Below are 57,671 nucleotides of genomic sequence, written 5' to 3'. Positions count from 1 at the left end.
TGTGAAATTTGCACCAGCGTCACGTTTTAAAAACGCTTTTACTTGTTTCTCATTTTCACTTGGAAGAATAGAGCAGGTAGCATATACTAAATCTCCACCAGGCTTTACCATTCTAGAATATGAATCTAAAATTTGAGCTTGGGTTTCTTTGATCTCATCCAGAAATTCTGGATTCATTTTCCACTTGGCATCTGGGTTTCTCTTTAATACACCCAATCCTGTACATGGAGAATCAATCAATACCTTATCTGCTTTATCGATAAGTTTTTTGATCACTTTTGTTGAATCTATGGTGCGTGTTTCTATATTGTGAATCCCATTTCGACGCGCACGTCTTTTAAGTTCGTTCAATTTGTTTTCGTAGATGTCCATGGCAACTACTTGCCCCTTATTTTCCATTAAAGAAGCAATATGTAATGCTTTTCCTCCTGCACCAGCACAAGCATCTATAATGCGCATGCCTGGTTTTGGGTCTAGCATGGCGGCTACTTTTTGTGAAGAAGCATCTTGTACTTCAAACCATCCATTTTTAAAAGCATCGGTTACAAATACATTAGCACGTTCGCGTAATACTAGTGCATGCGGATACCCTTTAATGGTTTTGGTGTAGATTTCTAGATCTTTTAAGGCTAGTTCTACTTGTTCTACGGTAGCTTTTAAAGGATTTACACGCAGTACAACTTCTGCTTGCTTGTTTAATGCAGCAAGCTCTTTATCCCATTTTTTTCCTAATTCTTTTTCGCCAAGTGCATCTAACCAATCTGGAATAGATTCTCTTATTTTTCTTGTTTTCGATAGTTCGTCAAAACGACCTTTGATACGTCGGGTAGGAGTGGCTTCAAATTGTGTCCAATCTGGAATGGCAATACCTTTTAATGTACACCAAACCGCAAACATTCTATATAGATTTGGACGTGAATAAGGTGCTTGCACTTCTGCAATTTCTTCGTATAAACGCTTCCATCTAACAATGTCGTAGGTGGTTTCTGCAATGAAACTTCGATCTCTCGATCCCCAACGCTTGTCTTTTTTAAGGGTAGCTTTTAAAACTTTATCGGCTTGTTTTTGTTCGTTGAAGATAAGATCTAACGAATCTATCGTAGCAAAAACAAGGGTTCTGTGTAATCTCATAGGTACATAATAAACAGCATTTTGTGTGCCAAAATTGCGTGTGCAAAGGTATTCTATTTTAACGATTTGTTTTGGTTACTTTTGCTAAAATTTTTAATCCATGAAATATTCTCTTTTTGCCCTTCTTTTGTGTGTTTTTATTGCTTCTTGTACTACCGAGAAAAAGGAAGCCTTTTCGAGTGTTAAAATTTCCGAAGTTTTTACAGATAGTTTAAGCATTAGAGCCATTGCACCGCAAGATGAAAATAGCGTCTGGTTTGCTGCTAATAAAGGAGTTGTTGGTCTAATTGATGGTAAAACACCTAAGTTAGCTACAGTACAATATGAAGATAAATTGATGCATTTTAGGGCTATTGCAAAGACAGAAAACGCAGTGTTTGTATTAAGTATAGATACCCCTGCGGTGTTGTATAAAATCGATACAAAAGATAAAGAGGCAACAGGAATGAAAGAAGTATATGTAGAAGCAGGAGAGGGCGTTTTTTATGATGCTATAACGTTCTGGAATGAAAAAGAAGGGATTGCTATGGGAGATCCAATTGGGGGTTGTCTGTCGGTTATTATCACTAGAGATGGTGGTGCTTCTTGGACAAAATTAGGCTGTGATAAACTGCCTGCAAGTGTTGAAGGTGAAGCTGCTTTTGCAGCGAGTAATTCTAATATTGAAGTGTTAGGAAATCATACGTGGATTGTAACAGGAGGGATGCGAGCACGCGTTTTTTATTCTCCAGATAAAGGAAACACTTGGAAGGTTTTTGATACTCCAATTCTACAAGGTAAAACCATGACTGGAATTTACAGTGTAGATTTTTTTGATGCGAAGACAGGAATTATCGTTGGTGGAGACTGGGAAGACAAAGACTTTAACGAAGGCAATAAAGCCATTACACAGGATGGAGGTAAAACGTGGCGTTTATTGAGTAATGGAGTAGGACCTGGGTATCGTTCTTCGGTGTCTTTTGTTCCTGGAACTAAGGGGCAAGGTATTGTAGCAGTTGGATCTCCTGGTATTTCGTATAGTAACGATCAAGGAGCTACTTGGGAAGAGTTATCTACTGAAGGCTTTTATGCCATCGAATTTGTAAATGATAGCATCGCCTTTGCAAGTGGTAGTATGAAAGTGGCTAAGTTACTTTTTAGATAAAATAGTGTCTGTTTGAGCGCCCCCGAAGCTTCGGGACGAGAACTATTCGTTGAATCGAAATTACTTTTTTTTATAGTAAGTTGTAAATCTCAACGGCACTCAAATGACAATTGTTAGTCTACTTTCTATTATTTCGTCCTCTATCTGGACCTTTTCCATCCCTGCGGTTTCGATCTCTATCTCTGTAACGTCTTAGCAAACGTTTCTTGAAATCTTCTTCGGCTCTTAAAAGCTTGATGGTTTGTTGCGGGGTAATAATCCCTTTTAAAGCACTAATAAGTCCTTGCAGTTTCGTAGCAAGTTCTGCCCTTATTTGCCCATGCTTTGCTAGCATAGCATTCGCTTCACTGTCTGATAGATCATCGATGTTTCTATCTTTATTGTTTTCGAAATCTTCTCGTTCAGATTTTCTTAAGGCCATTACTTCTGCCTCAAATTTGTTGTAAATAGGCCAAAATTGTTCGGCCTGACTTGGCGTGAGGGCTACCTTTTCTGTAATGTATGCAGTTTTATGTGCCTTTATTTTCTCGAAATTGCGTTCTTGTGCTTGTAATCCTAAGCTTATAAATAGGATTAATATGAGTGTCTTTTTCATGTTATTCTAGTATTAAAGAGTTGTTATTTATATGATCTAATAAGTATACTTCTAGTTGTTCTTCGGAAATGTTAGTGTCGTTTATTAATTCGTCTACCGCATCTTCAGGAAATTCTTCGGCAATTGCATCGAATGAATAATCTGTTGTGTTTTCTAACAAATAATCTTCTAGCGTTGTCATGGCAATATCATCTAATGACGCTGATGACCCTGTATTTTGTATTGAAATGTATATGGCCAAACAAGCTGCCATTGAAATACCAACATACAAGAGTTTTTGAAATGAAATAACCTTTCCTTTCTTAGGGGTAGCGTTCACAATTGTTTTGGCTTCTTCCTTCACTGGGAGTTTGGTTTCTAAGGCCAAGCGTTCTTGTAATCTAGCTTCAAAAGTATCTAGATATCCTTCTGGCATTTTAAAACCGTGTTTGTATGTGGGTAATTTTTTCATACTGTACCTATGACCTTTCTTTTATGAAAAGGTTTCATGTGTTTTTAAAAAATGAGTTACTTTTTTTACTGCAATGTGATACGAGCTTTTGAGTCCGCCCACAGAAGTACCTAAAATTTTAGAAAGGTCTTCAAACGTATGACTTTCAAAATATTTCATGTTAAATACTTGTTGTTGCTTTTGAGGGAGAGAGGCAATCGCTTCTTGCAATAATAGTTGTATGGTCTCTCCTTCAAAATAAACATCTGTTTCTAGATGTTCTAAGGCTCTTGTTTTTAATTCTTCCGACGTGATTTGTAATCTTTTTGCTTTTTTGTTTAGCAAGTTTATCGCTTCATTAGTTGCAATACGATAGAGCCATGTATATAATTTACTATCTCCCTTAAAGCCTGCTATATTTCTATACACTTTTATAAAGGTATTTTGTAGCACATCATCTGTGTCATCATGGTCCAAAACCATTTTACGAATATGCCAATACAAACGTTCTTTATATTGAGATACCAAGGCACTAAAAGCGGCTTCTTTTTTAGAAGGATCTTGTAATGCTGTAATAAGTTGTTTTTCGTTTGTCATCTGTGCAACTATGGTACTATGACAAGATACAATTGAAATAGTTTAATTGGGTAGCTAAAAATTAAAATCAGTACTATTTTACCGATTAAAAACAAAATTTATCGATTATTTACGTAAATATTTTTGTTGTAGGAAAATTCTGTATATATTTGTTGTAGGTTAATTTTTGAATCTTATGTTATGTGCCTCAAATATAATATAAGTTCACTATTGGCGGGACTAAGCGGGGGCTGTCCCGTCATTTTTTTTTGTAGGAAGTAGTTGCTATTTTGTAAGATTTCCGAAGTGCTATTTCTTAAAAAAATTATCATTTCAACGATAAAGTGTAATTTAATTACGATAAAATGTAATTTTTTCTTGCATAGTACGATAATAGCTTTTATATTTGTACCATACTTATGAAACTAAGTTGAACACGTGCCCCAAATGTGTTTAACTAAAAACAAAGAGCGAAGCCCCAAATCGCTCTTTTTTTGTGCCCTAAAGTTTCCTAGATTTATCCTAAAGATTGCATAGCTACCAAACTATGGTATACGCTCTTGTTTGCGAGTAATTCTGAATGCTTTCCTTGCTCCACGATTTCTCCTTTGCTAAGTACTACAATGGTGTCGGCTTTTTGAATAGTAGATAGTCTGTGTGCAATGACAATTGAAGTTCTGTTTTTCATCATATTTTCTAAAGCATCTTGCACCAAACGTTCGCTTTCGGTATCAAGCGCAGAGGTTGCTTCATCTAAAATCATGATAGGCGGATTCTTTAAAACAGCTCTCGCAATGCTAAGACGTTGTTTTTGGCCACCGCTTAATTTATTACCGCTATCACCTATATTAGTGTCTATACCCTTGGGAAGATCCTTTACAAATTCCCAAGCATTGGCAATTTTTAAAGCATCTATGATGTCTTCTTCAGAGGCATGTTCTTTCCCAATAATTAGGTTTTCTCTAATGGTGTCGTTAAACAAAATAGAATCTTGCGTCACTAATCCTAGTAAGCTGCGCAAAGAATTTTGAGTCATGTCTTTAATGTTTACACCATCTATCACAATATCTCCTTTATTTACATCATAAAAACGAGTGACTAAATTTGCAATGGTGCTTTTACCACTTCCACTTTGACCAACCAATGCCACGGTATGCCCTTTGGGAACTTCTAGGCTAAAGTTTTTTAAAACATCATCGTCTTCATATTTAAAAGAGATGTTTTTTATCTGCAACGCATCTTTAAAGTCTTTCTTTACAACAGCATCTGGTTTGTCTTTAATAGTAGACTGTGTTTCTAGAATCTCTAAGACACGTTCTGCTGCTGCATTTCCTCTTTTTACACCATAGCTGGCCTTACTAATCGCTTTGGCAGGAGTAAGGATGTTATAAGCTAATCCCATGTATGCAATGAAGTCACTTCCATCTATTGATTCTTCAATAAGGACCATTTTACCTCCGTACCATAATAGAATAGATATTACTACAATTCCTAAAAACTCACTGGTAGGAGATGCTAAGTTTTGTCGATTTGTTAAACTATTCGAGTAGTTAAAAAGGCGTTTGGTAGAGTCTGTAAATTTTTTCCCAAAGATAGATTCTGCATTAAAGCCTTTAATAATCTTTAACCCAGATAAGGTTTCATCTAAAATAGAAAGTGATGTTCCTTGTTCTCGCTGTACATTTTCTGAGTGCTTTTTTAGGGTCTTACCAATACTTGAAATGATAAATCCAGAAATAGGAATAAAGATAAATACAAATAGAGTGAGCTGCGGACTAATAAACAACATCATAATGATGGTGAAGATAATAGTGAGCGGTTCTCTAACGATTAGTTCTAATACAGAGATGAATGAGTTTTGTATGTCCATCACATCGGCACTCGATCGTGCCATCACATCTCCTTTTCTCTTTTCAGAAAAGAAAGAAATTGGGAGCTCCATAATTTTTGAATGGATGTCGTTTCTAATATCTTTTAAAACGCCATTTCTCAGAAAGGTGATAAAAAACATTCCCAAATAACGAAACAAGTTTTTTAGTAAGAACAACACAATTACTAATGCAATTACTAGCATCAACGCTTTAGAAGGATCGTTTGAAGCGTATTCTTGCACGTGATATGCCAGATAGTCTTTGTAGTAATCTTTGGCATTTCCTAAGGTGGTATATATTGGCTTTACAATATTGGTGTCCTCATTTTTTTTAAACAAAACATCCAACATAGGAATCAATGCTATAAAAGACAAGGCGCTAAATAAGGCATAGAAAATATTACATACAATATTTAGGGCTCCATATTTTTTGTATGGAAGGGCATATCGTATAATTTTTTTGAAATAATTCATAGTTCGTTTACGTCAATTGTAACGCAGTACAGATTGCTTTTATTTTTTGATTCAGTGTTTCTGAAATGTTAGCTGTTTCATTGCCTTGAACACTTATATAAAATTTAATTTTAGGTTCTGTACCGCTAGGTCTAGCAGCAATTTTACTGCCGTCTTCGGTATAGTAAATAAGCACGTTACTTTTTGGGATGTCTAAAATTTCCGAAGTACTATTAATAACATTTAATCTTGTACTCGTACTATAATCTTCTACCGAAACAACGGGACTTCCAGCAATTTCTTTTAAAGGATTTGTACGTAGGTCTTTCATGATGTTATCAATCTCTTCGGCGCCTTTTTTACCTTTCTTTACAAGTGATACAAGATGTTCTTTATAATACCCTACTTCTTTATAAATAGTATCGAGGTATTCAAAGAGTGTACGTCCTTTGGCTTTCTCTTGTGCTGCTATTTCACATGCTAATAGTGATGCAGTTACGGCGTCTTTATCACGCACAAAATCACCTACCATATACCCAAAGCTTTCTTCACCACCGCCAATTAATTCAAGCTCAGGAAAATCTTTTACCATTTTAGCAATCCATTTAAATCCGGTAAGTCCTTCTTTATACTTTACGTTAAATTTCTTGGCAATCTTTGCAATCATAGGGGTAGATACAATGGTAGAGGCTACAAACTGATTCCCAGTAAGTCTGCCCGCTTTTTGCCATTGTTCTAGCAAGAAGTTTGTTTTAATGACCATGGCTTGGTTACCATTAATGATTTCCATGGCACCTTGGGCATTTCGTACCGCAATGCCTAATCGATCACAATCTGGATCAGTACCAATCACGATATCTGCGTTTGTTTTTTCGGCAATTTCGATGGCCATCTTCAATGCTTCTGGCTCTTCTGGATTGGGAGAAACCACTGTTGGGAAGTCTCCATTAGGTGTTTCTTGCGCTGCTACAACATGTACATTGGTATACCCTGCAGCTTCAAGAACGCGGGGTATCATAGTAATGGATGTACCATGCAAAGAAGTAAAGACTATCTTGAGGTCTTCTTTGGCTTGTTGCGACGTTTTATAACTCCCATTTTTCACAGCAGCTGTAGCAAAAGCATCGTCAACTTCTGTGTCTATAGAAGTAATTAGTTCTTGGTTAGCTTCAAAACGGATATCGCTATAGGCTAGGCCATTAATTTCTTTTATGATGGCAGCATCTTGTGGTGGTACCAATTGTCCTCCATCTTGCCAATACACTTTATAACCATTGTACTCTGGCGGATTGTGTGATGCTGTTAATACAATACCACAATGACATCCTAAATGTTTTACTGCAAAAGATAACTCAGGTGTAGGGCGGAGGTCACTAAATAAAAAGACTTCAATATTATTGGCAGAGAACACATTGGCTACCACTTGAGCGAGCTCTTTACTATTGTGTCTACAATCATACGCAATAGCGACTTTTAAAATTTCCGAAGGGAAACATTCCTTTAAATAATTGCTAATCCCTTGCGTATTTTTACCCAGTGTATATGTGTTGATTCTGTTATCACCAATCCCCATCACACCGCGCATACCTCCGGTACCAAAGGCCAAGCTTTTATAAAAGCTATCCTCCAAGCCCTCTGGGTCATTGGCAATCATGTCTTTTATTTGCTGCTGTGTTTTGGCGTCAAAAGCAGGGGTAAGCCATACATTTACACGGTCTAATATTTTTGGGTCTATGTAAATCATTTGTGTTTTTTTATGCTACAAAAATAGCCAATTTTATAAGAGTATAAGAGCTCACATTTGGCAATGTTTGTCTGCTGAAATTTTAGTGGGTGGCTGCTATTTCAGAAATTATAGTGTGTTCTTTATCGAGTAATTGGTACTCCCTTTTTTGGAACGTAAAATTAACTCTCCTAAAAATCCAGCCAGGAAAAGTTGCGTCCCCATGATCATTGCTGTTAAGGCAATATAAAATTGCGGACGGTCTGTGATAAGTCTTCCCGTTTTGTGAATGAATAATTTATCAACCCCAAGATACATGGCAAAGAGAATACTCACCGTAAGCATAATAGCTCCTAAGGCACCAAATAAGTGCATTGGACGTTTGCCAAAGGTAGAGATAAACCAAATAGTGATTAAATCTAAAAAGCCTCTAGTAAAGCGTTCGGCACCAAATTTTGTGGTTCCATATTTACGGGCTTGGTGTTGTACTACTTTTTCTCCAATGTTAATGAATCCCGCATTCTTAGCCAATACCGGAATATAGCGATGCATCTCTCCCGTCACTTCAATATTTTTAATAACCTCTTTGTTGTAGGCTTTCAATCCGCAGTTAAAATCGTTTAGTTGTACTCCAGACGTTTTTCTTGCTGCCCAATTAAAAATTTTGGAAGGGAAGTTTTTTGCTATTTTAGAATCGTATCGCACTTTTTTCCATCCAGATACAAGATCGTATCCCTCTTCTGTGATCATACGGTACAAGTCTGGAATTTCTTCTGGATTGTCTTGTAGATCTGCATCCATAGTGATAATAACATCACCTTGTGCCTTAGCAAAACCAGCATGAAGTGCCTGCGATTTCCCATAGTTTCTAAGAAACTGAATGCCTTTAACTTCTGGATGGGTATTGTGTAGGGTTTCTATAAGTTGCCATGAGGTATCTGTAGAACCATCGTCTATAAAGATAATTTCATATAAAAAACCATTGGATTGCATAACGGTTGCAATCCAATGGTGTAATTCTTTAATAGATTCCGCTTCGTTAAGAAGGGGTATGACTACAGAAATATTCATAAATTAGTCTATGGCGTTTGGATCTTTTCTCTTAAAAATCAAAGCAACTAGCAATCCAATAACTGCTTGGAAAATAAGGCCAAATGCATATGATTTTAATTGATTTCCAACTGCAAAGTTATCGGTGTTTCGCATTTCTTCTAATGCTGCTTCCATATCGGCTTCTGGAGTGTTAAAACGTTCCATAAATTCACGAGTTACCTCTATGGCTTGTTCGTTTAGATATCCAGCTAGGTCTGGGTCAATCACTGTAAAAATTAAGATACCAACGGCAGTGCTAATTAAGAGTCCAATAGCCACAGTGATAAAATACGCTGTGAAAGCTTCTTTAAAAGACATAAATCCTCCTAATAATCCCTTTGCTTTGGCAGTGGCAACAATACCGGTACCAATTACTACTAAAATAGTAATAATACCAATCCACCATTTTAGAAATAGTTCTTGGTTAAGCGCATACATTAAAATGGTAATAAGCGCTAAAATTCCCCCTAATACGAGTCCGTATTGTATCGAGCTTTGTTTTACTGAAACATTTGAATCTGACATGATTTTTTAGTTTTGGTTCGTATGGTTAGTAAACAAATGTAGTAAAATGTTACAAAATAAAGGGGGTACTATGGCAAGCTTATTCTTTGGCGAGGACCTCGTTCCATGCGATCCCAAATTCTTTGTGAAATCTAATGTCTTTGCCAATACTACTAATGTTGTTTAACCACCTTATTTGTCTGGGGCTAAGGTACTGTGTAGCATCATTTCTATTACCCAGCGCACTATTAATTTTTGTGCGTTGTAGTTTGCTTAGAGGTAGGTATTTAAATCTTGAATGTTGTAAGTAATAATCTTCATCACTTTGGGCAGGTCTATAGCTGTTGTCTTTGGTAATGGGTGCCATTTTATGCAACTTAGCAAAACTAGTAAGCATATTGTCTGCAAGAATTGTTGGATTATAGGTTACTTTTACGACCTCTTTGCCATTCATAAATCCTGCTTGGGTATCTAGAACTCCTGCTTGACTTCCTAATTGTTTTTCTCCACTCCAAAAGCAATACATGCTGTAATAGGTTTCTTTGGGTTGTGCAGCACCTTGTAATTCTTCTCCTAATAACTGTAAGTATTTGGGAATTTGTTTTTGATTGTTTTCTAACACCTCAATAATTGCTTTGTAAACAGCCAAAGCCGAATAATCTCCTGAGATACGTTTGATAAGATTTTTTCCAGAATGGTCTACAATACGCACTACAGGGTTGTTCCATGTAGGTTCCTTGTATTTTTTTAAAATGATTTTGTCTTTACCGCCCTTATTATTAAAAATAGCAAGCGGGATGAACTCATTTTCAATAGCTTCAACAAGTAGGGGATTGCTCATGACATTGTGTCCATAGTTACGGCAGGTACTACACCCAGGTACTTCCTGAAACAAAATAAAAATGGGTTTGTTTTCTTTTTCTGAAATGTGAGTAACCACCTCAAAATCGCGGTACCATGATACTTTGCCTAACTCTTCATCTTGGTTAATAGGATTTGTTTTTTGTTGTGCTATACTATATTGAAAAAAACACATTAAAGCGATTAGGAGATATTTCATATACAAAGTTTTTTAATAAGTCGATAGCTTGAATGTCAACTTACGGGATTAATTCTTATTTTTATAATAACTAACACGCACTATGAAGTCTCTTTACTTTTACTCTTTTTTACTGATTTTTGTTACGCTCTCTGCATTGGGACAAGACAGTTTAAACATTCAGAAAACTGAAACACTTTACAAAGAATTGCTAAGCATTCGACCTCCAAACCCTGACGTAGAAAGAATTAATGAACTGGTAGATAGCATCCAGTACTATTATGATTCTGTAAAAGATAAGGACATGGACTTTTATACAGAGGTCTACGAATATATGAATGGACTGCCTCCCCAAATTGTTTCTTGGGAAAAGTCTTTAGACCTTCAAAAAAGGTATCTACACCATTACAAAATACACTTACCTAATGATAAATTAAATTCATTGGATGCAATTAGTAACATGTCGTTTAGTCTTACGATGTTAGGTAGGTTTAAAGAATCTATTGATACCGCATTATTACCAAATTTAGAGCTTTTAAAAACATTTTATGCAACAGATACTTTAAATGCAGAAGATAGAGAGTTTGTTGAGTTAGGGTTGCTAGTTACAACGAGTTATCTATCCTTAAATCATCGCTCTCTGGGAGACGCAAAAAAAGAGTTGCAGTATGCAAAAGAGAATGAAAAGTATCTTTCAGAAATTGCTGTGACTCCTCAATATGAATTTATAAAGCGAGATTGTTTTGTGAAGTTGTTTGACACCTATGAAATTAGAGGTGATTATAGTCGTTGCAAAGCAATACTAGATGCTTGGAAACGAACGATACATTTAAAAGATCCAGAGACCGAAATGATTTATTTGAATTTACTTATAGATTATTATGAATCAACTAAAAATGGACCTAAAGTACTAGATACCTATGAGAAAGCTACGTATTTATTCGCAACAACTCCCGAACCCAAACCAGAGACTTTTGTAAAGTTTTTTAGGAGTATAACTGCATATTATCTTAATTATGGTATCGAGTCAAATTCAATTTCTTTGGATACTGTTATTTCGTTACGAAAACAAAATGCACGATTTATAGAAGGAGAGTCTTCATATACATTTTCAAACGCTTCTACAGATTATCTAGCTATTGCAACAGCATATCAAAGAAAAAAGGTTTTAGATTCTGTACTTCCATACATAAATAAGGCAAAGCAAAGCATAGCTAATCTTCCATCACTTGCAACACATGCTCAAATTGAAACCGCCCGTGCTACCTATTATACCGATACTAAAGCTATAGAAAATGCAAGAAAAACTATTGATACGGTACTCAAGGAAATGAAATATCCATTCATTGATGAAATGATCAAAATGAAAATTTCTGATGTAAAGGGATTGCAAAATCCATATGCTATTAGAAATATTAGAATGTTAGCAATTAACTATAAAAACCTGTATGAGTTCACAGCATTGCAAAAAGATTTACAAGCTTCAAATACATTGTTTTTATTAGCCTCTAAAATTTTGAATGCTATAAAAGTAAGTAGCACACTTAACGAAAATGAAATAGACTTTTTAGTTGAAATTAATAATGGAATTCTTGAAACCTATGATGCCATAAAAAATAAGAGACCGATAACTGAAGTTTTAAATTTCCTAGAATTAAACCAGGCAACAGCATTAAACTATAGTCATGGTTTAAATATTTTATCTAAAGGCGATGCTGTATCAAATGATTTATTTGCAAAGAGAAAAGAATTAGAATATCAAATTTTAGTACAAGAAAATAAATTATTAGGTATAGATGACAGCACTGAGACAACTGAGGATATTACCTACTTAAAAGAATCATTATATGACAATAAAATAGCACTTCAAGAGCTTGAAAAACAAATAAGTGAAATTTCTGGAGTTTCAAAATTATTAGCTTCAAGAGCTATAGACTTTAATCGTGTTCAGCAAAAGTTAACCGTGGGAGAGGTGCTCATGAGGTATTTTTATTCAGATACAAATCTATATGCTTTTAGAATTTCAGAAACAGACATTTCATTTATAAGAGTGAGTACAAAGGAAACTTTAAATGAGATGCTTTCTTCTTATTATAATAGTATTAAGAATGGAGATCCCTATGATTCAAAGTCATTGAGTGATGTACTAGTTCCTTCATTAGGTTTGGAAGATACTACAATAGAGAAGTTACTCATCATTGGTCATCTGCAATTGTCTAGTCTCCCTTTTGAAACACTTGTCTCAAAAGAGGATTTTTTAATTCGTAATTATACCTTTAGTTATTACCCTTCTGTACGTTTGTTTGAATATGATGAGGTACAAAATAACAATGTAAAATCGCTTGCAGGATTTGCGCCTTCTTATGATACGGAGGCAGAAAGTGCAATAAGATCAATAGATGATATTGATTTTAAATTTGGAAATTTAATAGGTGCTAAAGAAGAAGTTACCAATGTTGTTTCTTTTTTCTCGGGAGATTCTTACATTGGAGCTGAAGCAACGAAGCGTAATTTTATTTTAAACTCCAAAGACTATAATATACTTCATATAGCAGGACATACGTATGTAAATTCAAACAATGCAAAAAATTCAATGCTCGTATTTACAGACGATACAGTTTCTTCAACACTCACGTTAGATGAGATTTATGGGTTAGATTTGGCTACAAATTTAGTGGTTTTAAGTGCCTGTGATACTGGAAATGGCACTATAGATGATTCTGAAGGGGTAATGAGCATGGCGAGGGCATTTCATTATGCTGGTAGTAATGCAACACTAACAAGCCTTTGGAAGGTTCCAGATAAAGAAACTTCTTTTATGATGATATCTTTTTATGAACATTTATCTCAAGGGATGTCTAAAGATATTGCGTTACAGAAGGCTAAAATAGCATATCTAAATTCGGTACAAGATGAACAACTAAAACACCCTTTCTACTGGGCAGGTTTTATTTTAAGTGGAGATGTATCACCAGTTCAATCGGGCATCTCTAATTTCTATCTAATAGGCATTATATTATTAGTAGTACTACTTTTGTTAGTATTCTTACGATTTAGAAAAAGAGGGTAGTTTTATAAACGTTTCAATATTTTTTTAGCTTTTTTGTAGTTGTACCCATCTGAATTTACGAGTTCTTCTAGTAATTTTTTACTTTCTGAAATGTTATTGGTTTTTAAATACGCTAAGGCCATGTACCATTTTGATTTGTCTAAAAATTCGTCATTATAAGACAGGTGAATTCTTAATACACGAATAGCTTCATCATATTTTCCAAGCTTTAAAAGCGCATTGGCTTTATAAAACAAATAATAACCTTCATTGCTATTCGCAAACATGGTATCAAATTGAAAGATAGCTCTTTTGTAATCTCCCATTTCATAATTATAAAATGCCAATTCTTTAATGTTTAAATCATCTACACTTCTAGTAATAGGTTCAATTACATTTCTATAAGGTTCAAAATTTGAAGCATACAACTCTTGTGGAGATGCTGGGCCTCCTTGCAGTGTTAAAAAAGCGGTAACAGCAATTGCTGCCACCACTAGGGCAGCAACAAGGTATTTTAAAACTCCATTGTTGTTTGTAATAGCACCTTGGTCTTTAGCTTTGTTTTCTTGGTTTTCTAATAGTGTTTTTAGCTCATCTTTTTTGGTGTCTATCAGTGCAGCTTTGAGGTCTTTTTGCATCTCAAAATCTTCCTTAAACTCTGGGTCAGTTAAAAGAAGTTTTTCTAGCTGTTCCGTTTCCTCCGGATTTAACGAGTTGTTAAAATATTTTTCTAGTAGGGTGTCTTTCATCATTACTGGGGAGTTATGAGTTGTTTTAATTGTTTTAAGCAACGTGATTTTTGTGCTTTTACCGTGTTTTCATTTTCATAGTTTTCAAAAGCTTTTATCTCGGCGATTGTTTTACCAAAAAGATAAAACTGTTCTAAAATATTTTGACAACGAGCTCCTAATTTTGAAAAATTAAGTTTTAATAATTTTTGTTTTTCAGTAAGTACGGTTTCTTTAATTTCTATAGTTTCATAGTCATCCTGTAAATGAAAAGACTCCAGTGGGGTTGTTTTTTTTGAAGCTCTTAAATGTTCCATTACTTTGTATTTTCCGATACTAAAAACATAGGTCTTAACACTGCTGGTTAATTCAGTTAGTTTGCCTGAGGCTGCATTTTCAAATAAGGTAATAATGCTTTCTTGATAAATCTCTGTGGCCTCTTCTTCAGAGATCCCATACTTGTATGTAAAAGCTTTAAATGGGTCTTTGTATTCCTCATACATTTTTGAGAAAGAACTATTGTCTCCTTGCTTAATTTCTTCTAAGGTAGGCTCTATAAACATTAATGTATTTTTTTTCTAAAAGGTTAACAATAATAAAATTAAATATTATTGTGTTCATGTACTAAAATTTCAGCATAAAAAAAAGACCACATTACTGCGGTCTTTTTAATTTGGCTATTTCTTAATTATTATGGAAAACAAATTGTCCCTCCGGTATTTTGGTATTCTATATTACTTGTACTAAGGTTACTAGCTCCTGAGGAAGTACCAATTTGAATCCCACAACCAGGAAGGTCTTTCAGTAAGATATTATTTAAATTTACTGTAGGATTCGCCCAAAGATAGATGCCCGCTCCATCAAAGTCGCTTCCACTACCTGCATATTCAATTGTCGCATAACTGATTTCGTTTTCTACAGAGTTTGTAAATTCAAATCGAATTCCCTTCCAGGCTCCAGCTTGTTTTACAACTCCTGTAAATAATATAGGTTCTGTTGGAGTACCAATGGCTTTAAGCGTTGAGGTATCTTGATCTCCAACATCAAACCAAGCGCCATTTTCCATTTCAATAATCACACCAGGAGCAATGGTTAGTGACACATTATTTACGCTCGCTTTTCCATTAAGTCTGTATGGCACATTTAATTTGGCCCAAGTACCAGAAGAATTGCTTCCTTGTCCAATAATTCTAATGACATCTGTTGCATTTCCTTGGTAGTTTCCTCCAGAAATATTTGATATATATTCGGAATAGCCTTGAATCGGTATTGCGCAATTTGTTATAGTTGTGTTCTCTATAACTACATCTGCACCATAGTAGGCCAAATTGATTCCTTTGTCCTCACTATTTGTAATGGTGCAGTTTATAATATCTACTTGTGCATCTGCCCAAACAATAATAGCTCCTAAATCACCATTACTGTTAAAGGCACCACCGCCAGCATAATTAATGGTAACATATTCTAACCGATTGTTATTGTTGTTGCTGTCAATTAATATTCCTTTCCAGTCTCCAACTGTTACTTCTGTAGAGGTTAAAATAATGGGTTGTGTTTGTGTGCCCACAGCATTTATAGATCCATTTGATCGTACACTGATACCTGCATCATTTTCAAAGGCTATGGTAACACCAGGTTCGATTATTAAGGGTGCATCTAAGGCAATAGTGCAGGGTATAATGTAATCTACGATGGCACCGCGATCCACCAATGTGTGGCCTTGAGCTGCGAGGTCTCTTATTTCAGAACATTCAAAAATCAACGGAGCAAGGTCTTGAGGTAGCGGTGCAGTATCGGTATCATCATCACTACTACAAGAGGCTAAGATTAGGGTTGCTGCTAAAAAAGCATTTTTCACTAAGGTTTTCATTTTTTTGAGTTTTTAAGATTTTACTCTTTATGTGATACCTTTTGATAGGTTAACATATACTCAAAAAAAAATCACGCTATAGAAAATAGCGTGATTTGATTGTACAAACGTGTACGTGTATTAAGCGCGTCCGTAGAGCTTCTCATACAGGTCTTTGTACATTTCCTTAATAACTTTACGCTTTGCTTTCATAGTAGGTGTAAGTTGTCCACCTTCAATACTCCAAATATCTGGTGTAAGTTGGAAGGTTTTAATTTTTTCCCACTTTCCAAAACGTTCGTTGTATTTATCTACTTCTTTTTGAATACGTTTTATGAGTACTTCATCTTGAGATGCTACTGCAGTATCTGAAGAAATATTTTTTTCTTTGCGTGCACTCCAATCTTGAACCCATTCCCAGTTTGGCTGAATTAAGGCAGCTGGCATCTTTTCGCCATCTCCTACAACAAGAATTTGCTCAATAAACGAAGATTGCTTCATAGCGTTTTCAATAAGTTGTGGTGCAACGTACTTACCACCACTTGTTTTGAACATGGATTTTTTACGATCGGTAATTTTTAAAAACCCATCACTATCAACTTCTCCAATATCTCCTGTGTGGAAATATCCATTTTTAAGAACTTCGGACGTTTTCTCAGGATCTTTGTAGTAACCTTGCATTACTTGCGGGCCTTTGACTAATATTTCTCCGTCCTCAGCTATTTTAACTTCTGTATCTGGTAATACTTTGCCAACTGTTCCAATTCTAAAACCTCCATTTCGCATATCGTTTACAGATACTACAGGAGAGGTTTCTGTAAGTCCGTACCCTTCCATTACAGGACAACCGGCAGCATTAAATACCCTTGCGAGTCTGGGTTGTAATGCAGCAGAACCCGATGCAATAGCAAGTAAGTTTCCTCCAAGGGCCTCTTGCCATTTACTGAAAATTAATTTCCTTGCTACTTTTAATTTTGTTTCATACAGCCAACCATTTTGACCATATGGTTCCCATTTAAGACCTAGTTCAACTGCCCAAAAGAATAATTTCTTTTTTACTCCAGTTAAATCAGCTCCTTTGGCAATAATTTTATCGTACACTTTTTCTAATAAACGCGGCACTGCGGTCATTACTTCAGGGTGTATTTCTTTTAGGTTATCACTAATGGTTTCTAAACTTTCAGCAAAGTGAATACTCACACCGCAATATTGGTACATATAAAGTAACATACGCTCATAAATGTGGCATACTGGTAAAAAACTCAATGACTTAGATTTTCCCATTTCAATAGGTAGTCTTCCTTCACTATGTTTTGCATTGCTGGCAATGTTTTTATGACTAAGCATAACACCTTTTGGTTTTCCAGTTGTTCCAGAAGTGTAAATTAGGGTAGCTAGGTCGTCTTCATGAACTGCATCCATACGCTTTTGTACTTCTGCTTGTAGGTCTTGGTTTTCGTTACCAAGGTCAAGTACTTCTTGCCAATTAGAACAGCTTCCTATGCTATCAAAGCTGTATACGCCTTTCAAGGAAGGTACTTTAGCTTTAATGTTATTTATTTTCTCTAGTACTTCGCTACAAGAAACAAATACATAACTAGATTCAGAGTGATTAAGAACGTATTCATAATCTTCTTCAGAGATAGTAGGGTAGATGGGTACATCTTGAGCACCCGTTTGTAAAATTCCAATATCACAAATATTCCATTCGGTTCTATTAGTCATTGAGATGATGGCTACTTTATCATTTGCCTTTACACCTAATTTAATTAAGCCCCTACTTATTGCATTGGCCTTATCTATATATTCCTGGGTAGATGTCTTTACCCATGTTCCATTTACTTTGCTTACCAAAGAAGCCTCTTGGGGATATTTTTCTAATTGGTAATACGGAAAGTCAAAAAGTCTTTTTACTTCAGTCATATTCAAAATTCATATTAATTGTAGCTATGCAAAATAGGAAAAAATATTGATTTTTTAGGTTTTGAATCTTTTAATTGAAGTCATAAAAAAATGCCACAGCGACAAAGTGTTGTGACATTTTAAAATACGATACGGAATCTCGTTATTCTTTAATAATCTTAAATGTTTGAGTTGTTTCCTCTCCAGTTATTTTTAGAATATAAATTCCTGATGCTAAATCGCTGTAGTTTAACGATTGATTTCCAGAACCAGTATTGCTTTTTACAAGCTGCCCATGGATGTTGTAGATCGTTGTTTCGTAATTTGAAACAGCAGTAGTGATGTGTAAGATATCTTTCACGGGATTTGGATATAAACCAAATGGATTTTGAGAAATTTCTTCTACATCTAGAACAGTATCATCTAAGGTACTAAAGGTAAGGTCGTCAAAATAAAATCCATCCCCTTGAACAAAGTTATCCGATCTAAAGATAAATCTAGCAGAAATAGTTTCTCCAACGTAATCACTTAAATCTATTTGTTCTAGTACCCAATCATTTTGTGTACCATCGTAAAGTGGTTGGCCTTCAGGCTGGTTTGAGCTACCTGCATTTGTATACAATCCGCATTGTGGAATCCAACTTGAACCTCCATTGATAGAAATTTGGAATTGTGCATAGTCATAGTCATTTTCGATTTCAAACTTTGTCCAAAAAGATACATTTGCTCCCACAGCTCCAGTAAGGTCTATGGTCTCATCTAGTGTAATCGATTTGTTTGCTCCTGGCCCATAATTTCCGTTTGGTGATTCAGTAATACTTCTAGGTGAAGAAACAAATGTTTGTGTAGTAGTGCCCCAACCGTTATTTGTATAGTTTGAAAGTGATGCCGCATCATCTTCAAAAACTGGGGTAAGGTTTCCGAAAATTTTAGAAACCAATACTTTGGTGTCAAAAACACCATTGTTTACAATGAGTTCATACGCAACAACATCTCCACTATTAACCGCACCTCCTAGCGTGTATTGGATGGTTCCATTTTGTGTTTCTAGCAAGTCTAATCCTGAAAATGAAACAGTATTTCCTGAAGCAGTAATGTTATCTGAAATTGGATTCAACGTAACTGTGAAATCTCCATTTCCAGACAATCCCAATCTTTGTATGGTAAAAGTAGCATTAACTACAGGAGTAGTACCTGTATATAGCGGTGCAGTATCTTTTGCCGAAGCATAATTACTAATCATTTTTGAGGAGGTCAAATTGTGATACATCATCCCTTTAGAGATAGATTCTATCTGACTTGAAGGAGGCCAAAATGCAGGACCAATTTCTGGAGTATAGGCATATATCTTGTCATGTGTTCCTACAGTTCCATACATGAAATCATCACTATCTCCAGCTGCAGCGTATAGCTCTGATGATAAAATATTACTAAAACCATTTTGTGAAACAAGTTCAGCCCCTAAATCTCTAAAAAGATTTTCTTCTGGTGATGGTGTGTTTTCTGCATACCCAAATGGACGCAATAACAAATTACCAAAACTATGGTTGTTAAATGCCATTACAAAATCATGTTGCTCGACAAACCATTTCATAGCTTGATTTTCAACTTCACTAAAAGGAGTAGTTCCTCTGTAAATATCACTTGAAGAATCTCCAGAAGAGCCATCACCTCCCCACATACCATTACTAGGATTTCCGTTAATAAAATACTCGTAATTTCTATTGTTATCTACGCCAAACGTTCCATTACCATTACTTCTTCTGTTCTTTCTCCAAAAACCACCTCCATTTGGATCTGTTTTTTGGTTGTATAAATATCCATCTGGGTTTAAAACAGGAATAAAATACAGTTCACTATTGTCTACAATTGCCTTTACTTCGGCGTCTGTTTCATAGTTTTCTAGTAAGTACCACATGTAAAAAATCAATTGGTGTAATGACATAGGCTCTCGTGCATGATGTATTGCAGAATATAAAATTTGCGGTTCGGCTTCTTGATTGTCTGGGTTATCACTAATTTTCACCCATTTAATACCATTACCACCAATAGATGGACTCACAGAATTGTCGGGTTGTCCTTCGGTTAAAAAGTTGCTAATATTAGCTTTTGCTGTAATAAGGTTTGGATACAGCGCCTTCATTTGGTCTAATTCATCTAGCACCTCTTGATATGTAAAATAACCTCCCATCGATCCTGGATCATCATTAAAATGAACAGGTGTTTCATAATCTCCTGCAGTTTCTGCACAGGTAAAATTTCTAGCAGGAATTCTTGCCGCATTTTGAGATAAGAAAAATTGTTTTGCATCATCGATCAACACCTCTACTTGAAAACCGTTGCTGCGCGCAATAGCTAATTCTGAAGTTGAAAACTCTGAAATTACAAAATATCCTTTTTTGTGAATTCCATGATCTACAGAAAGTCCTAAGTTTTCTAGACGCGTTAGGTCATCTGAAGCAGAGTAATAAATTTTAGCTCTTTGGAATTTTTCTTCAAAAGTCTGAGAAAAACTTGTTAGTGTAACGCATAGTAATAAGAATGTACGTAGTATCTTTTTCATAGCAATATATTTGGAGTATACCAATGATGGTATATCATAGTAGTCTCCAAATATAACGCTAGATTACATCTTAATATATGGTATGTGAAATAAAAGTGAGAAAATTATTTCTCTTCCAACCATTTCCTTGCGTTGACAAATGCTTCTAACCAAGGACTTACTTCGTCATTTGTGTCGCTAGGGTAGTGTCCCCAATTCCAAGGAAAAGTAGAACGTTCTAGGTGCGGCATCATTACCAAATGCCTTCCAGTGGCATCGGTCATCATGGCGGTGTTAAAATCACTTCCATTTGGATTTGCAGGAAAGGCGTCATATCCATATTTTCCTACGATGTTATAATGGCTTTCTTCTTTTGGAAACGAAAATTTACCTTCACCGTGTGCTGCCCAAATTCCTAAGGTACTTCCAGATAAGCTAGAAAGCATCACCGAATTGTTTTCTTGAATTGTTACTGAAGTAAAGTTACATTCAAATTTACCGCTATCGTTATGAAGCATTTTTGGTTTTTGATCATCATTTGGAGTTAAGAGCCCTAATTCCACAAACAATTGGCATCCATTACAAACCCCTAATGATAAGGTGTCTTCTTTAGCAAAGAAGTTTTTCAAGGCAGTATTTGCTTTTTCATTATATAAAAAGGCACCCGCCCATCCTTTTGCACTTCCAAGCACATCACTATTTGAAAATCCTCCTACGGCTGCAATAAATTTAATATCTTCCAGCGTTTCTCTACCTTCAATTAAATCTGTCATATGTACATCTTTTACATCAAATCCAGCGAGGTACATGGCATTTGCCATTTCACGTTCACTGTTGCTTCCTTTCTCACGAATAATTGCAGCTTTAATGCGTTTTTTTGAGGTATCGATTACAGGTTTTTTTCCGTTAAAATGCTTCGGAAATGTAAATACTAGTGGTTGGTTTTTATAGTTTTCAAACCTAGGCGTAGCCATTGTTCCGCTTTGCTTTTGATCTAATAGATATGACGTCTTGTACCATGCATCTCTCATTTCGGCTATGCCAAAAGAAACAGCATCTTTATGGTTCTTTACCGAAAGTGTTTCATCGCTAGTAACGTTTCCTAGTTTTGCAAAATCAATACCAGCAGCTTGAAGTGATGTTTCAAAAGTGCTATCATTTGTAGCTTGTAGCACTAGGCCACAGTTTTCAGAAAACAAAAGTTTTACAGTGTCTTGTTCGTTTAATACCGAAAGGTCGAGCGTAGCTCCTAATTCAATATCGGCAAAGCACATTTCCAATAACGTAGTAATCAAACCGCCAGAAGAAACATCATGTCCAGCTGCTATTTGGTTGTTTGAAATTAAGCCTTGAATGGTGTTAAAAACAGTAGCTACGTAGCTAGCATCTTTTACAGTTGGCGCCTCAGTACCTATACTGTTTATGATTTGCCCAAAAGAAGAACCACCTAATTTAAAGTCGTCTTGGCTTATGTTTATATAATAGATACTTCCTTTATCTTTTTGTAATACAGGTTCTACAACTTTTTTTATGTCGTTGCAATGTCCAGCAGCAGATATAATAACAGTACCAGGAGAAATCACTTCCTCGTTTTTGTATTTCTGTTTCATAGAAAGAGAATCCTTTCCAGTTGGGACATTGATACCAAGCGCAATACTAAAATCGCTAATGGCTTCTACAGCTTTGTATAATCTAGCATCTTCTCCTGGATTGTTGCACGGCCACATCCAGTTGGCAGATAATGAGATGCTTTTCAATCCTTTTTCTAGAGGTGCCCAAATAATATTGGTTAATGCTTCTGTTATGGAGTTTCTAGAACCTGCTACTGGGTCTATCAATCCAGATATAGGGGAGTGCCCAATACTTGTAGCGACTCCTTCTTTACCATGATAGTCAAGTGCCATAACACCGCAATTATTAAGCGGCAATTGCAAGGGACCAGCACATTGTTGTTTTGCAACTTTTCCTGTAACACAACGATCTACTTTGTTTGTTAACCAGTCTTTACAGCCTACCGCTTCAAGTTGTACTAATTGTGTAGCATATTTTTTTATATCTGAAATATGATACCTCGAAATACTGTAGTTTCTGTGTACAGTAGTGTCTGTCATAATAGTTTTTGGAGAACTTCCGAACATATCTTCTAAGGCAAAGTCCATAGGTTTTTCTCCTGTAGTTTTGCTCTCAAATGTAAATTGATGTGTATCGGTCACTTCACCCACTTGGTACATAGGAGAGCGTTCTCTATCTGAAACGCGTTGTAAGGTGTCCATATCTTCTTTACCAATCACTAATCCCATACGTTCTTGAGATTCGTTTCCAATAATTTCTTTTGCAGATAGTGTTGGGTCGCCAACAGGAAGGGCATCAAGATTGATGGTTCCTCCGGTATCTTCTACCAATTCACTAAGGCAGTTAAGGTGACCACCGGCTCCATGATCATGAATAGATACAATAGGGTTGTTGTCGCTTTCAACCATACCTCGTACTGCATTGGCTGCACGTTTTTGCATTTCTGGATTAGAACGCTGAATGGCATTTAATTCGATACCGCTAGAGAACTCTCCAGTATCGGCACTAGATACTGCGGCACCTCCCATACCAATTCGGTAATTTTCACCTCCAAGTATCACAATTTGATCTCCTTTTTGAGGGGTGTCTTTTAGGGCTTGTTCGGCTTTTCCGTAACCAATACCACCTGCCATCATAATGACTTTGTCGAATCCTAACTTACGAGCTTCTTCTTCGTGCTCAAAGGTGAGTACAGATCCCGTAATTAGCGGTTGTCCAAATTTGTTTCCAAAATCACTGGCTCCGTTACTAGCTTTAATAAGAATGTCGAGCGGTGTTTGGTATAGCCAATCTCTTTCTTTCATTGCTTGTTCCCAAGGACGGTTTTCTTCGAGTCTTGAGTACGAAGTCATGTATACTGCTGTTCCTGCTAGAGGTAGCGATCCTTTTCCTCCTGCAAGTCTGTCTCTAATTTCTCCTCCACTTCCAGTGGCAGCTCCATTAAAAGGTTCTACGGTGGTAGGGAAATTATGAGTTTCAGCTTTTAAGGAAATGACACTATTAAATTCTTTTTCTTGGTAAAAGTCTGGTTTGTCTGGACTTTTAGGAGCGAATTGTGTTGCTTTTGGTCCGTTGATAAAAGCAACATTATCTTTGTATGCTGAGACAATTTCATTAGGGTGTTCTTGAGATGTTTTCTTTATGAGTTTGAATAGGGAAGAAGGCATTTCTTCGCCATCAATTATAAAGGTTCCATTAAATATTTTGTGGCGACAATGTTCGCTATTTGCCTGGCTAAAGCCAAATACTTCAGAGTCGGTTAATTTTCTTCCTAGTTTGATAGCAAGATTGTCCAGATATTGAATTTCTTCTTCATTTAGCGCCAAGCCTTCAGTGGCATTATAGGCTGCAATATCCTCAATATCTTTTATGTTTTCTGGAGTAATTGAAATATCAAAAATGTCTTGGTTTAGTTCCGAAAATTTTTGTGACAGCATAGGGTCAACGTCACCTAAAATTTCAGAAGCATTTATAAATTCTTCAATTCGAACAATTCCTTGAACTCCCATGTTTTGTGTGATTTCAACAGCATTGGTACTCCAAGGTGTTATCATTGCAGCACGTGGGCCAATAAAAAAATCCGCAATTGCGGACTGATTTATCTTAGGTGCGTTGCCAAAAAGCCATTGCAGTTTTTGGATGCTTTCTTCTGAAATTTCTGAGGTTGTCTGGACAGCAAAAACGATGTTTTTTACGTCTCCAAAAAAGTGAATCATTCTGAAAATTTTTGAATGGTTATTGAAACCACAAAGGTAGTTTTTTTTCTTAAATACAGTGTTCGATATCTATAGTTTCAACCGAGTTTATGAGAAACTTTTTAACACTGTGGCAAGGAGTTCTGGGAGATGTGAGATTATTGTGAGTAGTTTTGTAAGGTTATCGTAAAAGCTTGCACTATATTGCATCACAATTCATGTTAAGATTGTATTAAAAACTTTATTTCAATTTCAAAAAAAAAGCTTTTAGGCGTATCTTGCATAGCTATCAATTAAACTTAAAACAAACACTATGAAATTAAGAAATTTACTAATGACTTTTGCTGTTTTGTTTTCATGTAATTCATTTGCACAGCAAACAGAAGGACCGGCATCAATTGGCCAAGGAACATTTATTGGGACAACCATCCCTCTGCGTGACATGCCTACTATTTCTGAAATGGAAATAGAAGGATTTGAACATGCAAGAGAGGTTAAACAAAAATTTGACCCTTCAGACCCTAACGCTGTTGAAAGTCCAAATGCTTTGCCCCTAGATGGTCAGCATCCTGGATACCAAAGTGAACAAGGAACAAGAGATCCACTTACTGTATTACAAAATTTTGAAGGTGCTTCTATACAAGAAGGACAGGCGATTCCGCCAGATCCAACTGGTGCAGTAGGCCCCAACCATTATGTACATGCAGTAAATGTAGTTGTAAAGATTTTTGATAAAACAGGTGGTTTACTTGCAGGACCAACCTTATTAGGAACTTTTCTCGGAAACGGAAATAACAATGGAGACCCTATTGTTATGTATGATCAATTGGCCGATCGTTATTTTGTAAGCCAGTTTCAAGGGAGTCCAATTCCAGGAACTCCAGGTTTTGGAATTAATGATTTAATTATTGGTGTATCTGCTACAAACGACCCAACAGGTTCTTATAATGTGTATGAATACACCCTTAATTCGTTTCCAGACTACCCTCACTACTCAATTTGGCATGATGGATACTATATGACTGCTAACAAAAGTGGAAATGTAACCTATGCATTTGATAGACAAGCGATGCTAAATGGAGATCCAAATCCTACAATCATTGAGTATAATTTGCCTCAATTAATTAGAAATCCATTTACAGTAACCAATCCATTACCTGCAAATATAATTGGTGATGATAGTGACCCTACAAGTCCTGCCTATATTGTATATCTCCAAGATGATTTATGGAATGGGGTAACTTTTGATCATTTAAAAGTTTGGTCTATTGAAACAGATTTTGCAAATCCTGGTAATTCAACGGTAAGTCAGCCTCAAGAAATACCAACACAACCATTTGACTCTCGTTTCTTTGCTTTTGGTCAAGGAGATTTCAGACAACCAAATACAAACCAACGTCTAGATGGTGCATCTGGAGTTGTTAGTTACGGAGCTAATTATAGAAGCTTTGCAAATCATAATTCATGGGTGATTACTTTTAATGAAGATTTGGGAGGTGCTGCCCGAGGTGGTATTCGTTGGATAGAATTACGCAATACTGATGCAAATCCTACAGATTGGACATTGTTCCAAGAAGGAACATTTGCTCCAGAAGATGGGGAAAGCAGATACATGAGTAGTTCTGCTATGGATGTAGATGGTAATATTGGTTTGGCTTACAACTTGAGTAGTGATGACACCTTTACAAGTATCAAGTATACAGGGCGTTATGATGGTGATGAACTTGGTGTTATGACATTTCCAGAGGGTACAATCTGGGATGGTACAGCAAGACAAACAAATACAAACAGATTTGGTGATTATGCACAATTAACTATTGATCCTGATGGTGTAACATTTTGGCATACTACACAATACTTTGCTGGCACAAACCAATGGAGAACGCGTATTGCATCTTTTACTTTAAATAATGGTCTTGCAGAAGACATAGGAGTTTTCAATTTTGATGAGCCTAATAGTGGAGATGATTTAACGGCAAATGAAACCGTTACTGTGAAGATTTTTAATTTCGGTACAGATCCACAAAGTAATTTTGATATTGCATTGCGTGTTGATGGTGTTCTAATTGACACAGAAACATTTACTGGTACGGTAGAGCCATTATCTGAGGCCACTTATACATTTAACGCTACTGTAGATTTATCTACACCACAGCAATCTTATGAGATTGAGGCGCGTACATTACTAACAACAGATGCTAATAATCCAAACGATTCATTTACAAAAACAATTAACAACACGACCTTATCTGTAAACGATCAAGAATTTAATAGTGGAGATTTCTCTATTATTAGTAAAGGCTCTAAGTTGTATGATGTAAACTTTGCAACTACAAGAGATTTTGGTGCTCTTACGTACGGAGTGTTTAATACCTTAGGTCAAGAAGTGATGAAAGGTCAAATGAACAGCTCTGGATTAGAACATAAAGCCACTCTAGATTTCAATGCTCAGGCAGTTGGTGTTTATTATGTGAAACTAACAAATGGAGAATTTAATGCAACAAAAAGAGTTGTTGTGTTTAAATAAAATTTCATAATACAAACTTAAAACCTCGATACGTTTTGTGTCGAGGTTTTTTTATGTTAATCTTTTATTATTTGTGAGATAAATATGAGGTATTAAATTATTTATTGAAAAATAGTAGATGTATATTGTAATAAATTAAATAAATACCTATGAAATCTATAAAGAAAACTACATTATTACTGTTGTTATGTTCCACCATATTTGCAACAGCTCAAGAAAACCCGCCAGTTGTTATTGCTCAGGGAACTTTTATGGGGGAGACCATCGCCCTAAGAGATGCACCTTTAATTGAATCTTTTTCAGGTTCATTAGACGATTTAACTTTCGTTGATTTAAGAAGGTTAGATGTAACTGGTACTGAAACAGAAAATCCATCAACCGGATCACCAGATGGTTTTGACGCAGTAAAGCAAACTACACCTCCAAAGTTTGATGTTGAAAATTTAGAGCAAAATTTTGATGGAATTAATATTTCTCAAACTGGTGGTGCTGGAGTTCCAGATCCTACTGGAGCAGTAGGGCCAGATCATTATGTTACTGCGGTAAATATTGCAATTCGAATATTTGATAAACAAGGAAATTCTCTTGTTGGACCTACAAACTTAAGTGGGTTTTTAGGTTTGCCTGGACAAGGAGATCCTATTGTTATGTATGATCAACTAGCAGATCGTTATTTTGTTAGTCAATTCCGCACAGCTAATAATTCTGTAACCATAGGAGTATCTACAACAGCAGATCCAACGGGTACCTATTATGTCTATAATTACCCATTAGGACAATTTCCTGATTATCCGCACTATGCGGTATGGCCTGATGCGTATTATTTAACAGCCAATAAAGGAGGACAAACTACCTATGCTTTTGATAGAGAAACCATGTTAAGAGGTGGTGAAGACCCTTCGTTAGTAGGATTTTCTTTGAATGGAGCAATTCGAAATAACAATACAGTTTTTGCACCTCAAACAGCAAATTTATTAGGACGTGTTGCCCCAGAAGATGCTCCTGCATATGTTGTTTATCTTCAAGATGATAGTTGGCCTAATGTTGGTGGGATTACTTTTGACCACTTAAAAGTATGGTCAATAGACGTAAATTTTGAAGGAGGGAGTTCAATATCTTCTCCTCAAGTTATTCCTATTGCAGATTTTGACTCTTTTATAGCGCCATTTGGTTCTGGTGATTTTGAACAACCAGGTACCAATCAAAAAATTGATGGAATTACTGGAGTTATGTCATATATGGCTAACTATAGGAGTTATGACGATTTCAACTCGTTACTTGTTAATTTTAACGTTGAGGTTGATGGTGTAGGTGGAATACGATGGGTTGAGTTAAGAAATCAAGGTACTGGTCCATTTACAGTTTTTCAAGAAGGAACTTATACACTTCCAGATGATGTAAACAGATTTATGGGAAGTATGAGTATTGATAAAGACGGAAATTTTGGTTTAGGATATAATGTTGTTAGTTCAACAGTATTCCCAGGAATGCGCTATGCAGGACGAATCGTTGATGATTCTGATTTAGGAACTATTAATGTAGCAGAAACCACTATTATAGATGGTCCTGGCGGCGTAGGCTCTTTTAATCGATTTGGTGATTATGCGCAAATGACCATGGATATTGATAATAGAACATTTTGGTATACAGCAGAATATATGGGAGTTCAAAACGGATTTTGGAGAACGCGTATTGCTTCATTTACATTAGGAGATACTGAAGAGGATGATGTAGCTGTTTATGGTTTTGAATCCCCACTGTATGAAGGTCCATTTACAAATGATGAGACAATCACAGCATTGGTTGCGAATTTTGGAGATAATAGTCAATCAGATTTTGAAATTGAACTAAGAGTAGATGGAGCTTTAATTGTTACTGATGTTTATAACGGGACTTTAGCTCCAGGAGAATATGGTACTCATGAATTTTCTGTTAACATCGATATGGCTGCAGAAAACGCACCAATTAATGTTTCGGCTAGATCATTATTAACAACAGACACCTATACTGATAATGATGAATTTAACTTTAATTATTTTCAAGAGGAAATATTAGATGTAAACTCTTTTTCTAATTTTGAAAGAAGTCTGTTAATCTATCCTGTTCTCGATAAAACCTATGAAATTAACTTAGCAACAAATGCTTCTTTTGATGATTTGTCATACGCTGTTTATAGCCTAACAGGTCAAAAAATTGATTCAGGTAAGTTAATTTACAACTCAAATGGATATAAGGCCAAAGTGAACATGGGAAGTCATGCTAGCGGTGTATATGTCGTTGAGGTATTGGCAGACAGTGGAAAAATATCTAAAAAGATATTAGTAAAATAAGTAAACTCCTTACATCATATAAAATCACCAAGTAAATTTTTTGCTTGGTGATTTTTTTATCGATTTTCTTTTATAAATGCTTCCATTTGGTCTAGTACTTTTTGACCTCCCCAGATAAATTGTAACATCATTCCAAAATGTCCTTTTTTGAGTTTGATAAATTGTACATCTGGCTGTACTTCTTTTACTTTGGCAACAAAATCTGCGTTTGTTTTTTTAATAGACTTTATGGTTCTCGTACCTTGATATATTAAGAAGGGTGGATTTTCTTCTGAAATATGATTGATCGGAGAAGCATCTTTCCATACCTCAGGGTCATTGGTCCAAGTGCTCTGGTAATCGTAAAAACCTCCTTTTTTTGGAGGATATGTAGTATTATACCAAGCTATATCTAATCCAGCTGCATCATTTAAAATAATACCAGAAATACTGTTTTGATCTACTCCGTATTTAGGGTTCATAACACTTAAAGCTGCTAGATGTCCTCCTGCAGAATGGCCATTCATAAAAATACTATTTGGATCACCACCATAGGCTTCAATATTGTTTTGTACCCATGCAATGGTGGCTGCAATTTGTTTTGCTTGATGATCATAAGTAACTTCAGGACTCAAGGTGTATTCTGGTACCACTAGTACTATGTTTCTATTTCTAAGATCCTTGCCATAAAAACCGTAGGTGTCTTTATTGCCTCTATTCCAATTTCCTCCGTGAGCAAAAATAATCACAGGCATTTTTGTTTCAGGTTTATTCTCTGGGGTAAAAATATTAAGTTTCGGATTGCTTTTTTCTGTTACTAACTGATTGGGTAGATATGCTATGTTTTTGTGTTTTGTAGTAGCACAACTCGTTAAAAATAAAACCGTAAATGATGCAATAAGTATATGTTTCATAGCATTATATTTTCCAAACAATGTAAATAATCTCTTTAACAGCATTGCTTAAGAATTTGTTAATACTAGCCTTAAATTCACCTTAATTAGTTAAACTTTTATTAATAATAGGAATACTTATTTTATATGATAGTAATACTATTATATTTGTTAGAAATGAACCAACTTCCAATTAACATACAAATTGACGATCATTTTTACACCAAGAACCCAGAATCTTCTGAGCTTGGTAAAAAAATTGTGTCTGAAAGTATCGTTATGATGGAAGATATGGGTTTCGAGTGTTTTACATTTAAGAAACTTGGAAGTGCTATTGGTTCTAATGAGAGTTCAGTCTACAGGTACTTTGAAAGCAAACACATGTTGTTGGTGTATCTAATATGTTGGTATTGGAGTTGGGTTTCTTACAGAATCGTTTTTAAAACAAATAATATAAACGAACCTGAACAGCGCTTAGTTAAAGCCATTGCCATTATTACTGGTAAAGTGACAGAGGATAATTCTTTCTCATATATCAACGAAATCTTATTGCAAAATATCATCATTGCTGAGTCTTCAAAAGCGTACCATACAAAAGAGATCGATGAAGAAAACGCAAAGGGATATTTTAGGGCTTACAAAGCCGTTGTGCAAAGAGTAAGTGACATGGTGTTGCAAGTAAACCCTTCTTATGGATACCCGCACATGCTTGTTTCTACTGTTATTGAAGGAGCGCATCAACAACGATATTTTTCGGAGCATTTACCATCGCTTACCGATACCACAATAGAAGAAGATATTGTGGTTCAATTTTATACAGATTTGGTCTTACAAACGATAAAAACTACATGAAAATATCACATCGACATATTTTTTGTTACCGTGCATTGCTCGTTTTTTCTCTTGTAATTGCGCTTTTTTTGTTGCAACCGGTATTGCAGTTGCTGAATGAACTTGAAGGAGTTTCTGTAGAAGTTTTAGATGTTGATAAAGAAGTAGAAACAGAAGAAGAGAATAAGCAAGAAAATGAATTTTCTGAAGAAGAAAAAATGATTACTCAAGTAAAAGTTCCAATTTTTGGAGTTTCTCTAAAAAAGAAACCAAAAATGAATTCTTTATTGTTTTCTTTTTTTGGTGACATTAATTTAGAAATAAATGCACCACCTCCAGAAACAATCCTGTAATATCTCTTTGATGCGAATTCTTAAGATTTTTAAAAGTTATTACGCACTAATATCTTATTTTAATTAAATACAATGCATGATACAATAATTTGTCTTGCAAATACATACAAATATGGAAAAATCAAATATGTTTAAAAGTTTAAAAAACGATATACCCGCAAGTATTGTTGTCTTTTTTGTGGCATTACCTCTTTGTTTGGGAATTGCCTTAGCCAGTGGGGCTCCTTTGTTCTCTGGTCTTATTGCTGGAATTGTAGGAGGAATTTTAGTTGGAGCATTAAGTGGTTCACAAATTGGTGTGAGTGGTCCAGCGGCTGGACTGGCAGCGATTGTTCTTACTGCAATTGGTACCTTAGGAGGTTTCGAAAACTTTTTATTGGCCGTAGTTCTCGGAGGAATTATTCAAATGGTATTTGGCTTTTTAAAAGCAGGTATTATTGGCTATTATTTCCCTTCTTCAGTAATTAAAGGAATGCTTACAGGAATAGGAATTATTATTATTCTAAAACAGATTCCACATTTCTTTGGTTACGATGCAGACCCTGAAGGAGATTTCGCTTTTTTTCAAGTAGATGGCGAAAATACGTTCTCAGAAATTATTAATGCAATTAATCATATTAGTTTAGGACCAACTATTATTGCCATAGTATCACTCTTGATTTTATTGTTGTGGAGTAATGTTCTTTCAAAAAAAGGAAAAATATTTAATCTAATTCAGGGACCTTTAGTAGCAGTTGTAATTGGAATCCTTTATTTTGTTTTTACGCAAGACAGTGAAACCCTTAGTATTTCAGAAGAACACCTTGTAAGCGTGCCAGTACCCAATAGTTTTGATATGTTTTTAGGACAATTTAGTACACCTAATTTTTCTGAAATATTAAATCCCGCTATTTGGATTACGGCATTTACTATAGCGCTTGTTGCAAGTTTAGAAACACTTTTGTGTGTTGAGGCTACTGATAAATTGGACCCACAAAAAAGGGTAACACCTACGAACAAAGAATTACTTGCTCAAGGTGCAGGAAATATTGTCTCTGGTATGATTGGTGGTTTACCTATTACACAAGTAATTGTAAGAAGTTCTGCTAATATCCAATCTGGTGGAAAGACAAAGATGTCTGCTATCATACACGGTTTCTTTTTATTAATATCTGTAGTTGCAATACCTACTTTACTTAATAAGATACCACTATCTGTATTAGCTGCGGTTTTATTAATTGTAGGATATAAGTTGGCAAAACCGGCGTTGTTTAAGAAAATGTACCAATTAGGTTGGAAACAATTTGTTCCGTTTTTAGTAACGGTACTTGGGATTGTATTTACCGATTTATTAATTGGAATCGGATTAGGACTCGCTGTAGGTATTGTGGTGATTTTAATTAAGAGTTATCAAAATTCGCACTTCTTACATATAGAAGATAAGAGTAACGGAAAGCACAAAATTAAAATGACCCTTGCCGAAGAAGTTACTTTTTTCAATAAAGGAGCTATTCTTAAAGAATTAGATAGCTTACCAACAGATTCTTATTTAGAGTTAGACGTAAGGAAAACTAGATTTTTAGACAACGACATCATTGAAATACTTGATGATTTTTCAGAAAAAGCTAAAAATAGAAATATTGACATTCAGCTTGTTTCTGAAAGAGGAGTTGTAGAAAACCCAGAAAGTTTTATTCAGTTTTTTAAACTGCGTCCAAAAACAATATAATAACTAATAACATGATATGAAAACACATTCAGAAATATCAAAAAGTAAGTTGTTAGTACTCATAGATAAACCTAATAATTCCTCCCAAGTTATTGAAGATGCAATGCATTTTGCAAAATTGATTCATGCAAGTATTGATATACTTCAGGTAGAACCGCCAATAAATGTGGTAAAAAATGAAAATCAAATTACTACAATGAGGTCAATAAACGAAAAACGTTATCATCAAGAAATGGCGTTAAAAGATATGGTTGTTAAAATTAAAAAAGAGGTAGCACTTCCTGTGGTTAGCAATTTTACCATCGGAAATGTTAAAAATGAAATTAAAAATCATATTGAAAAAACAAATCCAGCCATTATTGTTTTAGGAAAGCGTAAGAAAAAAGTGGGAGGTCTTATTGGTGATAAAATTACCAAAGAAATCCTAAATTCTTATAAAGGTAGTGTTTTTATATCAGATAAAGGACAAAGAGCTGCTTCTACAGAAAACAAATCTATAGGCTTTGTAAATTCTATAGTTGGTACAGAGAATATAGCATTTGTAAACGAATTGAAACGACATTACAAAAAGCCTCTCAAAATATTTAAAACTTTTGTAAATAATGCTATAGATAATCACAACAGTAGTGTGTCAAAGGCATCATCCATGGAGCTGGGAATGAATACAATTGTTTATGAATTTGATGAAAAAAATAATTTCTCAGAAATGGTTAATTTTATATCAAAAAATGATCTAGCTTTTCTGTGTGTCAGCAAAAGCAACCAAAAAAACGAATCATCTAAAAGAAAATTAAACAACTTGTTAACCAGTACAGTAGAAAAGACAAACGTCCCTGTACTTGTTTTAAATACTAACGTAAATTAATACACATGAAAGCACATACAAAAGAAACGCAAGCAGCTATGACACCAAATACTGCTTTACAAGCACTAAAAGATGGAAACACAAGATTTGTAAATAATAAACAGGTTTCTAGAGATTTATTAGAACAAGTGGCAGATACTAGCAAAGGGCAATTTCCATTTGCAACAGTACTTCACTGTATCGACTCAAGAGTATCTGCAGAATTGGTTTTTGACCAAGGAATTGGTGACTTGTTTAGCATTAGAATTGCTGGAAACTTCGTAAATGAAGATATTCTAGGAAGTATGGAGTTTGCTTCTAAATTAGCAGGTACTAAGGTCATTGTAATCTTAGGGCATACCGCTTGTGGTGCCGTAAAAGGAGCTTGTGATCACGCAAGATTAGGGAACTTAACTAGTTTGATTCAAAAAATTGAGCCAGCAGTTGCTGCTGTTACAGAACCAGCAGATGAAAGCATGCGTACCTCAAAAAATATTGATTTTGTAAACAGTGTAGCTGTTAAAAACGTACACATGACTATCGATAATCTTCGTGCAAACAGCCCTGTCCTAAAAGAGATGGAAGATAATGGAGAAATTAAAGTAGTAGGGGCGATGTATCACATCGAAAATGGACAGGTTGAATTTTTATAATACCTAGTTCCACATCATAAAAAAACCGCTTTTAAACAGAAGCGGTTTTTTTATTTTATAGTATTGCCTATGTTAAATCGGTAGGCAATCCTCCCAATCTTTTCTCTATTTTTTTCTTTTTAACGGTAAGTCTTTTCATAAGATCCATTAAATCGCTATCCTGAGTTTCTTTATATAGTTCGTTAATGGCAAGGATGAGTCTTTTTGCTTCACGTGACGCAGTAACTTTATCACTTGTAGACATATGGCTCATTTTTGCATCTTCAAAAACTTTTGCTTGTGCGAGTATATCTTTCATATAATACGTTTAATCCTTCGTAAATCTAATTAAACAAAATAAGTGCTGCAAATTTTTACAACGCATTTTATTTTCTTTAAGCGGCAATATTAGCATATTTTTTTAGAATTGCCCTAACATTCACTAAAACATCGATGCAGTTTCTTCGTACTTTGAAAACCATTTATAATGAGCTTTCATTATTGCTTCTTTATTTTCGTTAATATGGTTGATAAATTCCTTAGCGACATTTGTTAGATTTTTTGAGTTAAGCCAAATAAGATTCCAATTTGTTGTTATGGGAAGACCTTTTACGGGTATAATTTGCAGGTCTTTGTTTTTGAGTTCATTTTTTATTCCAATTAGTGGCATTACCGAATATCCTATTCCTGCTACTATTGCTTGTTTAAGCGCTTCATTAGATTTTAATTCCATGTGTTTATAGGTAGATATTTTGCGAGAGGATATGAAACGTTCCATAGCATTTCTTGTGGCAGAACCCTGTTCCCTGTAAATAAGCGGGAGTTGCTCTATGGTCTTTGTTGAAATGTTTTTTCCAGTCTGTTTGAAATTTTTACCACCCACAAAGAATAGTTTGTTTTCCATTAATTCTATTCGATTAATTTTTGCGTTTTTAGGGATGGTAGAAACCATAGCAAAGTCTACTTCATTGTTTTCTAATGAGCGCATTACTTCTGCTTTATTTGTGACATCCATAGCAAGATCTACTCCTGTGTGTTCTTTTAAAAAATCTGATAAAAAATAAGGCATTACATATTTTGCAGTAGATACAATGGCAATTTTTAACTTTCCTGAAATTTCTCCCTGAAATGATAATGCTTTGTAGTTAATTGCCGATACTTCATTGAGTATTTTTTCTGCAGCAAGTGCTATTTCCTCACCAAATTCTGTGATAAATAAGCGCCTGCCTACAATTTCAAAAAGAGGAATAGTAAATTGTTCTTGAAATTTTTTTAATTGAATTGAAACGGCTGGTTGTGTTAAGAATAACTCCTCTGAAGCTTTAGTAACACTCTTTAGAGTGGCTATTTTATGGAATATTTCTAGTTGGTGCAATGTATAGTTCATTATTATTTTTTATGATTTAGATAATAAATATAAATAAAAATATATAAATAAAAGTTTTCATCTTTGCTAAAAATAAATCAAAATATAAAATCATGATTCAATTACATCAACAAAAAAAAGCACGAAAAGGGATTGTTTTATTTTGGAGCGAAAAAGCTAAGAGTGTCGATTATTTAAAACTAATAAAAATACTTGCGATTGTAAGTGTGTTTACTTTTTTTATTTTTCTATCGCTACAAAATAATTCATTGTTTTTTGGTGAATTAATTACGGGTTCAATTATTGTTTTGCTGTTGTGTGTTTTAAATGTAATTCAAAACACTGAAAATAGATAACATGGATTTGCATTTATTGTTCGATAATTTGACAAACCCAGCTTTATTGTTTTTTTTCTTAGGAATCATAGCAGTTCGGTTAAAAAGTGATTTGTGTATTCCAGAAAACTCTTCAAAATTCATTTCATTTTATTTGTTGCTTTCAATTGGTTTTAAAGGCGGTCAAGAACTTTCTCACAGTGAGTTTTCTGTTGAAATTGTTTGGTCATTGCTCTTTGGAATATTGCTTGCGGTCGTTGTGCCTGTTTTTACTTATTTTATCTTGAGACGAAAATTTAATGTAGAGAATTCGGGAGCAATAGCTGCGGCGTATGGCTCTGTAAGTGCTGTAACGTTTGTAACTACAATTTCTTTTCTTGAGTTGGAGCAAATTGCATTTAGCGGACACATGGTGGCTGTAATGGCTTTGATGGAGGCGCCATCAATTATGGTTGGATTGTTGTTAATTACACTTTTTAGTAGGAAGAAAAAAGACGAACGAATAGCTCCCAAAAAAGTTTTACATCACGCACTAACAAACGGAAGTGTATTGTTGATTATTGGTAGCCTTTTAATAGGGTTTTTTGCAAGTGAAGCCCAAGCAGATGGCATCAAACCTTTTACTACTGATATCTTCAAGGGTTTCTTGGCGGTCTTTCTCCTTGATATGGGGGTAACTAGTGGAAAGAAGTTGTCTGAATTTCTTAAGAAAGGGCGCTTTGCATTTCTGTTTGCAATATTAATCCCAATTTTTAATGGAACCTTAGTTTCCTTTTTAACTGGGTTTTTTATTTCTGAGGTAGGGGATAGGTTGCTATTTGCAATTCTCGCTGCGAGTGCTTCTTATATAGCTGTACCTGCGGCTATGAAATTAGCTGCGCCCAAGGCTAGTCCAAGTTTATATATTCCTATGGCCTTGGCTATCACATTTCCTTTTAATATCACTCTTGGTATGCCTTTATATCTTTACTTGATTAAATTTGTATAAAAATAAATTATGATTAGTATAAGATATATAAATAAAATTAAATAATTAATAATGTAGATATTTGTATTTTGAATAAATTATAAAATAAACCAATTAATAAACATACAATGGAAACTCTAGAACAAGTAAAATTTAAAAAGGATCAAAAAATTAATTTAATTCAAGGGAAGTTTTCTGCATCAGAAGCTGCAGACATCATTAATGATGTGCTTGATGTAAAAATTAATTTTCACAAAATCAAACGCCTCTCAATCACAGAGGGTGATTTAGAAAATGCATGTGATTATGATAGTGGAAGAATAGATGAGTTATTACAAGAAAAAATAGTAGCCAAAGAATTCTTTTCGCAAGCTAGATTGCAAGGAAAGAAATTGAAAATGACAAGTACAATTCAAATCACAATCGAGGAGTAGAAAAAATGGAATGTATTGCGTTAGATACTTTAATGAATGAAAATTAAAATGAAAAAGAAATTGCATTCCTCAAAACGTTAATACGTTTAAAGCGACTCTAAATTCGGGGTCGCTTTTTTTTATACCAATTTCAGATTGGATATCATACGCTCAGTTTGTTCTGGGTCTATTAAAATGATAGGTTCTGAATATAACAGGGGCATATTATCTTTATAACGATCTCTCAATAGATTGTTTATTTGTGAAAATAGTAGTGATTTTGAAATACATTTTAATTTATATCTAACAGAAGTATCAATCATTTCATTTGTATCAAGGGTTTTATAAACATCTAATTTTGTTATCATAGCATTTACAACTAGTTTCTCTTTTAATAATAATTCTGCAATCTCTTTTAATTGATCGCTTTCCTTTGATATAACTTGTAATGTCATCATAGCTATTAATACTTTAGTATCCCCTAAAAGTACAAATGAAATATAAAACTTTCACAAAAAAAAGTTAAACACACTTATTTAATAGTATTACTATTATAAATTTGAATAAAATTCAACTTAAAATATGAAACTACCTACTATGTCGCCTTGGAAACGTTTTATTGGGCTCTTACAATTAGATAGAAAAGACATTCGCCAGATATTTTATTATGCTGTTTTTGCAGGTCTAGTTGCATTGACATTGCCCTTAGGGATTCAAGCAATTATAAATTTAATTCAAGGAGCACAAGTTTCAACTTCTTGGATAGTATTAGTCGTTTTAGTAACTCTAGGAGTTGCTTTTCAAGGAGTTCTTCAACTCATGCAAATACGCATTTTAGAGAACATGCAGCAAAAAATATTTACGAGAGCATCGTTCGAATTTGCCTACCGTTTTCCAAAAATCAAGATGGAAGAACTTAGGAACTACTATCCGCCAGAGTTAGCCAACCGCTTTTTTGATGTACTCACCATTCAAAAAGGATTATCGAAAATACTAATCGATTTTCCTGCTGCTGCTTTGCAAATTATATTTGGATTGATATTATTATCTTTCTACCACCCCTTTTTTATCATCTACGGTTTCCTTCTAGTATTATTGATTTACATCGTGTTTAAATACACCGCAAAAAAAGGACTAGAAACAAGTTTAAAAGAGTCTAAAAGCAAATACAAAGTAGCACATTGGATACAAGAAGTATCTCGTTCATTGATTAGTTTTAAATTATCGGGGACCACAAGTCTTGCTATGAACCGTAACGATGAGCTTACCACAAATTATCTAGAAGCTAGAGAAAGTCATTTTAAGGTATTGGTATCTCAGTTTGTAAAATTAATAGGCTTTAAAGTATTGGTGACTGCCGGTCTTTTAGTTATTGGAGGTTTGCTAGTACTTAATCAGCAAATGAACATCGGGCAATTTGTTGCTGCAGAAATTATCATCTTATTGGTGTTAAGCTCTGTTGAAAAATTAATTAATGGCTTAGAATCTTTTTACGATGTCCTCACATCGCTCGAAAAAATTGGTCAGGTGGTTGATAAAGAGCTAGAGCCTCAAGACGGTGAGGATCCTTTTGGAATTACTAAGAATTTACTTATTGAGCTAGACAATCTTAATTACACAACCCCAGAAGGGCTCAGTATCTTAGAGAATATTAGTTTTAACATCACCAGTACTGATAGAATTTTATTAGATGGTGCTTCTGGTTCTGGGAAAACGACCTTATTAAAAATATTATCTGGACTCCTGAGGCCTTCAAAAGGTGCCTTGTATATTAATGATGTGTCTGTTAATGGTATTTGGCCCAACCGATATCGAGCTCATGTAGGACAGGTGCTCCCTTCGCAAGATCCTTTTGAAGGCACTATTTTAGAAAACATCACTTTTGGAAGAAAAGATATCTCTCAAGAACATTTACACACCATATTACGAGAAGTTGGATTGCTTGAGTTTATTAAGCAACAAGCCAACGGAATTAATACCATATTATACCCAGAAGGACAACAAATTCCGTTTACGGTTTCAAAACGTATTGTTTTAGCAAGAGCAATTATTCATAATCCAAAAGTATTACTACTCAAGGATCCCTTAGAGCATTTTGAAGCATCTGAAGCAGTAAGGATTATAAAATATTTAACGGCTCCAGAGAGGCCTTGGGCTTTGGTAGTATCTAGCAGAAATGAACTCTGGAAATCTAATTGCAATCAGACACTTAAAATTTCCGAAGGAACTATTCACTCAAAAAAGTAAAACGTATGCTTAATATTTCTCATAACCAGTTAAATAAAAAAGTTTCCTTAAATGGATACAAAGCATTTGGTAAAGCATTTGCCTCAAAGCATAATACCTATTTTAATCGCTTTTTAGCCATTTCAGCGTTTATTTTAGTCGTGGTGCTTTTTTTACCTTGGACTCAAAATGTGAGTGGTAATGGTTTTGTAACGACGCTAACCCCTGGGCAGCGACCGCAAACCATACAGTCTCCTATTCCTGGTAGAATAGAAAAATGGTATGTAAACGAAGGTGATTATGTAAAAAAAGGAGATACCATTTTGTTTATTTCTGAAATAAAAACAGAATATCAAGACCCTAAGTTGGTAGAAAGAACCAATCAACAGCGCGATGCAAAAAGCAACTCGGTACTTTCTTATAAAGAAAAAATTAAAGCCTTAGAAAATCAGGTAAGCGCTCTGGCAACAGAACGTTCGTTAAAATTATCTCAAGCCAAAAACAAATTGCAACAAGCACAATTTAAAGTGAAAAGCGATAGTATTGACTTAAAAGCTGCTCAAACAAATCTAAGCATCGCAACCACCCAGTTTGATCGAAGTGTAACGTTGCAAGCTGAAGGCTTAAAGCCAATGACCGATGTAGAAGCAAAGCGATTAAAGTTGCAAGAAACACAGGCAAAACTTATTTCTCAAGAAAATAAATTGTTGGCTAGTAAAAACGAAGTGATAAACGCTAGACTTGAAATTAACAGAATATCTGCCGAGTATGCCGATAAAATTGCCAAATCACAAAGTGATAAATTCACTGCGGCTTCGAGCCAGTTTGATGCCGAGGCGCAGGTGTCAAAATTAGACAATCAATCCTCTAGTTACTCGCTTCGAAACGCTATGTATTATATTACTGCACCTCAAAACGGATATATCAATACTGCTATAAAGGGTGGAATAGGAGAGACCTTTAAAGAAGGGGAACGTCTGGTAGGAATCATGCCAGCGCAGTATGATTTGGCAGTAGAAACTTTTGTTAATCCAATAGACTTACCGCTCATGCACATTGGTGAAGATGTTCGTATTCAATTTGATGGTTGGCCTGCCATATTCTTTAGCGGTTGGCCAAATGCCTCTTTCGGTACCTACGCTGGAAAGGTGGTTGCCATAGAAACCTTTATTAGCGAAAATGGAAAATTTAGAATCCTCATTGCACCAGATCCTAAAGAAAATACCTGGCCAGAAAATATACGTGTAGGATCAGGTGCTTATACCATTGCCTTGTTAGAAGATGTGTCTATTTGGTACGAGCTGTGGCGACAACTTAATGGATTTCCGCCAAATTATTATACCCCAGATATTTCAGAAACCACTAAAAAGAAGACTTAGATGAGAATATCGTATACGTTTATCTATTTCGTAGCTTTTTTCGCTTTCGCGGAAATTTTAGCAGCCCAGAATATTGCTAAACCCTCAGATAATGTACTTTCATTTGAAGAGTACTTAGGCTTTGTAAAGCAACACCATCCTTTGGTGAAGCAAGCAAATCTTGTGTTAGAACAAGGAGAAGCAAACCTGTTGAAGGCAAGAGGAGGTTTTGACCCTAAAGTGGAGGTTGATTACGATAGAAAGAAATTTAAGGATACAGAGTATTACGACCAACTAAATGCGGCTTTCAAAATCCCAACTTGGTATGGGATTGAATTTAAAGCAGATTTTGAAGAAAATACAGGCGCTTTTTTAAATCCGAATCTCAACGTTCCCGAGGGTGGATTGTACAGTGCGGGTGTTTCGTTTTCCTTAGCTCAAGGATTTTTAATGAATGAACGAATGGCTTCTTTGAAAAAAGCACGATTTTTTACAGAGCAAACCCAGGCAGATAGAAATTTATTGGTAAATACAATTGTTTTTAATGCAAGCAAGGCCTACTTTCAATGGGTTCAAGCGACCATTGAACAACAGATTTACGCAGATTTTTTAAAGAATGCAGAAATAAGACTTGAAGCAGTAAACCAGAGTGTTGCTGCTGGAGATAAAGCAGCAATAGATATTACAGAAGCGCGAATTGCAAAACAGAACAGAGCACTTGCATTAGAAGCGGCTACACTCAAAAGAAGAAAAGCAGCTTTAGAGGTTGGTACTTTTTTATGGCTTAATGATGTACCTGTTGAGCTTCAAGAGAACACCCGTCCGTTGCAGCCAGAAATCTCTTCTCTAGAAGCATCTTTAATGTTAGAAGGTATCACAAATATAGAAGCGCTGTTGGTAAGTCATCCTAAGTTGCTAAGCTTAGATGCTAAGATAAATGTGTTAGAAGTAGACAAGCGTTTAAAGCAAAATAGATTATTACCAAAGCTAGATTTGCAATATAACTTTTTATCACAGGAGGCAGATCAGTTTTCGGCTTTTACAGCCGCAAATTACAAAGCTTTCGTTAATTTCAGTATCCCTATTTTTTTAAGAAAAGAGCGTGGTGACCTCAGGTTGGCAAATATAAAATTGAAGGACGCTGCTTTCGAGAGAGTCGCTACACAGCTTACGCTTAAAAATAAGATAGATGCCGTAGCAGCAGAAATAGCATCTTTGAACACACAAAATAATATGGTGACGACAATTGTTGAAGATTATCAAGCGTTGGTAAATGCCGAAGAGCGCAAATTTTTCTTGGGTGAGAGTTCTTTGTTTTTAATTAATGCCAGAGAACAAAAATTAATAGATGCGCAATTAAAGCAAAACGAATTGGCTGTAAAAGAGCTTAATGCCACAGCAATGTTGTTCAATACACTTGGAATTGTGGAAATAAATTAATGCAAAATAGAACCATCATGATATTATCGCGAAGCAATACATTAACAGAAGATATAATAGCAGCCCGCAAAGAAGGATACACTTCAGATTTTATGTTTAAAGATGGTGTACTACTCTGTAGAACAAATCTTGTTACCTACGATGCCTCTAGTTGTATTCTTGTAGAGTATTGCCGTCATGAAGGGATGAATGATCCTGGTGATAGTTCAATACTATTTTTAATAGCTTGTAATGATGGTATTAAAGGCTGTTTAACAAGTGCCTACGGAATCGATGCAGATAATGACCTCATTGACTTTGTGATGTCTCTCCCTAAAAACAAGGAATAGCACAAGCAAAAGTTAATAATTAACTTATACACAAATGGGAATAAATCGTTCAAAAGTATTGGGATTTGTAAAAGAATACATCCAAATTTTTATTGGAATTTTGTTAGCAAGTATTGGACTTAAGGCCTTTTTGTTACCCAACGGTTTTTTGGATGGTGGTGTTACAGGTATAGCTATTCTTCTTAGTAAATTTTTAGATATAGACATATCGATTATCTTAGTCTTGGTGAGTATTCCGTTTCTGGTGATTGGATATTTTACCATATCGAAGCGTATTTTGGTAAAATCGGTGATTTCTATTATTCTCTTAGCTATTTCAATCAAATTAGAAACCTTCCCTGTTGTTACAAACGATACGTTATTGATAGCAATTTTTGGTGCTTTATTTCTAGGATTAGGTATCGGTTTAGCGATCCGAAATGGCTCTGTGTTAGATGGTTCTGAAATTTTAGGGATCTTTATATTCGATAGATTTGGTATTAGTATTGGAAAAAGTATTTTGTTTTTTAATGTGATTTTATTTTCAATTACCGCACTTATTGTCTCTATGGAAATTGCCATGTATTCTATACTTACATACATTATTACTGCGAAAGTAATAGATCTCGTTATAGAAGGTTTCGAGGATTTTGTTGGATTTACAATTGTTTCTAGAGAAGCGAAGGCTATAGAACATGGATTGTTACAGGTAATAGGAGCGGGAGTAACTGTTTACCAAGGAGTATCTGGCTATGGTAGTTCTGGAGCGCAAGAAAAAACGCGTATTATTCATACCGTTGTCAATCGTATTGATATTAGGAAAACGTACCGACTCCTTAATTCAATAGACAAAGATGCCTTTATTATCGAGTTCGACATCAATAGTGTAAAAGGGGGTGTTTTGCGAAGGTATATCAACAAGAAAAAAGGAACTAATCTTGCACCTTCTATCCGTCAAAAAGGTACATAAAAAAGGGTTTGCAACGCAAACCCTTTTGTTTTAAATAATAGTGCTCCCCTTTAGGCGGGCTTCAATTTTTCTCTTTTTTGCTGTGATGCGTTTCATGATATCCATCAAGCTTGTGTCTTTTGTTTTCTTATACATTTCGTTAATAGCAAGAACAAGTCTTTTTGCCTCTCGCGATGCATGTACGCGATCACTGGTAGACATATGACTCATTTTTGCTTTTTCAAACTGAGCTGCTTCTTGTAATAGATCCATAACATATTTTTTTTGTTTAACTTTTTAATAAAAATAATTAAACATTGTTTTTTTTGCAAGCTTAGGTGATTGATTGTGTTTATTTTAACATTGATTGGATTTATGGTAGATTAAAAAAGATTATTTAGTTGCAAATTGATTGAGTTTGGGCACTCGTTTTTAGAAAAGACTTAAATGAATCTTTTATTCCTAAAAGCTATCCCCGAACCCGATTTTAAATAGCGTTCAAAATCATAGGCTTTTTGTTTGTCTTTAAACATTGAAAAATGTACCAAGGATACTGGAAGTTTATCTTTTGTATAAGATACTTGACCTTTTCGATGGGCAATGAGTCTGTTTGTGATGTTGGTTGTATATCCTGTGTAATAGGTACCGTTGGAACATAAAAGTATGTAAACTGCATAAGGAAGTTCCATTGTAATTCTTTTTTGGAACTGAGGAGTATTATAAAGATAAGAAATTTAAGTACTAAGGAAAAGCTCGCCGTCGCTTTGTTTAAAAGTTACAATGTTTATTTAGAGGTAAATAATTGGATCGGCATCCACCGCCCGCGTGTCGCAGAAGATTTAGCTTAGGCACAAGCTCATCATCTAAATTTAATAAAGTTGTAACAAATAAAAAGCCTCCTTCGCTTTGCTAAAAAGTCGCAATATTTTTTGAGAGGGAAACAGTTGGATCGCTATCCACCGAAGCCCTGTATTGTATAGTATAAATAGTTGCCTAAATTAAAAAGCCCTCCTGCGCTTTGCTAAAAAGTCGCAAAGCTTCGGAGGGCGTAGGTGGAGTCGGAGGGATTCGAACCCTCGTCCAAACGTGTACTATTACAGCGTTCTACATGTTTAGTTTTCATTTAAATTTTCGAGAACTTGCCGGTCGAAAACTACCAACGCATTCCTTATTCTAAATTAGATGTCTCAAAGATGTCTAGACACCATCCTCGATAGGTTTACTTCTACGAAGTCACTATATCAAAAACCGTAAACCAAGGTGTTTGAGTGACTTCCTGCTTGTCTGCCTTGCAGACCGAGGCGTAATCCTACTATAATTCAGATTATGCAGCTAGGGCGTAGTTATTCTCGCCGTTTAAAAAGTGTGAAAAATGAGATTTAAGAGCTGTTTCCCAGCGCTCTACATGCTTACCATACTAGTGAACCCGCTGTCAAAACCAGTCGACCCCATTTTGTAGTGCTCAGTGTTCAGTAGCAGTATCCAGTTGTAAATAAACTAAATACAAGATACGTATCCTGAATTAGTATCGTGTGTCTTTTTTCCTTTCGCTAAAAGCTTCAGTCAAAAAGTCGGGCTATTCGCTATATCTCTCCATAGCCTACGGCGAAGGAGAGGATGCCGCTACTATCCCTCACACAGCCTCTGCGCTCAGTCTCGTTAGATTCTAAAAGTAATAAGTGGTACACTATTTTTTTAAAAAATCTGCCAAGTCTTTCACTCGAGAGGAAGGCAAAGATACACGAAAAACGCTATCTTTGACATCCAATTTTATATTTCAAAAATTATACCACATGCCAATCACTTTTGCCATCATAAAAGAACGTAAAAATCCACCCGATAGACGTGTTGTTTTTTCTCCAGAAAAACTAAAAGAAGCTGCAGCGCAATTCCCTGAAGCTCATTTTATTGTAGAGTCTAGCGATATCCGTATTTTTAGTGATGATGCGTATCGTGCTGCCGGATTTGAAGTGAAAGAAGATGTAAGTGAAGCAGATGTGATGTTAGGGGTAAAAGAAGTGCCTATTGACGCATTAATACCTAATAAAAAGTATTTTTATTTTAGTCATACCATCAAAAAGCAGCCATACAATAGAAAATTATTGGTAGCCATGCTAGAAAAAAATATTGAAATGTACGATCATGAAACCATTACCAAAGCAAATGGAGGTCGTTTGATTGGTTTTGGACGCTATGCAGGATTGGTAGGTGCTTATAATGGATTTAGAGCCTTAGGAATACGCGATGGTATTTTCAACTTACCAAAAGTAGAGCATTTACCAGATTTAGATGCTGTAAAAGCCGAACTTGATAAAATAACCCTACCCAACATTAAAATAGCTTTGTCAGGAACTGGTAAAGTGGCTAAGGGAGCTAAAGAAATCTTGGACCACCTTAACATTTCCGAAGTAACAGACACCGTGTATTTAAATTCAGAGTTTACAGAGCCTGTGTACTGCATGCTAGATGTGATGGAATACAACAAACGCAAAGATGGGAAGGCTGGAGATAAGTATGCTTTTTATAAAGACCCTTCTGGCTATGAAAGTAACTTCATGCCTTACGCAAAAGAAACCGATTACTTTATCGCAGGACATTTTTATGGCAATGGCGCTCCCTATTTATTTACCAGAGAAGATGCAAAACATCCCGATTTTAGAATCAATTTAATTGCCGATGTTTCTTGCGATATCGACGGACCTGTTGCCGCTACGATAAAACCATCTACCATTGCAGATCCTTTTTATGGCTATGATCCACAAACCGAAACTGCCGTAGCCATGGATGCTCCTGGAGCAATCACAATGATGGCAGTAGATAACTTACCTTGCGAACTTCCAAAAGATGCCAGTGAAGGTTTTGGTGATATGTTTTTAGAACATGTTATCCCTGCCTTTTTTAATGGAGATAAAGAAGGAGTTTTAGAACGTGCTAGAATGACTACACAAGAAGGAACTCTTACTTCTAATTACGCTTATTTACAGGATTATGTATCTGGTAAAGAATAGTATTATATGTTAAAAAATATTTAGTTTTTAACAAAAAGTGTATTTTATCGGATAAAACGTGCTTTTCATGGATTTTTTTATTTTATTTGTTTCACCCAAATAACTTAATGAATGCCCCATGAAAAATTACTTCTCCGCAATGATACTCACATTGTGTATCTCTTTACTTTCAATTACCTCTTCGCTTGCTAATGTATTTAATTCTGTACCGAATGTTTCTTCAAACTCGCTAATGCTAGCCATCGAGTGTCCAGAAACAATTACAGAAACCACAACACCAAGCTGTCAATTTGAATTATTAGACTATACTAACTTAGCAGTCTTGACAAATGTTGGTGCAACACCTACAGTGACACAGTCACCTACACCAGGAACAAATGTGGGGGTAGGTATTACTTCTGTAACACTAACAGCCGATGATGGAACTACGGTTGTGAGTTGTTCTTTTGACGTGCTAGTAGTGGATACTACTTCTCCTACCTTGACATGTCCGTTAGATCAAGTTGAAATTTTTGATGAAAACTGTCAGTTTGTTTTGCCAGATTATACCTTATTGGGTAGTGCTTCAGACTCTTGTAGTCCTGGAAGTATTCCAATTACACAAAACCCTCCTGCGGGTACCATTATTTCGGGTACTACAACCATTTTTTTATTGGCAACAGATGAAGCAGGAAATACAGGAGCATGTACGTTTAATGTAATTGCCAATGATATTACACCACCAACTATTGTTTGCCCAGAAGACAGAGAAGAGTTTACAAATGAAGATTGCCAGTTCGTAATCCCAGATTATAGTGCTACAGCGACGGTAAATGATAATTGTGGTATACCCACTATAGAACAAACGCCTCCTGCAGGAACTATTGTGGGGCTTGGGCCGGTAACAATCACTTTGCTTGCGAGCGATGGAACAAATACAACACCTTGTTCATTTGAGATTACGGTGATTGATAATTCGCAGCCTACCATGATCTGTCCTGAAAATCAAATAGAAGATTTTGATGCTAATTGTGAGTTTATCTTACCAGATTATAGAGATCTTGCAACAGTTATAGACGCCTGTGATGGGGGACCATTTTTGTTATCGCAAGACCCAGAACCGGGAACATTAGTTACAGAGAATACCTTAGTAATTTTAAGTGCAGAGGACAATGCTGGAAACATTGGTTCTTGTAACTTTATGGTGATTCAAAACGATATTATCCCTCCTACAATTACATGCCCAGAAACAACCATTGAAGAGGTAAATGCAATAGATTGCATGTTTGTACTCCCAAATTATTCAAGCCTTGCCATAACAGAAGATAATTGCAATGCCGAGGTAACCGTAACGCAAGACCCTGCTCCAGGAACATTGGTAGGAATGGGTACAACTACGATTACACTCATTGCAGATGATGGTACCAACACCTCTCAGTGTAGTTTTGAAATTAATGTGCAAGATACTACAGGTCCAGAAGCTGTTTGTAGTGCTATAGAGGTGCCGCTTGATGCAACCGGAAATGCTAGTATTACAGCAGAGGCTATAGGAAGTAATTCGTCCGACTTTTGTGGAATTGAAAGCATGAGTATCGATACTATGAACTTTACCTGTGATCAACTAGGAGCAAATACCGTAGTACTAACAGTTACAGATACAAATGGAAATACGAGTACTTGTGAAGCAATAGTTACAGTTACAGATCCATTGTTTGTATGTAATCAATTGCCTATTGCGCTTTGTCAACCAGTAACTTTAGAAGCAAACGACTCATGTCAAGGAGAGGCAACAGCAGCAGACTTTGATGCAGGTTCTTTCGATCCAGATGGTTTGCCAACAACTGTAACAGTAATTCCAGAAGGACCGTATCCATTAGGAGTTACAAATGTTGTATTAACAATTAATGATGGTGTATTTGACGCAACTTGTAATACAACAGTAACTGTAGTTGATACTACACCTCCAGTTCTTACTTGTATAGAAGACCAGTTTGAAGTAATTGATGGTACCTGTAATTTTATACTTCCAGATTACACCCTAGCGGTGAATGCAACAGATAATTGTAATACACTAGAAGTTACTCAAGTTCCTGCGCCTGGAACAACGCTAATAGATGGAAGTACTGAAATTACAATTACTGCGAACGATGGTTCAAACGAGGTTACTTGTAACTTCTCAGTGATCATAGAAAATATAAATACACCTACTGCTGTTTGTCAAAATATTACTGTTCAATTAGATGCTACCGGAATTGCTACTATAACTCCAGCTGCTGTTGATGGTGGTAGTTCATTTGTTTGTCTGGAGGGCGCATCCATGTCTCTTGATATAGATACGTTTACCTGCGATGCCATTGGCGAAAACGAAGTAGTATTAACACTCACAGAACCAAATGGTAGTATTGCCACATGTACTGCGATTGTTACTGTAGAAGATACAGTGGCACCAACAGTAGTTTGTGAAGATATAACAATTACACTTGATCAAAATGGAGTAGCTACTATTACTGCTGCTTCAATAGATGGTGGAAGTACCGATGCTTGTGGTATCGCTACTACTAGTATAGATACAACAACTTTTGATTGTACTATGTTAGGGCCAAATACAGTAACGCTTACGGTGACAGATGTACATGGTAATATAGCAACCTGTGAAGCTACTGTAACAGTTGAAGATGATATTTTACCAATTGCTATGTGCCAAAGTATTACCATTTCGTTAGATGAAAATGGTATGGCAACGATCGCTCCAGAAGATTTGGATATGGGTAGTTTTGATAACTGCGGAAATACTAGTACGTCAATAGATGTTAGTGAATTTACCTGTAGTGACATTGGAACCAATGCAGTTGTTTTTTCTGTGACAGATGCTCAAGGTAATGTAGCTACTTGTGAATCATTTGTTACCGTAATTGATACTATTGCACCTGTAATTGATTGTCAAGAGATTACTGTAACACTAGATGAAGACTATATGGCAGTTCTTACTGTTGCCGACTTTGGTACCATAACAGATAATTGTGAAATTGTAAGTACAGAAATAAGTACTTCAACATTCGATTGCTCATCCATAGGTGTTAATGAAGTTACCATTACTGTTATCGATCAAGGCGGAAATGAAGCTAGTTGCACAACAACAGTAACTGTAGTAGAAGGTGTTTTTGCGCCAAACGCAGTATGCCAAAATGTGACCGTGCCTTTACAGCAAGATGGTACAGCTACCGTATCGGCCATTGCTTTTGATGGCGGCTCTACAGGAGTGCGATGTGAAGATGGATATAGTATTAATATTTCTGAGTTTTCTTGTGCAGATGTGGGAGCACCTATTCAAATAGAATTCACGGTTACCAATGCTGCAGGAGAAACAGATTCTTGTGTTGCTTTTGTAAATGTTATCGATGGTTTGTCTCCAGCGCTTACGTGTCCAGAAAATCAATCGGTCACTTCTGAGGGGCCATATGTGTTACCAGATTATTTTGTAAATGGTGAAGCTGAAGCTATTGATAATTGTAGTACTTCTTTAGTGACTGACCAAGATCCTAGTCCAGGAACTGCGTTGCCACAAGGAACACATATTATAACATTAACAGCAATAGATGAAGGAGGATTTGAAACTGAATGCGAGTTTGTTTTAGTGGTAGACGATATATTAGGAGTTCAAACCCAAGAAATAGCTATCGATGCATTGAAGTTGTTTCCAAATCCAACTACAGATTATATTTCAATTGCAAACCCTAATTTGCTTTCTATAGAAAATGTTAGCGTGTACGATCTTACAGGAAGAATGGTGCTACAACAGAACATTTCAGAAATAAACGAAACACAAAGTTTTGATATATCAATATTACAAAGTGCCCAATATGTGGTGATTATTTCAACAGAATATGGTCAAGTAATTCATCAATTTATAAAAGAATAGATGTTTATTGATTGGTATAAAAAAAGAGGATGTTTTTAGCATCCTCTTTTTTTATAGATAGTAAAGCAAACCCACAAACCTATCCCAAAGCATAGGGTAGTTCCTATAGCTAGTGGACTTACAGAACTCTTTAAAACACTTGTAGCTAGCGTCGCTGGATTTTGAATAAGATCCCAAGAGTTAAAACGCAAAAAGCGTCCTAAATAAATACCAAATCCACATAAAAAGTGAATGATTGGAATTCCAAATTTGAGTGTTTTTTTTGAAATATGAGCACTCCAAACAACTTCCATGTCACGTACAGATTGCAGGTAGAAGTAAAGTCCGCCTATAGCAAAAGATGCAATCAATAGTGCATCTAAGACCAAGAAATTCGATTCTTGGTGGGTGAGGTGTATAAAATCTGTGATAATATAAGGTGCGTTTGGAAGAAATAACAGCCAAGTACCACTCATAAGTAATAAGACAAAGCGATGATGCGACTTTTTACTTCTCGCATAAAAAGAAATACAAAAAGGAATGGCCGCTAAAAAGAGGTTCCATACCAAAAAGAGTAGGAAGAAAGAATGTGAAATTTTAAGACGTAATCCTAATAATGCAATACAACAAAAAGATATTAGAAATGTAATGCTTACGGTTGTAAAGCGTTGAAATAGATATGATTTAATGTGTTGCATGGGTTCTGTATTTTTCAATAATAATAACAAGTATGGCTCCTGCGATATAGGCAAAAAGATCTCTCACATCAAAGGTGTTTCCTAAGATGATGTATACTAAAGTGTTGTCGATGTGTAACATTTCAGAAATACCTAAAAGCTGAAAAAACTCAATTAAAAAAGCAATGCCAAGCACAATACTCAAGCTTCGTGTTATGGATGCTTTTGAAAATGCTCTAATAAAACAATAGAGTAGTGGTATTACGAGTACGTCTCCTACCACATTTCTAATAAACTTGGTGAAATGAAATAGGGCAATGGCAACTTCTGTAACTAAGAGTAATACGCCTATGATGATGTATTTTTTCATATGTTTATGCATTGTTTTGTATGTCTGATCGAGCGCTCCCGTAGCCTCGGGACGAGAACTACATTGAAACCAAACAAGTTATAGTTCTCGACTGCGCTCGAACAGACAGCCTATTCACTATCAATTATTCATTTCCCCAATCTATTTTTTTGGAAGCAAACATGATGATTCCTAATATCACGAACAAGCCAATGCTTCCCACTAAGAGTGCATAGTTTTCTAATTGAATGATGACATAGATAAAACCATACAAAGAGGCTAGAGAACCCGCTATGAGCAATGGGAACTTGAATCCTTTTAAAATCGCTTTCGAATAGGCAGTAATAAGCAGCAAAACTGAAGCGGCTGCCGTAGCGTAGGCTGTAAGGAAACTACTGTGTTCACTTATTGAAATGAGCAAGGTATAAAACATAACCAGTGCCAATCCAATCATGACATATTGAAACGGATGAATGTATATTTTACTCACTATTTGTATCATTAAAAAGACCAAAAGCGTAAGACCGATAACCATAAAACCATATTTGGCAGTGCGTTCTGCTTTTTGATACTCGTCTACAGGAATGATTAGTTCGGTACCAAAACTAAACTCAGTTAGATTTGGTAATTGGTTGTAAAATATTTGCTCGAACTGTCGATTTATTTGATATACTTCCCAGGCAGCTTTAAAACCGTTTTCAGATTGTTCTCTAGAGCCGTCCATGGGTAAATACCTTCCTGTGTGGCTAGGCGAGTGCCAATTTGAGCTCATAGATGCCTTAGTTTCTTTTCCGATAGGAATGAATGAAAGACGTTCGCTACCGTTAATTTTAACATCAAAAGTAAACGTTGTGGGAGTGGTTGCTGTTGCATTAAAACCAGTAATGATCTCACTTTGTATGGTGTGCAAATAGCCGGTGTCATACTTTGGCGACATGCTTAAAGTTTCATTATTTAGAGTAATGTTCATGCTACTTCGAATCCCTTTTATATTACTTGTTTGAATAAGGAGTACCGCTTTATCCCAAACAATGTCCTCTGGTTTAATATCTTTTTCTGAGAAGTCTATCTTCGGAAATTTCCCTTGTACGGATATATCTGCTGTGTAGACTACAGATTCATAAATACTTCTATTAAGGGGTTTGCTATTTACATCTGAAGTGATTTGTAAATCATCTGGAAATTGATATGCGTAATTAATAACTGTTTCCGTTTTGGTGTCGTATACTTTGGTTTTTTCATTGTAGACCTTTTCTTCGGTATAGGTTTTATAAGGGATTTTTAAAATGGGTCCCGAGAGAATTATTTCATTTCCCCATTTGTCATTAATTTCCCTAATGACTTCAGTTTGCCTAGCAGAGCGCTCATAAATGAGACCCTTTACAAATTCTAGGGGTATTAATAAAACAATTAATAAAAAGCCCACAACGAGCATTCTAGCAGTGATAGAGTTTCGTAACCAATGTGTAAATTTTCCTTTCTTGTTTTCCATGATGTAATGTGTTTAAAATTATATAGCGTATGTAAATATGATGTGTGCATAGCCCAATGCAATTGGTATGTTTATGCTAATGTAGCCTATGGCTTTAAAGGTGTCTTTGATGTTTTCTTTTAGCATTAGCCCAAAGAGTAATACCAAAACAAAATATGCATTGCAGAGTACCGAAATGGCTACATAATAAAATCCTATTAGAGTAATAGTATTCAATCCTTGCCAACAAAATTGCAGGATAAACAATACGGTACCTATCGCAAAAAAGAAAGCTGCAAGCCTTTTAGCGCCTATTATTTTGTGTGTCATATGTGATGTAATTTTGGTTTATTAAATTTATTTATTGAGAAAATCATGTGTTTAAAATCTTCAAAATCTACAAGCAGTACCTTTTTGTAATCGAAATGATGAAAGGTGTTGCATTGTTTTCCAAAATGATACGATTGCCTATAGTAGGGGAGGTACTCTGGTAACAGTAAGGTTCCAAGAAGTAACACTCCAAAGAGATAAAGGGTGCGTTTCCCATTTCCGAAACAACAATATTGTAAGGCAATTTCGTCTTCTACAGATGTGTCATATCCAGTAAGCAGGTGGTAGGCGTCATGACGTTCTACTTTGGGTATTAATTCAAAATTTTGTGTATCAAGAAGTCTCCCTAGCTGATATCCAAAAGAGTTTTTTGGCATTTCAAGGAGTTCTTCTGTTGTGATTCCCCAGGCTTCTTTTTTCTTGAATTTACAATACAGGTGCATGGTAACTTCAAATAACCAATGAATTATATTTTTTCTTTTCTCTTTCATAAAGTACTTTGTTTTTCAAAGTGAATTAATAAATAAAAAAGGCTATCCTTTTCTAATTAATTTTTCTAGTGCGTTGATGTGTTTCGTAAACGCAAGTTTCCCAGCTTTTGTGGCACTATATCTCGTATTTGGTTTTCGCCCAATAAATTGTTTTTCTACCAGTATATAGGCTTCTTTTTCTAGTGCTTTTAAATGACTTGCTAAATTACCATCGGTAACTTCTAATAGTTCTTTGAGCCTATTAAAATCTGCATCCTCATTCACAACAAGAATAGACATGATACCTAGACGTATGCGGTGGTCAAAAACTTTATTGATGTTTTCTATAATTCCCAAACCTATTTTTTTTCTTGTTGTAACATCACAATTCCATATACAATATGCAACACCCCAAAACCAAGAATCCAAAGCCAAAATCCATAACCAGGTAGTACTGCACAAATAAGACCTAGTACTATTTCTATATAACCAAGATATCGAATATGACCTATACTATAAGTAGAGGCGTTAACAAGTGCTAGTCCATAAAAGATAAGCATCAGTGCTCCCGTTTGACCATATTTTTGTTGTCCTAAAATAATTAATATATAGATTCCTCCCGTTACTAATGGAATTAAAAAGTGTGCTAACAACCTTTTGGTGGTTGTATCCCAAATGGAGACTCCATCTTTTTTGGCTTTTCTTGTAGTTATGTATATCGCTGTACCTACACTTAGTAAAGCTATTAATACTAAATCTAGCATGATTAATTTAAATACATAACCATCAAGGATGAGATAATCTCTGCCGCTATTGGCTACAATATAATAGGCTATTGCACCACCTATTAGTGCATAGATTCCAGCCATAATTCCAGCCCAACCACTTAAAGAAATAAAACGAGATGATTTGGTCATCAAATTCTTGATGTCACTAATGTCTTTTAAATAATCTTGCTCACTCATAATAAAGTACTTTGAAATACAAAGTAATATAATATTTCAGAAACACACACCTTTTTTAGCATTTTTTTATGGATAGGGGGAAAACACCCCTGTTAGAAATAGGTAAAAGGCCTATTGACTGTTGTCTTGATTTAATGAATCTTTGTCTTGTATTAATCATGCATTATAAATTGGGGAGTTTATAGATTAATTTCGATAAAAAGCTGTCATCTAGACGGCTTTTTTTTGCCTTTTAATTTCTTTTTATATTTATACTATGAATCCAGCTGAGGCATACATCCTTAACAAGCCAGAACCTTTTCGTGCCATGTTATTGCACTTGCAAGTCATTATAGAGCATACCATTCCTGATGCAGTTCTTTTATACAAATGGAGAATGCCTTTTTATTATTTGGGGGGTAAGCAAGGTTTTGTGTTTTTAAATCAAAGCAAAAATTATATAGATGTTGGCTTTTGGCATGGGGCACACTTAACACATCACGAAGAGCATCTTATTTCTGAAGGTAGAAAACATATGAAGTCACTACGCTATTTTTCGTTAGCAGATATTGACGATAGTATTTTAATTGATGTCCTAAAAGAGGCTTATAGTGTAAGAGATAAAAAGTATTATAAAGAATTATAACGTATTCACTACCTTTTTTAAAGCCACTAAATCTGAAAGAAGTTTTTCTAGATTGGCTAAATCAAGCATGTTAGCACCATCGCTTTTGGCATTGGCAGGATCAAAATGTGTTTCTATAAACAGACCATCTGCCCCGGTAGCAATTCCTGCTCGAGCTATAGTACTTATCATTTCTGGTCTACCTCCAGTAACTCCTGCGCTCTGATTAGGTTGTTGTAAACTATGGGTAACATCAAGTATAACTGGAGCATATTGTTTCATGGTAGGAATGCCCCTAAAATCTACAATCATATCTTGATATCCAAACATGGTACCTCTGTCTGTAATCCAGGCCTTATCACTTCCAGCATCTTTTACTTTCTGCACGGCATGTTGCATGGCTTCAGGGCTCATAAACTGACCTTTCTTTAGGTTTACCACTTTACCCGTTTTGGCTGCTGCCACAACCAAATCTGTTTGACGCACTAAAAACGCTGGTATTTGAAGGACATCTACATACTGTGCTGCCATAGCAGCGTCACTCGCTTCATGAATATCTGTTACAGTTGGGACATGAAAAGTTTCAGAAACTTTACGTAAGATTTTTAATGCTTTCTCATCACCAATGCCTGTAAAACTGTCAATTCTACTTCGGTTTGCTTTTTTGAAACTTCCTTTGAAGATATAAGGAATTTCTAGTTTGTCTGTAATTGATAGTATTTTTTCGGCAATACGCAAAGCCATATCTTCTCCTTCGATAGCACAAGGCCCAGAGAGTAAGAAAAAATTATTAGAAGAAGTATGTTTTATATTGGGTATCTGAGATAACTGCATAACTAGAATTTATGCTACAAAGATAGACAACAAAATCATTACCCATGCGCTAATTTTTACTGACTTTCTTTTATAAAGACCCATTGATATCCATCAAACATAAATATTGCTGTGGGATTATCACCTATGGTAAACGATCCTAATGTTAAAGGTGCAGATAAGTCTGTGTTAGCAATTTGGATATCAAATGGGAACGTAGATCTTTTTCTTATCATTATAAACGTACCAATTCTTTGAGCAGCGATGCTGTTTGAAGCAGTTGGCAATGTCACCGTGCTGCTATAATTTCCGTCAAATGTTGTGTATACAAGTGCATCTGCCGGAATGAAGCTAGGATTGTTGTTAGTACCCAATAAAAAAGGAGTATATTCTTTGGTGTTTGGGGCTCCACTCAATAAATTCCCATCGGCATCTGCTTGGATAAGTCCTTGTGATAAATCTCTTGATCGAATGGTTCCATTTACATCGAGCATTGTGGTAGGAGTTCTGGTATTGATACCTACTTGACTCATCATGATACTACTAATTCCTAGAAATAGGCTTAGAATAATTGTTTTCATATGCTTTTTTTAAAGCAAAAGCTGGTGAGGAAGTGTTAAGAGTAAGAAGATATTGGGTTTACAAAACTATGTCTTTTACTATTTGAAAAAAAAAATATTCGATAAACGATACAATACCTCTATAAACGAGTTAAAAAAGCTTTTTTAGTACTAGAGATATCATTACTAAGAGTGATATTTTAACAGTGTATCTGAAGTATAACCAATATAATAGGTGTTTAAAATTTCAGAATAGAGAATGTAAGTGTAAGCTGTCATATGTTTTAAAACAAAAAATCCCCAAGAGGGGATTTAATGTGAGCCCGATAGGATTCGAACCTATGACCGTCCCGCTTTTAAGCGGGATGCTCTATTTCTTAGAGTTGATGAGTTCTAAAATGAATTTTCTAGATTTTCTACCTTTTATATAGCGCTCTCTTGCGTATGCCTCCTTTTTAGAATTGAAAGTCTCAACATGGGCATATATCCAATCATTAGATTTTCCTGTAAATCCCTTATGATTTGTATTGTGTTTTCTCAGTCTTTCTTTGAGTGTATCTGCAGTATAACCAATATAATAGGTGTTTAAAATTTCAGAATAGAGAATGTAAGTGTAAGCTGTCATATGTTTTAAAACAAAAAATCCCCAAGAGGGGATTTAATGTGAGCCCGATAGGATTCGAACCTATGACCG

General features: G+C 35.4%; 50 protein-coding genes, 1 tRNA gene, 1 other RNA gene and 1 pseudogene (1 of these 53 running past the window's edge). 20 read left to right on the top strand and 33 right to left on the bottom strand.

The features are described 5' to 3' along the window. On the bottom strand, window positions 1-1,131 hold the 5' portion of the coding sequence (locus tag ACY2RS_RS14560) for an RsmB/NOP family class I SAM-dependent RNA methyltransferase (RefSeq protein WP_490099396.1). It extends 78 nt beyond the left edge of the window; the window shows 1,131 of its 1,209 coding nt (coding positions 1-1,131); the start codon lies at window positions 1,129-1,131; its stop codon lies beyond the left edge, outside the window. A gap of 100 nt (window positions 1,132-1,231) precedes the next feature. Between ACY2RS_RS14560 and ACY2RS_RS14555 the strand changes: the two genes are divergently transcribed. Further along, window positions 1,232-2,275 (top strand): sialidase family protein, encoded by a 1,044-nt coding sequence (locus tag ACY2RS_RS14555; protein WP_490099395.1) that lies wholly within the window; start codon window positions 1,232-1,234, stop codon window positions 2,273-2,275. 118 nt (window positions 2,276-2,393) lie between these two features. On the opposite strand, the gene ACY2RS_RS14550 is transcribed toward ACY2RS_RS14555, so the two are convergent. From ACY2RS_RS14550 to ACY2RS_RS14515, 8 genes are all read right to left on the bottom strand, one after another. Further along, window positions 2,394-2,870 carry a hypothetical protein gene (locus ACY2RS_RS14550; protein ID WP_490099394.1) on the bottom strand — a complete coding sequence of 159 codons (477 nt, stop codon included), beginning with the start codon at window positions 2,868-2,870 and terminating at the stop codon, window positions 2,394-2,396. A 1-nt stretch (window position 2,871) separates the two neighbouring features. Then, window positions 2,872-3,321, bottom strand: coding sequence for a hypothetical protein (locus ACY2RS_RS14545; protein ID WP_490099393.1), 450 nt, complete (start codon window positions 3,319-3,321; stop codon window positions 2,872-2,874). A 21-nt stretch (window positions 3,322-3,342) separates the two neighbouring features. After that, window positions 3,343-3,897, bottom strand: coding sequence for an RNA polymerase sigma factor (locus ACY2RS_RS14540; RefSeq protein ID WP_490099392.1), 555 nt, complete (start codon window positions 3,895-3,897; stop codon window positions 3,343-3,345). 496 nt (window positions 3,898-4,393) lie between these two features. Beyond that, a complete protein-coding gene (locus ACY2RS_RS14535; protein ID WP_490099391.1) occupies window positions 4,394-6,220 on the bottom strand; it encodes an ABC transporter ATP-binding protein in 1,827 nt (608 codons plus the stop codon). A 7-nt stretch (window positions 6,221-6,227) separates the two neighbouring features. Next, complete coding sequence (locus tag ACY2RS_RS14530) at window positions 6,228-7,943, bottom strand: phospho-sugar mutase (RefSeq protein WP_490099390.1); 1,716 nt, start codon at window positions 7,941-7,943, stop codon at window positions 6,228-6,230. Window positions 7,944-8,051: 108 nt separating this feature from the next. Further along, complete coding sequence (locus ACY2RS_RS14525) at window positions 8,052-8,993, bottom strand: glycosyltransferase family 2 protein (RefSeq protein WP_490099389.1); 942 nt, start codon at window positions 8,991-8,993, stop codon at window positions 8,052-8,054. A 3-nt stretch (window positions 8,994-8,996) separates the two neighbouring features. Continuing rightward, window positions 8,997-9,539 (bottom strand): DUF4199 domain-containing protein, encoded by a 543-nt coding sequence (locus ACY2RS_RS14520; RefSeq protein ID WP_490099388.1) that lies wholly within the window; start codon window positions 9,537-9,539, stop codon window positions 8,997-8,999. Between the two features lie 79 nt (window positions 9,540-9,618). After that, the gene (locus ACY2RS_RS14515) at window positions 9,619-10,578 is read right to left on the bottom strand and encodes a VPGUxxT family thioredoxin-like (seleno)protein, type 2 (protein WP_490099387.1); all 960 of its coding nucleotides are present in this window, start codon (window positions 10,576-10,578) and stop codon (window positions 9,619-9,621) included. An 82-nt stretch (window positions 10,579-10,660) separates the two neighbouring features. On the opposite strand from ACY2RS_RS14515, the gene ACY2RS_RS14510 reads away from it, so the two are divergent. Next, window positions 10,661-13,627 carry a CHAT domain-containing protein gene (locus ACY2RS_RS14510; RefSeq protein ID WP_490099386.1) on the top strand — a complete coding sequence of 989 codons (2,967 nt, stop codon included), beginning with the start codon at window positions 10,661-10,663 and terminating at the stop codon, window positions 13,625-13,627. Between the two features lie 2 nt (window positions 13,628-13,629). On the opposite strand, the gene ACY2RS_RS14505 is transcribed toward ACY2RS_RS14510, so the two are convergent. From ACY2RS_RS14505 to purL, 6 genes are all read right to left on the bottom strand, one after another. Beyond that, the gene (locus ACY2RS_RS14505; protein ID WP_490099385.1) at window positions 13,630-14,358 is read right to left on the bottom strand and encodes a tetratricopeptide repeat protein; all 729 of its coding nucleotides are present in this window, start codon (window positions 14,356-14,358) and stop codon (window positions 13,630-13,632) included. Continuing rightward, entirely contained in the window at window positions 14,358-14,897 is a 540-nt protein-coding gene (locus ACY2RS_RS14500; protein WP_490099384.1) for an RNA polymerase sigma factor, read from the bottom strand. The genes ACY2RS_RS14505 and ACY2RS_RS14500 overlap by 1 nt, the downstream gene beginning before the upstream one ends. Window positions 14,898-15,025: 128 nt before the next feature. Further along, complete coding sequence (locus tag ACY2RS_RS14495; protein WP_490099383.1) at window positions 15,026-16,204, bottom strand: hypothetical protein; 1,179 nt, start codon at window positions 16,202-16,204, stop codon at window positions 15,026-15,028. A 120-nt stretch (window positions 16,205-16,324) separates the two neighbouring features. Next, complete coding sequence (locus tag ACY2RS_RS14490) at window positions 16,325-18,106, bottom strand: AMP-dependent synthetase/ligase (RefSeq protein WP_490099382.1); 1,782 nt, start codon at window positions 18,104-18,106, stop codon at window positions 16,325-16,327. A 142-nt stretch (window positions 18,107-18,248) separates the two neighbouring features. Further along, window positions 18,249-20,648, bottom strand: coding sequence for a M14 family metallopeptidase (locus tag ACY2RS_RS14485; RefSeq protein ID WP_490099381.1), 2,400 nt, complete (start codon window positions 20,646-20,648; stop codon window positions 18,249-18,251). Between the two features lie 104 nt (window positions 20,649-20,752). After that, window positions 20,753-24,415 (bottom strand): phosphoribosylformylglycinamidine synthase, encoded by a 3,663-nt coding sequence (gene purL, locus ACY2RS_RS14480; protein ID WP_490099380.1) that lies wholly within the window; start codon window positions 24,413-24,415, stop codon window positions 20,753-20,755. 292 nt (window positions 24,416-24,707) lie between these two features. Here purL and ACY2RS_RS14475 point away from each other — a divergent pair, with 292 nt between their 5' ends. Together ACY2RS_RS14475 and ACY2RS_RS14470 are read left to right on the top strand one after the other, a co-directional pair. Then, the gene (locus tag ACY2RS_RS14475; protein WP_490099379.1) at window positions 24,708-26,921 is read left to right on the top strand and encodes a T9SS type A sorting domain-containing protein; all 2,214 of its coding nucleotides are present in this window, start codon (window positions 24,708-24,710) and stop codon (window positions 26,919-26,921) included. Window positions 26,922-27,070: 149 nt separating this feature from the next. After that, window positions 27,071-29,251, top strand: a complete 2,181-nt coding sequence (locus tag ACY2RS_RS14470) for a T9SS type A sorting domain-containing protein (protein WP_490099378.1) — start codon at window positions 27,071-27,073, stop codon at window positions 29,249-29,251. Window positions 29,252-29,307: 56 nt separating this feature from the next. On the opposite strand, the gene ACY2RS_RS14465 is transcribed toward ACY2RS_RS14470, so the two are convergent. Next, on the bottom strand, window positions 29,308-30,144 hold the full coding sequence (locus ACY2RS_RS14465; RefSeq protein WP_490099377.1) for an alpha/beta hydrolase: 837 nt from the start codon (window positions 30,142-30,144) through the stop codon (window positions 29,308-29,310). Between the two features lie 126 nt (window positions 30,145-30,270). Between ACY2RS_RS14465 and ACY2RS_RS14460 the strand changes: the two genes are divergently transcribed. From ACY2RS_RS14460 to ACY2RS_RS14440, 5 genes are all read left to right on the top strand, one after another. Further along, window positions 30,271-30,975 carry a TetR/AcrR family transcriptional regulator gene (locus ACY2RS_RS14460; RefSeq protein ID WP_490099376.1) on the top strand — a complete coding sequence of 235 codons (705 nt, stop codon included), beginning with the start codon at window positions 30,271-30,273 and terminating at the stop codon, window positions 30,973-30,975. Then, the gene (locus ACY2RS_RS14455) at window positions 30,972-31,307 is read left to right on the top strand and encodes a hypothetical protein (RefSeq protein WP_490099375.1); all 336 of its coding nucleotides are present in this window, start codon (window positions 30,972-30,974) and stop codon (window positions 31,305-31,307) included. The genes ACY2RS_RS14460 and ACY2RS_RS14455 overlap by 4 nt, the downstream gene beginning before the upstream one ends. Window positions 31,308-31,434: 127 nt before the next feature. Then, window positions 31,435-33,015, top strand: a complete 1,581-nt coding sequence (locus ACY2RS_RS14450; protein ID WP_490099403.1) for a SulP family inorganic anion transporter — start codon at window positions 31,435-31,437, stop codon at window positions 33,013-33,015. Window positions 33,016-33,031: 16 nt separating this feature from the next. Then, window positions 33,032-33,880 carry a universal stress protein gene (locus ACY2RS_RS14445; RefSeq protein ID WP_490099374.1) on the top strand — a complete coding sequence of 283 codons (849 nt, stop codon included), beginning with the start codon at window positions 33,032-33,034 and terminating at the stop codon, window positions 33,878-33,880. 5 nt (window positions 33,881-33,885) lie between these two features. Beyond that, on the top strand, window positions 33,886-34,512 hold the full coding sequence (locus ACY2RS_RS14440) for a carbonic anhydrase family protein (RefSeq protein ID WP_490099373.1): 627 nt from the start codon (window positions 33,886-33,888) through the stop codon (window positions 34,510-34,512). A 67-nt stretch (window positions 34,513-34,579) separates the two neighbouring features. On the opposite strand, the gene ACY2RS_RS14435 is transcribed toward ACY2RS_RS14440, so the two are convergent. Further along, a complete protein-coding gene (locus ACY2RS_RS14435) occupies window positions 34,580-34,810 on the bottom strand; it encodes a hypothetical protein (protein ID WP_490099372.1) in 231 nt (76 codons plus the stop codon). Window positions 34,811-34,933: 123 nt separating this feature from the next. Continuing rightward, window positions 34,934-35,878: a LysR substrate-binding domain-containing protein gene (locus ACY2RS_RS14430; RefSeq protein ID WP_490099371.1), complete on the bottom strand. Its 945-nt coding sequence runs from the start codon at window positions 35,876-35,878 to the stop codon at window positions 34,934-34,936. A 92-nt stretch (window positions 35,879-35,970) separates the two neighbouring features. Between ACY2RS_RS14430 and ACY2RS_RS14425 the strand changes: the two genes are divergently transcribed. From ACY2RS_RS14425 to ACY2RS_RS14415, 3 genes are all read left to right on the top strand, one after another. Beyond that, window positions 35,971-36,213 (top strand): hypothetical protein, encoded by a 243-nt coding sequence (locus ACY2RS_RS14425; protein WP_490099370.1) that lies wholly within the window; start codon window positions 35,971-35,973, stop codon window positions 36,211-36,213. A 1-nt stretch (window position 36,214) separates the two neighbouring features. After that, window positions 36,215-37,180, top strand: coding sequence for a sodium-dependent bicarbonate transport family permease (locus ACY2RS_RS14420; RefSeq protein ID WP_490099369.1), 966 nt, complete (start codon window positions 36,215-36,217; stop codon window positions 37,178-37,180). Between the two features lie 107 nt (window positions 37,181-37,287). Continuing rightward, the gene (locus ACY2RS_RS14415) at window positions 37,288-37,593 is read left to right on the top strand and encodes a hypothetical protein (RefSeq protein ID WP_490099368.1); all 306 of its coding nucleotides are present in this window, start codon (window positions 37,288-37,290) and stop codon (window positions 37,591-37,593) included. A gap of 119 nt (window positions 37,594-37,712) precedes the next feature. Here ACY2RS_RS14415 and ACY2RS_RS14410 read toward each other — a convergent pair whose 3' ends face one another. Further along, window positions 37,713-38,030 carry a hypothetical protein gene (locus ACY2RS_RS14410; protein WP_490099367.1) on the bottom strand — a complete coding sequence of 106 codons (318 nt, stop codon included), beginning with the start codon at window positions 38,028-38,030 and terminating at the stop codon, window positions 37,713-37,715. 124 nt (window positions 38,031-38,154) lie between these two features. Between ACY2RS_RS14410 and ACY2RS_RS14405 the strand changes: the two genes are divergently transcribed. Genes ACY2RS_RS14405 through ACY2RS_RS14385 form a run of 5 tightly spaced genes read left to right on the top strand, consistent with a single transcriptional unit; the run spans window position 38,155 to window position 43,874 of the window. Beyond that, on the top strand, window positions 38,155-39,819 hold the full coding sequence (locus tag ACY2RS_RS14405) for a peptidase domain-containing ABC transporter (RefSeq protein ID WP_490099366.1): 1,665 nt from the start codon (window positions 38,155-38,157) through the stop codon (window positions 39,817-39,819). 5 nt (window positions 39,820-39,824) lie between these two features. Next, complete coding sequence (locus ACY2RS_RS14400; protein WP_490099365.1) at window positions 39,825-41,177, top strand: HlyD family secretion protein; 1,353 nt, start codon at window positions 39,825-39,827, stop codon at window positions 41,175-41,177. After that, a complete protein-coding gene (locus ACY2RS_RS14395) occupies window positions 41,178-42,596 on the top strand; it encodes a TolC family protein (RefSeq protein ID WP_490099364.1) in 1,419 nt (472 codons plus the stop codon). Window positions 42,597-42,613: 17 nt separating this feature from the next. After that, a complete protein-coding gene (locus ACY2RS_RS14390; protein ID WP_490099363.1) occupies window positions 42,614-42,925 on the top strand; it encodes a hypothetical protein in 312 nt (103 codons plus the stop codon). A gap of 34 nt (window positions 42,926-42,959) precedes the next feature. Then, a complete protein-coding gene (locus ACY2RS_RS14385; protein ID WP_490099362.1) occupies window positions 42,960-43,874 on the top strand; it encodes a YitT family protein in 915 nt (304 codons plus the stop codon). 30 nt (window positions 43,875-43,904) lie between these two features. Here ACY2RS_RS14385 and ACY2RS_RS14380 read toward each other — a convergent pair whose 3' ends face one another. The 3 genes from ACY2RS_RS14380 to ssrA form a co-directional block, all read right to left on the bottom strand. Further along, on the bottom strand, window positions 43,905-44,126 hold the full coding sequence (locus ACY2RS_RS14380) for a hypothetical protein (protein WP_490099361.1): 222 nt from the start codon (window positions 44,124-44,126) through the stop codon (window positions 43,905-43,907). Window positions 44,127-44,296: 170 nt separating this feature from the next. Further along, window positions 44,297-44,542, bottom strand: a complete 246-nt coding sequence (locus tag ACY2RS_RS14375) for a GIY-YIG nuclease family protein (protein WP_490099360.1) — start codon at window positions 44,540-44,542, stop codon at window positions 44,297-44,299. Window positions 44,543-44,903: 361 nt separating this feature from the next. Next, window positions 44,904-45,303: a transfer-messenger RNA gene (ssrA, locus tag ACY2RS_RS14370) on the bottom strand. 349 nt (window positions 45,304-45,652) lie between these two features. Between ssrA and ACY2RS_RS14365 the strand changes: the two genes are divergently transcribed. Both ACY2RS_RS14365 and ACY2RS_RS14360 read left to right on the top strand, forming a co-directional pair. Beyond that, window positions 45,653-46,861 carry an NAD(P)-dependent oxidoreductase gene (locus ACY2RS_RS14365; RefSeq protein WP_490099402.1) on the top strand — a complete coding sequence of 403 codons (1,209 nt, stop codon included), beginning with the start codon at window positions 45,653-45,655 and terminating at the stop codon, window positions 46,859-46,861. Window positions 46,862-47,000: 139 nt separating this feature from the next. Next, a complete protein-coding gene (locus ACY2RS_RS14360; RefSeq protein WP_490099359.1) occupies window positions 47,001-50,759 on the top strand; it encodes a T9SS type A sorting domain-containing protein in 3,759 nt (1,252 codons plus the stop codon). 35 nt (window positions 50,760-50,794) lie between these two features. Here the strand turns inward: ACY2RS_RS14360 and ACY2RS_RS14355 are convergent, their stop codons facing one another. From ACY2RS_RS14355 to ACY2RS_RS14325, 7 genes are all read right to left on the bottom strand, one after another. After that, a complete protein-coding gene (locus tag ACY2RS_RS14355) occupies window positions 50,795-51,436 on the bottom strand; it encodes a DUF1361 domain-containing protein (protein WP_490099358.1) in 642 nt (213 codons plus the stop codon). After that, on the bottom strand, window positions 51,423-51,785 hold the full coding sequence (locus ACY2RS_RS14350; protein WP_490099357.1) for a ribosomal maturation YjgA family protein: 363 nt from the start codon (window positions 51,783-51,785) through the stop codon (window positions 51,423-51,425). The genes ACY2RS_RS14355 and ACY2RS_RS14350 overlap by 14 nt, the downstream gene beginning before the upstream one ends. A gap of 124 nt (window positions 51,786-51,909) precedes the next feature. Further along, the gene (gene creD / locus ACY2RS_RS14345; protein ID WP_490099356.1) at window positions 51,910-53,256 is read right to left on the bottom strand and encodes a cell envelope integrity protein CreD; all 1,347 of its coding nucleotides are present in this window, start codon (window positions 53,254-53,256) and stop codon (window positions 51,910-51,912) included. Between the two features lie 18 nt (window positions 53,257-53,274). Next, window positions 53,275-53,565 (bottom strand): hypothetical protein, encoded by a 291-nt coding sequence (locus ACY2RS_RS14340; RefSeq protein WP_490099355.1) that lies wholly within the window; start codon window positions 53,563-53,565, stop codon window positions 53,275-53,277. Next, window positions 53,562-54,056, bottom strand: coding sequence for a hypothetical protein (locus ACY2RS_RS14335; RefSeq protein WP_490099354.1), 495 nt, complete (start codon window positions 54,054-54,056; stop codon window positions 53,562-53,564). The genes ACY2RS_RS14340 and ACY2RS_RS14335 overlap by 4 nt, the downstream gene beginning before the upstream one ends. Window positions 54,057-54,098: 42 nt before the next feature. After that, window positions 54,099-54,392: a winged helix-turn-helix domain-containing protein gene (locus tag ACY2RS_RS14330; RefSeq protein ID WP_490099353.1), complete on the bottom strand. Its 294-nt coding sequence runs from the start codon at window positions 54,390-54,392 to the stop codon at window positions 54,099-54,101. Window positions 54,393-54,394: 2 nt separating this feature from the next. Then, window positions 54,395-55,000: a hypothetical protein gene (locus ACY2RS_RS14325; protein WP_490099352.1), complete on the bottom strand. Its 606-nt coding sequence runs from the start codon at window positions 54,998-55,000 to the stop codon at window positions 54,395-54,397. A 256-nt stretch (window positions 55,001-55,256) separates the two neighbouring features. Between ACY2RS_RS14325 and ACY2RS_RS14320 the strand changes: the two genes are divergently transcribed. Further along, the gene (locus ACY2RS_RS14320) at window positions 55,257-55,625 is read left to right on the top strand and encodes a DUF1801 domain-containing protein (RefSeq protein WP_490099351.1); all 369 of its coding nucleotides are present in this window, start codon (window positions 55,257-55,259) and stop codon (window positions 55,623-55,625) included. On the opposite strand, the gene kdsA is transcribed toward ACY2RS_RS14320, so the two are convergent. The 4 genes and pseudogenes from kdsA to ACY2RS_RS14300 form a co-directional block, all read right to left on the bottom strand. Beyond that, on the bottom strand, window positions 55,620-56,438 hold the full coding sequence (gene kdsA / locus ACY2RS_RS14315; protein ID WP_490099350.1) for a 3-deoxy-8-phosphooctulonate synthase: 819 nt from the start codon (window positions 56,436-56,438) through the stop codon (window positions 55,620-55,622). The two genes, ACY2RS_RS14320 and kdsA, sit on opposite strands and share 6 nt — an antisense overlap. A 56-nt stretch (window positions 56,439-56,494) precedes the next feature. After that, window positions 56,495-56,998, bottom strand: coding sequence for a hypothetical protein (locus ACY2RS_RS14310; RefSeq protein WP_490099349.1), 504 nt, complete (start codon window positions 56,996-56,998; stop codon window positions 56,495-56,497). A 297-nt stretch (window positions 56,999-57,295) separates the two neighbouring features. Next, window positions 57,296-57,415, bottom strand: a tRNA-Leu gene (locus ACY2RS_RS14305). Then, window positions 57,396-57,602, bottom strand: a pseudogene (locus ACY2RS_RS14300) (GIY-YIG nuclease family protein); the annotation flags it as partial. The pseudogene ACY2RS_RS14300 and the gene ACY2RS_RS14305, both read right to left, overlap by 20 nt. Window positions 57,603-57,671: the final 69 nt, after the last annotated feature.

The sequence above is a fragment of the Patiriisocius sp. 208BN25-11 genome, assembly GCF_058147145.1.
Note: the sequence above shows the minus strand (reverse complement) of the source record. Positions and strands in the feature narration are given on the sequence as shown.

Coding starts and splice junctions, on each gene's coding strand:
- ACY2RS_RS14430 (WP_490099371.1), bottom strand. CDS start 35,878: ATGAACTATACATTGCACCAACTAGAAATATTCCATAAAATAGCCACT.
- ACY2RS_RS14475 (WP_490099379.1), top strand. CDS start 24,708: ATGAAATTAAGAAATTTACTAATGACTTTTGCTGTTTTGTTTTCATGT.
- ACY2RS_RS14380 (WP_490099361.1), bottom strand. CDS start 44,126: ATGGATCTATTACAAGAAGCAGCTCAGTTTGAAAAAGCAAAAATGAGT.
- ACY2RS_RS14460 (WP_490099376.1), top strand. CDS start 30,271: ATGATAGTAATACTATTATATTTGTTAGAAATGAACCAACTTCCAATT.
- ACY2RS_RS14390 (WP_490099363.1), top strand. CDS start 42,614: ATGATATTATCGCGAAGCAATACATTAACAGAAGATATAATAGCAGCC.
- ACY2RS_RS14395 (WP_490099364.1), top strand. CDS start 41,178: ATGAGAATATCGTATACGTTTATCTATTTCGTAGCTTTTTTCGCTTTC.
- ACY2RS_RS14515 (WP_490099387.1), bottom strand. CDS start 10,578: ATGAAATATCTCCTAATCGCTTTAATGTGTTTTTTTCAATATAGTATA.
- ACY2RS_RS14535 (WP_490099391.1), bottom strand. CDS start 6,220: ATGAATTATTTCAAAAAAATTATACGATATGCCCTTCCATACAAAAAA.
- ACY2RS_RS14375 (WP_490099360.1), bottom strand. CDS start 44,542: ATGGAACTTCCTTATGCAGTTTACATACTTTTATGTTCCAACGGTACC.
- ACY2RS_RS14525 (WP_490099389.1), bottom strand. CDS start 8,993: ATGAATATTTCTGTAGTCATACCCCTTCTTAACGAAGCGGAATCTATT.
- ACY2RS_RS14385 (WP_490099362.1), top strand. CDS start 42,960: ATGGGAATAAATCGTTCAAAAGTATTGGGATTTGTAAAAGAATACATC.
- ACY2RS_RS14325 (WP_490099352.1), bottom strand. CDS start 55,000: ATGAGTGAGCAAGATTATTTAAAAGACATTAGTGACATCAAGAATTTG.
- ACY2RS_RS14505 (WP_490099385.1), bottom strand. CDS start 14,358: ATGATGAAAGACACCCTACTAGAAAAATATTTTAACAACTCGTTAAAT.
- ACY2RS_RS14495 (WP_490099383.1), bottom strand. CDS start 16,204: ATGAAAACCTTAGTGAAAAATGCTTTTTTAGCAGCAACCCTAATCTTA.
- purL (WP_490099380.1), bottom strand. CDS start 24,415: ATGATTCACTTTTTTGGAGACGTAAAAAACATCGTTTTTGCTGTCCAG.
- ACY2RS_RS14555 (WP_490099395.1), top strand. CDS start 1,232: ATGAAATATTCTCTTTTTGCCCTTCTTTTGTGTGTTTTTATTGCTTCT.
- creD (WP_490099356.1), bottom strand. CDS start 53,256: ATGGAAAACAAGAAAGGAAAATTTACACATTGGTTACGAAACTCTATC.
- ACY2RS_RS14520 (WP_490099388.1), bottom strand. CDS start 9,539: ATGTCAGATTCAAATGTTTCAGTAAAACAAAGCTCGATACAATACGGA.
- ACY2RS_RS14540 (WP_490099392.1), bottom strand. CDS start 3,897: ATGACAAACGAAAAACAACTTATTACAGCATTACAAGATCCTTCTAAA.
- ACY2RS_RS14355 (WP_490099358.1), bottom strand. CDS start 51,436: ATGCAACACATTAAATCATATCTATTTCAACGCTTTACAACCGTAAGC.
- ACY2RS_RS14350 (WP_490099357.1), bottom strand. CDS start 51,785: ATGAAAAAATACATCATCATAGGCGTATTACTCTTAGTTACAGAAGTT.
- ACY2RS_RS14485 (WP_490099381.1), bottom strand. CDS start 20,648: ATGAAAAAGATACTACGTACATTCTTATTACTATGCGTTACACTAACA.
- ACY2RS_RS14320 (WP_490099351.1), top strand. CDS start 55,257: ATGAATCCAGCTGAGGCATACATCCTTAACAAGCCAGAACCTTTTCGT.
- ACY2RS_RS14310 (WP_490099349.1), bottom strand. CDS start 56,998: ATGAAAACAATTATTCTAAGCCTATTTCTAGGAATTAGTAGTATCATG.
- ACY2RS_RS14335 (WP_490099354.1), bottom strand. CDS start 54,056: ATGAAAGAGAAAAGAAAAAATATAATTCATTGGTTATTTGAAGTTACC.
- ACY2RS_RS14500 (WP_490099384.1), bottom strand. CDS start 14,897: ATGTTTATAGAGCCTACCTTAGAAGAAATTAAGCAAGGAGACAATAGT.
- kdsA (WP_490099350.1), bottom strand. CDS start 56,438: ATGCAGTTATCTCAGATACCCAATATAAAACATACTTCTTCTAATAAT.
- ACY2RS_RS14435 (WP_490099372.1), bottom strand. CDS start 34,810: ATGAAAGATATACTCGCACAAGCAAAAGTTTTTGAAGATGCAAAAATG.
- ACY2RS_RS14445 (WP_490099374.1), top strand. CDS start 33,032: ATGAAAACACATTCAGAAATATCAAAAAGTAAGTTGTTAGTACTCATA.
- ACY2RS_RS14410 (WP_490099367.1), bottom strand. CDS start 38,030: ATGATGACATTACAAGTTATATCAAAGGAAAGCGATCAATTAAAAGAG.
- ACY2RS_RS14545 (WP_490099393.1), bottom strand. CDS start 3,321: ATGAAAAAATTACCCACATACAAACACGGTTTTAAAATGCCAGAAGGA.
- ACY2RS_RS14455 (WP_490099375.1), top strand. CDS start 30,972: ATGAAAATATCACATCGACATATTTTTTGTTACCGTGCATTGCTCGTT.
- ACY2RS_RS14340 (WP_490099355.1), bottom strand. CDS start 53,565: ATGACACACAAAATAATAGGCGCTAAAAGGCTTGCAGCTTTCTTTTTT.
- ACY2RS_RS14450 (WP_490099403.1), top strand. CDS start 31,435: ATGTTTAAAAGTTTAAAAAACGATATACCCGCAAGTATTGTTGTCTTT.
- ACY2RS_RS14420 (WP_490099369.1), top strand. CDS start 36,215: ATGGATTTGCATTTATTGTTCGATAATTTGACAAACCCAGCTTTATTG.
- ACY2RS_RS14400 (WP_490099365.1), top strand. CDS start 39,825: ATGCTTAATATTTCTCATAACCAGTTAAATAAAAAAGTTTCCTTAAAT.
- ACY2RS_RS14465 (WP_490099377.1), bottom strand. CDS start 30,144: ATGAAACATATACTTATTGCATCATTTACGGTTTTATTTTTAACGAGT.
- ACY2RS_RS14490 (WP_490099382.1), bottom strand. CDS start 18,106: ATGACTGAAGTAAAAAGACTTTTTGACTTTCCGTATTACCAATTAGAA.
- ACY2RS_RS14415 (WP_490099368.1), top strand. CDS start 37,288: ATGGAAACTCTAGAACAAGTAAAATTTAAAAAGGATCAAAAAATTAAT.
- ACY2RS_RS14360 (WP_490099359.1), top strand. CDS start 47,001: ATGATACTCACATTGTGTATCTCTTTACTTTCAATTACCTCTTCGCTT.
- ACY2RS_RS14425 (WP_490099370.1), top strand. CDS start 35,971: ATGATTCAATTACATCAACAAAAAAAAGCACGAAAAGGGATTGTTTTA.
- ACY2RS_RS14405 (WP_490099366.1), top strand. CDS start 38,155: ATGAAACTACCTACTATGTCGCCTTGGAAACGTTTTATTGGGCTCTTA.
- ACY2RS_RS14510 (WP_490099386.1), top strand. CDS start 10,661: ATGAAGTCTCTTTACTTTTACTCTTTTTTACTGATTTTTGTTACGCTC.
- ACY2RS_RS14440 (WP_490099373.1), top strand. CDS start 33,886: ATGAAAGCACATACAAAAGAAACGCAAGCAGCTATGACACCAAATACT.
- ACY2RS_RS14470 (WP_490099378.1), top strand. CDS start 27,071: ATGAAATCTATAAAGAAAACTACATTATTACTGTTGTTATGTTCCACC.
- ACY2RS_RS14530 (WP_490099390.1), bottom strand. CDS start 7,943: ATGATTTACATAGACCCAAAAATATTAGACCGTGTAAATGTATGGCTT.
- ACY2RS_RS14550 (WP_490099394.1), bottom strand. CDS start 2,870: ATGAAAAAGACACTCATATTAATCCTATTTATAAGCTTAGGATTACAA.